This is a genomic window from Caballeronia mineralivorans PML1(12), from assembly GCF_001028175.1.
Lineage (GTDB): Bacteria > Pseudomonadota > Gammaproteobacteria > Burkholderiales > Burkholderiaceae > Caballeronia > Caballeronia mineralivorans.
This window is the reverse complement of sequence record NZ_AEJF01000135.1, coordinates 1-57671: the sequence shown is the minus strand read 5'-3', so window position 1 is coordinate 57671 and position 57671 is coordinate 1. Positions and strand designations below refer to the sequence as shown.

Here is a 57671-nt window from a genome sequence, read left to right as displayed (position 1 = left end):
CAGATCTTCGGCGATCCGTTGCTCATTCCCGCCGAGACCGGCCGCGGCATGACGCGCAGCACGCGGGCGCTCGAGTTGATGGAGCCGTTGCATTCGGCATTGAAGAATCTCGAAGCGGTCGTGCGCCACCAACCCTCCTTCGACCCGCACACGGACCGCCGCAGTTTTGTGATCGCCGCGAACGACAACGCCACTGCCGTGCTCGGCCAGCGGCTGATGGAGCAGCTCCCGACGCTGGCGGGACCGGGCGTGCGGATCGCGTTTGTCGTCGCCGATCAGCCGTCGATGGCGGCCCGGCTCGAACGTGGCGAAATCGATTTGCTGCTGGGCTCGGAGCGCATGGTGCCGGCGTCGATGAAAGCCCGCAAACTCTTCGATGAGCACTTTGTCGTCGTCCAGCGCAAGAAGCATCCTCGCGGCACCGCACCGCTGGATCTCGACACTTATTGCGCGCTTGACCACGTGCTGGTGTCGACAAGCGGAGGCAGTTTTCATGGCTTCATGGACGAACATCTGGATGTGCTGGGACGTCAGCGCCGCGTTGTTTTGTCGGTGCAGCATTTCACGCTGGTCCCGGAGCTGCTGTTGCGCACGGACTATGTTTCGACGCTGCCCGCGCGGTTTGCCGAGCGTTATCGCGATCGCCTCGATATCTTTGGGCTGCCGTTCGAGGCACGCGGTTTTACGTTGTTTGCTGCGTGGCCGCCTCGGAGTCAAGCCGATCCGGCACATGTGTGGTTGCGCGACACGCTGGCCTCGCTCGCCGCGATGTAAGAATCCTGATCCTTCCTCTTCGCACGGCTCGATTCACCCATCGGCGCCGCCTCGAACCGCCGGCATTGCGCTTTGTCCAGAGGTCGGCGCCCTGCGCCCGACACACAAAATGACTTATCATGTTGCCCCGAACCGGGACATCAGACATGGCGAGCGATGGCAGAACCAACCGAAGTTCCACGCTTTGACGCGGAGACGAATTTCAAACTTGACCGTCTATGGTCCGAGTTCGAAGACGCGTCAGTGGAACAGGAGTTTCAGCACCATCACCGGATCGCAACCCACACCACCTTGGTGCGAACGCTCGTCTTCTCCGGCGTGTTTTACGTCGCCTTCGCGTTTTCCGACATAGCCGCCCTCGGTTATTCCCGTACCACCTTCGTGCTTTTCCTGGCGCGCTGCGGCCTTGCGTTGACGTGTGTGGTCGGCTTGCGCGTCGCCAGCTTGCTGCACGTTTCCGTCGCTTCCCTGCGCGCGGCCGCGAGTGCGGTCGAAATCGTCGGCTTTACTGGGTTCATGATGATCACGTGGCTTCGTCCCAACGGCATGGCGACGCACTGCATGTCCATGTGCATCTTGCTGATCGTGGTTTACAACTTCATTCCGAACAAGCTGATTTGGGCTTTGCTCATCTCCCTGGCCGCGACCATCGCATTTATCGCCATTTCCGCGGCATTGAAGACGCTCGACTCATCGGCGTTGCTGACCTCGTCGATGCTTCTCGTCTTCACCAATGTGCTCGGTTATGTCACGGCTCGCCGCCACAATCGGCTGGTCCGCGATGAGTTCTGCCAGCACGCCTTGTTGCGGAATCTATCGGTGCGCGACTATCTCACCGACTGCTTCAACCGGCGCTACCTGACCGACGTGTTATTCGACGCCGAACTGCGGCGTACCCGGTTATACAAATCGAAACTCGCGGTCATCCTGTGCGACATAGATCACTTCAAGCAGATCAACGATAGCTATGGGCACCCCGCAGGAGACGCGGTCCTGCGGACCTTCGCGGCATTGCTTCTTGCCCACACGCGGCATGAAGTCGACAGCGTGATTCGCTACGGCGGCGAGGAATTCCTTCTGTTGCTTCCGCAAACTGATGTCGCCGGGGCGACCGTGCTTGCCGAGAGAATGCGCCAATCGTTCGAACTGACGACTACGCGCGCCTGGGATGGCCGCGAGATACGGTCCACCGCGAGTTTCGGTGTCGTGGCGGTGGATTGCGCAGGCGGATCAGGATTAGATCTCGTAACCGAAGAAAGTCTGGTGGGCGCTGCAGATGCGCAGTTGTATCGCGCGAAGAACGCCGGGCGCAATCGGGTTTGCGCCAGCGGCGCGCCCAGCGCACCGGACCAGGACGCTGGGCAAGAGGGCGTATTTGCGGTGACGTAGCCGGTGTTTCTCGAAGCGCTGTCAGCCGCCTGTCACGCGGCTGACGGACAAACAAGATCACCCTCAATCAGCCGCAGGCTCTCCGATAGATAGGTTTCCTCACAATTGGCTTCCTTACCGCCGCGATCCACCACGATGAAGTCCGCCGCGTCATCCAGGACAATCAGCGGATGATGCCAGACGCCTCGCCCATAATTCACGCCCTGCCAGCCGCGCGTAAAAAATGCGCGCAGTTTCGACGCATCGAATTCACCCGCCGGCGCGACCACCACCAGATATGACACCACGCCGAGCGGCAAGAACGCCTGACTGCCAAGCGGATGGCGCTCCATCATCGAGATCTCGACCGGTTGAGCGCGCGGCTGGCCCCGGAACACGTTGATAAGCGGCCGGCCACCGCTATCCACGCCTATATCCACCCGCGCCAGATCGTGGAAGCGCTCGGTCGTGCCACCGTTGATCGGAAAATGCTGCGCGCCGTCGAGTTCGATTACATCGCCGAACGGCTCGAACGCCGCGCGCGTCAGGGGTTCGAGCGTAAGCGTCTGCATGGCCGCTTACTCGATCGCGCCCAACAGGCGCAGACGCGACACGCCGCCGTCCGGGAACATGTTGAAGCGAACGTGCGTGACGGGCCCAAGCGCGGCCAGCTCACTTTCGAAGCGATGAATGTTGTCCGCCGAGAGCTTCTGTTGTGGCAGCAGCACCGGCCAGAACATCGCCTGCGTAATCAACGATTCATCCGTGCCGCCCGTAACACGTGCTGCCTGCAGCGAACAGCCGTCGGGGAAATTGCCCTTGAAGTGGGCCGTATCCACTTCGATTGCATGGATCACGCCGGGATGCGCCAACGCCACGATCGCCCAGTCGTTGCCGGGCTCACGACGCCGCCGCGTCTCCCAGCCGTCGCCCATGTCCACGCCGCGTCCGGGCATGAGCATCTGCGACGCCGGTCCGAAATGCTGGTTGTTCGCCGCCACCAGATAAGCGCCGTTTTCAATGGCCGCGAGATCGACCTGCGACCCGCGTTCGACACGCGTCCAGTCCACCTTCGGCTGGCCATAAACACGCAAACGCGCGATCCCGCCATCCGGGTAGATGTTCACGCGCAGGTGCGTATAAGCGCGAGCATCCGCGACCGTCAGATAGTGATGCTGGTTGCCCTGCAATGTGGTCGCCGGCACGATTTCGCGCCAGTCGGCGTCGTCTTGCGGCATGGCGCTTTCGCTAATGCACGCTTCGATGGACGCCGCCGGCGGGAAGTTGCCGGTGAAGTGGCTCGTATCCAGGTCGATGCCGTGAATGGTGCCCGGCCGCGCCAGTTTGACGATGCAAAAGTCGTAGCCAGTGGTCCGCTTGCGGCGCGTTTCCCAGCCGTCCATCCACTTGCCGTTGTCGTCGTATTTGCCGGGGATGAAAACCGCCGGTTGCGGGTCGAGCATGCGCTCCTTGGGCGCGAAGAACTCGTCACTGGCGAAGAGCGCTTTGGCGCCGAGACGAGGATCGGCGAGATTCATGAAGCGGCGGGTAAACGCCGGAGCATTGGGGTCAAGTACGGGACTAGCCATGGAGTGGGTTCCTTCGAAACGATTCAGGAGCTAACGACGAGCGTTGCGCGCTCAGACAGCGTGCGCGGGTTCGTGGTTGTGACTGGAACCGGCGTGATCGGCCGGGACGAAAAGCAATTCGGCGTCCTGGTTCAGCACGCGCGTGGCGCGGACGCGGTCGATATCTTTCTCCCACACGGCCACGACCACCGTCGCGACGCAGTTGCCGATCAGGTTGGTGACGGCGCGCGCGATGCCGACGAACCAGTCCACCGGCAGGATCAGCACGAGGCCGAGCACGGGAATGGCGGGGATCGCGGAGAGCGTCGCGGCGAGGATCACGATGGCCGAACCGGGAATGCCATGCGCGCCCTTCGATGTCACCAGCGACACCAGCACGACCACGATCAGATCGTGGATCGAGAGCGGCGTATTGGTGGCCTGCGCGATAAAGATGACGGCGAGCGTGAGATAGATCGAGAAACCATCGAGGTTAAATGAATAACCGGTCGGGATCACGAGACCGACGGTGGAGTCCTTCACGCCCATCCATTCGAGCTTGCGCATGATCTGCGGCAGCACGGCGTCCGACGATGCGGTGCCGAGCACGATCAGCAATTCCTCACGCAGATAACGCACGAGCTTGAAGATGCTGAAGCCGGTGAGCCGCATCACCACAGCGAGCACGACGAAGACGAACAGCAAACAGCTCGCGTAGAACACGATCACCAGCATGCCGAGTTGCTTCAGCGACGCAACGCCATAGGTGCCGGTCGTGAACGCAATCGCGCCGAGCACGCCGAGGGGTGCAAGCTTGATGATGAAACCCATGATGCGAAAGAACACGTGCGACAGCTCATCGATAAGACTCGTCACGCGCTGCGCCTTCTCGCCAAGCAGCGAGAGCGCCGCGCCGAACAGCACGGAGAACACCAGCACCTGCAGGATGTCGCCCTTCGCGAAGGCGTCGGTGGCGGTATCGGGGATGATCTTGAGCAGGAAACCCGCCGTGTCCTTCAGGCTTTTCGCGTGTTCGGTGTAGGTGGCAAGCGAGCCGGCATCGAGCGTATGCAGGTCGATGTTCATGCCCACGCCCGGTCGCGTGACATACGCGAGCACGGCGCCTATCACCAGCGCGAGCGTGGTCATGATCTCGAAGTAGACCACCGCCTTCAGCCCGACGCGCCCGACCTTTTTAAGGTTGCCCGCGCTTGCCATGCCCGAGACGACCACGCAGAACACGATCGGCCCGATCACCATCTTGATGAGCTTGAGGAAACCGTCGCCGAGCGGCCTGAGTGTCTGCGCGAAATGAGGAAACACCGCGCCGATCACGATGCCCGCGACCAGCGCGATCATGACCCGTCCAAACAGGGAATTAAGAAATCTCAACACGATGTTTCTCCTCGGTGTCGCACGGCACGGGATGATGACGTCAACTGTTCAGACTGGTCGGACCAGTTGCTGATGAGGAATATTAGAAAGCCGATATAGTGGAGTCAAGCGCCATTTGATAGCGGTTTACCCGGCTTTTTAGTGTGCTCGTATGAGGAAAAATCGAATTGAAGCGGACGCCTGGCAATGTCGCGCCTACAATGGCGGTCAGACCGCGCTACTTCGTGTTTACTCCCATACGTCCTATGAAAAATGTTCCGCATACCGTGACCGATGCCGCCATCGCGACCATTCGCGAGCGCATCGAGACGAGCGTCTATCCGGTGGGAAGTTTGCTGCCGGCGCAACGGCAGTTATCGGAGGAACTGGCTATCAGCCGCGCGTCGCTGCGTGAAGCGCTGTCGACGCTCGAAGCGCTCGGGATGCTGCATATCCGTCCCGGCAAGGGCGTTTATGTGAACAGCGCAGAGGCGGCCGGCGCGCACGCCTGGCGTTTCGCCGACCAGGCATCGCTGCCCGATACCTACCAGATGCGCTTCGCGCTGGAGGGATTCGTCGCGCGGCTGGCGGCGCCTGCCATTGGCGACGCGGATATCGTCTGGCTGGAAGATAACCTCGACGCGCTGCAAAGCGCCCTCACCTGCGCCGAACTCGACGAAGCCGCGCAACTCGACTTCGCATTCCACATGCGGATCGTGAGTCTCGCGGGCAATACGGCTATTGAATCGATCCTGCGCGGCAGCGCCGACATCATGAAGGAAAGCCAGCGCTTGCCGTTTTATCGGCGGGAACTGGTGCTGTCGACGTATCACGAGCATCTGGCGATTGTCGAAGCGTTGAAGGCGCGTGACAGCGAACAAGCCGGGCGCGCGATCGAAGCGCATATCGTGAACGCGGCCCAGCGGGCCGGCGTTCATTTTCCGATTCCGGTCTAGTTTGACGCCACGTGTTTGCACGACGGAACGATGAAGTGAAACAGGCGCGCACGTTATTCACCGTTTATGTTGAGAACCCTGTGGATAACGTGCCTGGCGACGCGCTAAGCGCTTGATGTGTCTCAAGTTTGCGCCGTTGCCTCGCTTTGGTCAGCGGCGCGTGGCCCAGGAAAGATCCGCTTCGTCTCCGCCCATCAATGCGCGAAGAAGTGCATGCCTCCGTCAACAGGAATCACCGCCCCGGTGATGTATCTGGCGAGCGGCGATGCAAGAAACGCGACGAGATTAGCGACGTCCGCCGGCTCGCCGAAATAACCTATCGGAATGTTCTGCTCGATAAAAGCCTGCCGTGACGCCTCGGTCGGATGCAGCTTGGTCCGCACCTGTTCACTGTCGATGCGGCCGGGCTGGATGGTGTTGACCGTGACGCCGTCGACGGCGATGTCGCATGACAACCCCTTCGCCCATAAATGCAGTGCCCCCTTGGCCGCCGTTGCGGCGTTGAGCGAGCGGGGTTCCATCGAACCGCTGATATTGATGATGCGTCCCCAGCGTCGCCGACGCATGTCGGGAAGCAGCGCAGTGGTCAGCCGGCGAATCGATGTGAAATTCAGCAGGAAAGCCTCGTCCCAGATTTCGTCGCCCGCATCCGGCGATGTCGGCCGGGCAGCGCCGGCACCGTTGACGAGGATATCGACCGGTCCTAGTTCCCCGACCGCTTCGTGAACCGCTCGGTTAATGTCGTCTGCGCGCGTGAGGTCTGCCGTTATCGCGAGGAGTTCCGTGCCGCCTGCTGCGCGTATTTCGCCAGCCAGCTCCTGCAGCTTTTCTGCTCGCCTGGCGATGCCCGCCACACGGGCGCCCTGCCGCGCCAGCAAGCGAGCCACACCCGCGCCGATTCCCGAGCTCGCGCCGGTGACGAGACACGTGCGTCCTTCAAGCGTCAAATTCATTTCCGGTTCCGTCGATGTCGATTGGTGGATTCGTCGATTCGTGGATTGCGCGAGCCGCGTTACCAGACGCGATAGACGCGCCCGGTCTGCGGCCCTTCGACGCTACGCCGATAAGCTAGTGCCACTTTCGCAGCAGGAACACTCTCGAAACCTGGAAAGAACGGGCCATACACCGAAGCGGATTCGGTCACGATGGTCGGACTGACGGCATTGATGCGCAGCCCGCGCGGCAGCTCGATCGAGGCCGCTCGCACGAACCCTTCGACTGCGGCATTGACGGTGGTGGCATTGCTGCCCTGTCGAATCGGTTCGTCGGCGACGATGCCGCTCGTCAGTGTGATCGAGCCGCCGTTGTTCAGATGATGTTGTCCGACCAAGGCGACGCGTATCTGGCCGAGCAACTTATCCCGCAGGCCCAGGTTGAACTGCTCGGCGGTGGTTTCAGTGACGGGACCAAAATGCAGATTGCCGGTTGCGGCGATGAGCGCATCGAATCGTCCAATGTGATCGAACAGCGCCTGCACGCTTGCGGGATCGGTGATGTCGACCTGCCTGTCCCCATGACTCCGACCCGCCACGACGATTTCATGCCGCGGCTGCATCTCTTCAACGATCGCGCGTCCGATCGTTCCCGTTCCTCCGATCACCACAATTTTCATCGCAAGCTCCCTGATGCATAAAGATGAGCCACGATTGTTGATCTCTTACCTGGTTAGTAAAAGACGCATAAGATTCGGACATCTCTAACTGCTGGTTAGCAATATGGACGAGTTGCGGTGCAGGGACGTAGCCCGCATTAGAACTGTCAACGTTGCGACAATAGTGATGTCAACTCGCGCGCACGTCATCCATTTGTTGCGGTCGAGCCTTGTGGAATAAGGGTCTGTGCCTCGAGTTCGAACAAACAGCAGGCGCCGCCGGGACAACGGACAGGCCGTATTCGACCCGTCCGTTGTTCCGATGCCAGCTTGTACTTACCACTGATAGCTGACACCGCCGCCGTAGGCGGTCCCCGCACTGCTGGTACTTGCACCGCCTCTCACCTTGATGTTGCTGCTGATGCGCGCAGTAAAACCGAGGGCGACGGCGCCGTACCCCTGGTAGCCCCCTGAGCCTATGCCGACCGAGATCGTCTTGCCTGGATCGACGTCCGGGATCATCGAAAGCGCGACGGCGCCTGCGACCCCCGAATACGCCCTGCGAGCGACAGAATTCACGCTGTCCTGCACGCCTTGCAACTGCGACATGTTCACGGCATCGGTCGGATTCACACCCGCCGCGACATTGGTGATCCGACGGTCGTTGCCCGACGAGCCCACTGAGACGGTATTCGCCTCATTTGCGACCGAACCCTCACCCAAGGCAACCGAGTTTGCGGCGCTCGCCTGCGTATTCGCACCCAACGCCGTGCTGTTGTTACCAGTCGCCGCTGCACTCGCGCCTGTCGCAGAACTGTTGGTGCCAGATGCCGACGCATTCGCACCCGACGCCGTGCTGTTGTTGCCGGTCGCCGCTGCACTCGCGCCTGTCGCAGAACTGTTGGTGCCGGATGCCGACGCATTCGCGCCGAACGCAGAACTGTTGGTGCCGGACGCCGCTGCACTCGTGCCTGTCGCAGAGCTGTCGGTGCCGGATGCCGACGCATTCGCGCCGAACGCAGAGCTGTTGGTGCCGGATGCGATCGCACCATTCCCGGTCGCGACGCCGTTCGCTCCGGACGCCGTCGAGCCCGTGCCCACCGCCATGCTGTTGGTTCCGGTTGCCGTGCCGGCCGTCGCCTGGATCGAGCTTGCCAGCGATGCCACCTGCTGATTTACCGTCGAAAGGCCGGTCGACAGCGTCCCGACGTTCTGACTCACCGCTGACAGGTCGGTCGACAACGTGTCCACTTGCTGTGCGACCGCATACAACTCACTGCCGTTGACGGCGTCCGTGCTGGTGGCGGAGATTTGACCGGCAGCAACGTTCGTGATTTGCCGCTCATTTCCCACCGACCCGACACTGACCACGCTCGTCGGATTCGTCCCGGCAAATGAGGAAAACGTCGTATTGCCGACTGTCGCGCTCGACACGGGATTCGCTGCCGCAGCCACCGAGCCGGCACCAAGCGCCACATCACCCGGATTCGACGCGATCGCGCCTTGACCGAGCGCCGTTGAGTTCGCCGCATTCGCGAATGCCGCGTTGCCCAATGCGGTCGCCTGATTGCTCAACGCCTCCGCACCCGCACCGATGGCGACGGACTGCGCGCCCTCAGAACTCGACGTGTTGCCGATCGCCACAGCCGAGTCGCCCGATGCCAGCGCGCCGCCTCCCAGCGCCACGCCTACCCGGCCCGTTGCCGTCGCGCCCCCGCCCGCCGCAAGGGACTCAGTTCCGGTTGCCACGGTGCTCGTACCCAATGCCGTTCCGTCGCCGTTGGCCGTTGCCGCGTTACCCACCGCAGTGTTGCCTGCCTGTACCGTAGAGATGCGGCCCGTGCTGCCTGACACCCAGTCATCGACCAAAGAGGCCACGCCGGATACGGAGCCCGCATTCGCCCCAAAACCCATCGCGACAGAACCGGCTGATGAGGCGGTCGAGGACTGACCGACTGCAACGGCCGACCCCCCGCTCGCCACGCTTGAGTTGCCGAGCGCCACCGCGCTGCCACCGCTTGCCGTCGCTGCCAAACCCACTGCCATCGCGCTGTTGCCGCTTGCGTTCGCCCCGACACCTACGGCCACAGTAGCTACACCACTTGCCGTCGCAGTCGAGCCGAGCGCTACTGCGTTTGACGCAGATGCCGTTGCCTGAGCCCCGATCGCCGTTGCGTTGGTGCCGTTCGCATTCGACGCACCGCCGTACGCCACGGCATTGGTGCCGGTGGCAGTGGAATTGCTACCCACTGCGGTCGCATTCTGGCCGGTCGCTGAGACAGTGTCGCCAACCGATACCGCTGCTCCGCCGTTGGCGGTTGAATTAACACCGAACGCCTCGTTTTGACTCGTACCATCCGAACCGGCGACTGCTGGGAATGTTCCGCCCGTGCTGGCGGTGGGCGCCGATGCAGCACCCCCGATCGTTACAGCTGTAGTACCGTTTTCGCCACCTGACGCATAGTTATCGGCATACGCCTGCCCCACGGGCAGCATCATCAACGCCGTTAATACCGCAAGCGACGCCTTCGATTTCAGTGGGGTACCGCCCTGTCCCATTTCCGCTTGCCCCGGCTCGCCCTGCACACCACGCTGCGTCTCGGCTGCCGCTACCAGCGCGCCAAGCCGGCGATTCCAAACCAACCTATATCGGCTCTTGTTCATTGCGTTTTTCCTTCTCACTTATCTAGTTGACAATAAAAAATTCATACTTGGTGTCCGTCACGCTCTATCTGACCGCTTAGCCTCTCCATGCCGTCTAACTTGCGATCGCTCACCCCCTTACATTTCATATGGATAACTACATATATGAATAGAAATGAAAATGTTGGCGTTGATTTATGCTTTATTGCGGGAACTGAATTTCCTTTGGTACAGAATAGATATTTAGATATCCAAAGTGTTGACGTGCGCCATCCTCATGCCGGGAGAATTCACATGAGGGAGGTATCAATGAGGGGCGGCTAGACCGTGTCTATTTTCCGGCATCCTGGCCGTGCAGACTGCAGCGGGCCGTTGGCTTATGAAGGCCCGAAGGGCCACGGCATATTGGCGCCAATTGCGCGAAAGGGCGCTAATTGCCTATCTGAATGCGATCGTTGGTTTGTTAACGGTTTACCTTGTACTGTCCTGCCCGGAATACTCATGGTTACCGCCCCCAATGAAGTGCTGCGATCGTGCTCCTGGCGCGGCATGACAAACGCTCATGTGCCGCGCTGCAAGCGTCATATTTCTGTTTCAGCAATGTTTTTCGCACTATGTGAACTGATAACCCGGAAATGTTCGCGTCGGCGTGGACTTTCCGTGACACAAGACAAGTTCCCATGGCTCAATGAAACTCTCGCGCAGGCGTTTCCATTTCTCTACGGAAACAAAACGGGAAACCGGAGAACATTGCGATATTTGACATTTAATTTTTGACACATGCTTTTAAAATCTAATTCTTGACACACGCCTGGACCGGATACGAGCGCGCCGGAGTTTGAATAGAGACTGGTTCGCCCGGCGTCGTAAAGAATTATGCGTAGCGTTACTGGTACATGCGTTTGCCCGAGGGGCGAAATACTTTGCTTGGGAGAAAATTCGTTTGCTATCCGCTTAGGAACGGCATCCGGTCACACGGTACCTCGGAGCCTGCCGCCCAACGTAGTCCAATGTCGCGTGCCAACGAACACGCAATGCCTCTGAATTTAAATTGAAATATCAGTCTGATATTCTTCGCGGCTTTACATGATCGATACTCTGCAAGCCTCAACTTCCGTATTCAGCCGCCGATAACCAACACGAACGTTACCCGCAAGCTCCTTTCGCATACACAATGCTGCCCCGAAATACCGCCCTCACGGATGCCCATCTTCTTGTGGTAGACGACCAGCTGGAACAGCTTCAATTGTTAATTGGCTTGTTGCGCAATGCAGGATGCCGGATTAGCGTTGGATTCGACGGATCACAGGCGTATCAACGAGCGCTGGCAATTTCACCCGACCTGATCCTGATGGACGTGCGAATGCCGCGGATGGACGGATTTGCTGCCTGCCGACTTCTTGCAGCGGACCCCCGCACGTGTGCGATTCCTGTCATATTTCTTACTGTGGCCGGTGACCTCCACGAGCGCCTCGACGGTTTGGAAATCGGTGGCGTCGACTACGTGGTCAAGCCATTCGAGGCGGCTGAGGTACTTGCACGGATTCGCGTTCACCTCACCCGGGTGAACGGCAAACGGCATGTCGAAGAAGAGGTGTCCGCTTCGGACCTAACAAGCAACAGTGTGATCGTTCGCGCGGCCATTCGACATTTGTCACAAAGGCTGAACAATCCGCCAACGGTCGAACGACTCGCCCACCTCGTGGGGACCAATGAAAAACGACTGTCGCGCGCGTTTCGGGACAACCTTGGCCGGACAGTATTCGAGTATCTCCGGGACGAACGCTTGCGGATTGCGCAAAGGTTGTTGAGCAGCACGTCATTGAGTATTGCCAGCATCGCCGAAGAGATTGGTTTTTCCAGTGCTGCGAATTTCGCCACGGCGTTTCGCGAGCGACTCGGCATGACTCCTTCAACCTATCGGGAAGAACTCCGCTGTCGGGACCTGACTAGCACCCGGGAACCCGCCCTCAATACCGAGTGACGTCATCATGACGACCGCCCGGTGGTGCCGCTTGCTGTTCTTATGTCTGAGTTGGTGGACAACTCACTCATTGGCCGTTGGTCTCGACACGACTGGGAAACAAACGCAACCGGTTCCCACCCTGGGGCAGGTACAGGTCTTCGAAGACATCTCGGGCAAGATGAGCTTAGACGACATACTCACGCTGTCCGCAGGAAACCCGCGCGGCTTCCTTCCCATGCAGCGTGATCGATTAAAGCCAGGTTTCACCCACTCAGCATGGTGGCTACGCGTGGTGGTGAGCAACCATAGTTCAACAGCCCTCCCGCTCGTTCTCGCGCTCTCGGACGCGCGCCTCCAGAACGTAGACTTTTACACCGGACGCAGCGGCCACTGGACACATGACGGCACCGATCCCGCCGATCCGGCATCTCGGTCATCTTCGTCCCGCTATCCCTTGGTGGATTTCACGCTCGCTCCCGGTGAACAGCTTCTGTTCCTCATCCGGGTGGCTAGCGACACCGCACTCACTCTCGAACCGAGGCTGCATTCGGCAGCGGCATATGACGCGCTGGAGAAACGTGCAGCGCTCTGGGACGGAGGATTGATTGGCGGAACACTGGCACTGGCGTGGTGCGCGCTGCTCATCGCCTATTTTTCCCGCAGCGCCTCGTTTCTCGTGCTGGCGACCCTTTGCGCCACGACAGCGCTATTTGAAGCTGCGGATCGCGGCTATACGAAGATATATCTATGGCCGCACGCAACCGAGTGGAGTTCCAGAAGCGTTACGGTGTTCGGATGCATTGCCGTGCTGCAGTTCATCGTCTTCATCTTGCGCATCGCACACGACGAAAAGGCGACCCTGCCCGCCCGCTATGTATTGTTCGGGTTTGCGTTGCTAGAGTGCGTCGCAGCGACAGGATCCGCATTCGGCAATCTGTTCGTTTTTGCGCAAGTCGGCATGTATATCAACGCGCTGTTCGGTGTTGTCACGGTGGGCGTTGCTGCACGGCTCGCTCGTCAGTCGACACCCACCGCGCGGATCATGCTGCTCACCATGATCTTCTCGCTGTTCAACTTTGCGTTGCGCATGCTCGAAACGCTCGGATCCTTGCCGGCCAGTCTGGCATGGCTGAAGTCCGACATTCATCCGAACCCGGTAGTCGCAATCACGGGATTGGCCACCAATCTTATTGTGCTTGCGGCATGGATAAACCACGTTGGAAAGCAGCGAATAGCGGCAAGGACTGAACTCGCGGACTGGCAAAGAACCGAACACGACCGGCTACGCGACCAGGTTGCGCAACGCACACTGGAGCTGAACGAAACCTTGCACTACGCGGAAGAGAAAAACCAGCAACTGATTGAAACCTTGGGTTATGTCAGTCATGACCTCCGTGCGCCGCTTGCAACAATTACAAGCTATGCCAGACTGCTGCTGAATTTGGCGGATTCGAAGCAGGCGAACCTGATCCATTCAATCGAGCGTAGCGTGAACTATCAACTCGGTCTGATCGACGAGCTGGTCGGGTACGCGAAAGCCGAGTTGCAACCGTTGGATATCGTACCGGTCGCCACCGACCTGCCTGCACTTCTTGATGACATTGCCGAATACGCGCTCGCACTCTGCGCGCAACTGAACAACCGGTTCAACTATCAGGCACTGACATTGTTGCCCCGTCGACTGACGATCGACGGCCGCCGATTGCAACAGGTTTTGCTCAATCTGCTGTCCAATGCGTCCAAGTTCACCCGTGATGGCTTCGTCATGATGACGGTGAGAGCGCGCCGGCAGGACGATCAATGGCACATGGGTTTTGAAGTCGCAGATACCGGCATCGGTATCGACATCGAAGCGCAGTCAAAACTCCTTACGGCTTTTCGCCAGATACAGTCCGTGAACGGCAGCACGGGCCTTGGCCTTTTTATTGCGCAGCGCATTGTCAACACAATGGGCGGTGACTTGCGCGTTTCAAGCGCGCCGCATCGTGGTACCTCATTTTCTTTCGAACTCATTGTTCCCATTGCGGAAGATGTGGAGGCTTCGCCGTCGAACGTCGCACAATACTCTTCCGGCGGCTCTGCGCAGATCCGCCCACGACGCAAGCATCGGTTCGCCGTTACCGTTCCTCCAGAGAGCGATCGCCGCGAACTAGCAGTTCTTGCGAAGGACGGACGCCTGACTGACATAGAGCGATGGATCGAAAACATGATCAGGATTCACCCCTCATGCGCAGCGTTTCTGACTGAAATGCGGCATTGCCTCGAAGCGCTGGATTTCGCAGGCATCGAGGCTCTTGCTCTTGCACCGCACGAAACAAACCATGTCTCGCGCCCCTGCTAACGTAACATCCATGCTTTTTCGCGGTGGGCTCATCGTGCCAGTCACGGCGCGGGAAGCGTCATAAGATTCGGACATCTCTAACTGCTGGTTAGCAATATGGACAAGTTGCGGTGCATGGAGGCGTTCGTCGCCGTAGTCGAGACCGGGAATTTCAGCGCTGCGGCTGACAAGCTCGACGTGTCATCCGTCATGGTCGGCAAGCACATCCGGCAATTGGAAGAGCTGTTGGGCGCTCGCCTCCTCCAGCGCAGCACACGTCGGCAGAGCCTGACGGAAGCTGGTGCAGCCTTCTACGAAAGCGCGCGAACGGTGCTGGAGCAAGTGCGCGTGGCGGAGCATTCCATCGAGACCATGCAGGCGACGCCGCGCGGTCTCCTGCGCGTGAGCGCACCAGTGACGCTCGGCGCATGCGCGATCGCACCGCTGATCTCGGGCTATCTGCGTCAGCACGCCGAAGTGAAGGTCGAGCTGATGCTGAGCAACACGCGCGTGGATCTGATCGAAGAAGGTTTCGACATGGCGATACGAATCGGCGCGCTCGCCGACTCCGAGCTGGTCGCGCGGCCGTTGCGGCCTTATCGGATGATTATTTGTGCCGCGCCGGCCTATCTCGAACGGGCGGGCGTGCCGCGGACATCGGCGGACCTGCCCAACCACCAATGCCTGGCGCATCTGGTCTGGAACGGGCGAACCGCCTGGCAACTCGAAGACAAGCCGGAGTATGCGTGGCCGGCAGAGACGCGCTTTGCTTCCAACGATGGGCAAGCGCTGCGCGCGGCGGCGGTGAATGGCGCGGGTTTGATACTTCAGCCGGAAGTCCTGCTGGCGGACGACCTTGCCGCGGGACGACTCGTGCCCTTGTTGCAATCGCATGTGCCGGCGGCCCGCCCGGTGAACCTCGTGTATCTTCGCGACCGCCGTCCGCGACGCAAGCTGATGAGTCTCGTGGAATATTTGCTTGAGCGGATGGGCTGACCGCCACGGGGCGCGGCATGGTCGACAACAACATGATGCGTGCGGCGCAACAAGCGTTTGGAGAGTTGATGCGAGTGGTGAACGGCGCCGGGCTTTGTGAACAGGTGTCGAGTTACATGAGCGTGGTTCCCGACGACCCCAAAGGTCCGGACGATCCGCATTGCCGTTTTGTCGCCGGCCTGGTGTTCGGTTATTCGATGGCAGCGGGCAGTGCGAGCAATCCGATGGCCTGGCGCTTTGCGGGACGCTCAACTGGCAACCGGTCGCGAGCGGCCGTTATGCGGTTTTTACCCACGTCGGACCCTATACGACGCTGCATCAGACGTGGAAGGCGGCGTATCGGGACTGGCTGCCGTCATCGGGAGAACAGCTTCGCGACGAGCCGCCGCTGGAGGTCAATCTGAACCGGCCCGAAGTCACTCCTCCGGAAGCGCTTCGGACGGAAGTGTGGTTGCCCTTGGTCTAGCGAACATGTTTCGCTCGCGCCGCTGAACCCGTCGAGGCTCCAGCGGCGCGAGCCGATCAAACGCTCAACATGTCTGCGTCGTCGACGGAAACCCGCTGCGCGAAGCAAAACACACAACCAGAAACGCCAGCGCAAGCAGCGCGGCGGAAGCCCAGGGCAATGCTCCGGCACCATATGATTCGATCGCTATTCCCCCCAATGCTCCACCCGCAGCGATCGCAACATTCCAGACGGTGACGACCATCGCCTGCGCGAGGTCCGCAGCGGCGCCCGATGCATTCGCCGACGCAGTCTGGAACAAGGTGGCCGCACCACCGAACGCCAGCCCCCAAGCGCCCACGCCCAAATAGATCACTGCCGGAACACTGCTCGCCGAACCCAGCGCCACGACTGCAAGCGCAAACAAAACGACGCTTAGAAGGACGAGCTGCCGCAATCGCCGGTCGACCAGGGCACCGACAATCCCGATCCCTATCAACGCGGTCACGCCGAACACGAACAGGATTGCATCGACGCGATTCTCCAGATGCGCCAGCGCAAGAAAGGGCGCGATGTACGTGTACAGGATGTTGTGAGCCAGCACGAACGCGAGCATGGCGCCGAGCACGCGCTTCAAGCCTGGCGACGCCAGCACCGTCGCCAGCCGTGCACGCCGGCTAGCCGGCTGGCCTTCGAAATCGGGCACTTTCCACCAGACCCAGCCAACGAGCAAAAGCGCGAGGACGCTGATTCCGCCGAAGGTATATCGCCATCCCACCGTCGCGCCGAGCATCGTGCCCAAAGGAATCCCCAGGGACAACGCGAGCGGCGTGCCGACCATGGCAATGGCTATTGCCCGGCCTTTCAGGTGCTCCGGCGCCATGCGCCCCGCATACCCCGCAAGCAGCGACCACACCACGCCTGCGGAGACGCCCGCAACAAACCGCGCGGCAAGCGTCAAGGTGTAGTTCGCCGATATTGCGGTGATCGTATTCACCACGATGAACCCGGCGATACCCGCAAGCAGCAGCGGACGCCGCCGCCAACTGCGCGTGGCCGACACCAGCGGAATAGCCGCCAGCAGCGATCCCATCGCGTAAAGCGTCACGAGCTGCCCGACCAGCGCGTCCGACACCGCAAGGTCGGCGCTCATCTGCCTGAGGAGGCCGGCCGGCAACGCCTCGGTCAGTATCGTGATGAAACCGGCTGCGGCAAGCGCCAGCAAACCGGACATAGGCAACCGGTCCGGCTGCGCCGGGACGGTGAACGAGATGTGATTCCGGGTGTCGAGTTCACTCACGATCGAGGCTCCTGCCAACGCCATAAGCGGCATAAACCGCATCCCGCAAGTCGGCGACAAACGCGCCGGACATCCCCTCGTACAACGTGTTCGTGAACGCGACCACGCTCAGGCCGCGCGCGCGGTCGACGAACCAAGAGTGGCCATACGCGCCACCCCAGCGCCACGTTCCGGGCGACTCCGGCGAGCCGGCTGAAACCGGGTCGCGCAGCACGGAAAAGCCCAATCCGAAGCCGAAACCCGGCGCATCGGACGGTCCGAGTTCGCTGGTCTGATTCCGGCCCATTTCATCGACGAGCACTTGCGGCAGCAGCTTGCCGCTCCCCTCTCGCAGCGCTTCGAGCAGTCGCATAAAATCATTCGCAGTGCCAACCATTCCTGCACCACCCGATGCGAAGGCGTGACGATCAAGCGCGCGGGCGGGTTCGTATCGAATGCCGACGGCGCCGTCGAATGGCGTCACCGTATCCCGTTCGCGCATGCGACGCGGACGCGGTTTGTCGCTGACATAAGGCCTCGCCAGCCGCTGCGCGTCGGTGGCATGGAAGGCGGTGCTGGACATACCCAGCGGACCGGTGATCATGTCGTGAACAGCGTCACTCAGCGGCCGGTCGCTCACCTGTTCGATCAACGCACCGAGCACGTCTGTCGCCAACGAATAACCCCACGCCGTACCCGGTGCGTACAACAGCGGCACGCTCGCGATGCGACGCAGATTCTCGGTCAGCGAGATACCCGGCAGATCCATGCCGTCCGATACCCCCGCACGTGCAAGCGGTCCCTGTTCGTCTGCTTCAAGAAAGCGATAACCCAGTCCAGCCGTGTGAGACATCAGTTGCCGCACGGTGATCCGCGCGACGGAACCATCGGGCAGGCGAGGACGGAATTCGGGCAACCACCGTTCTATCGTGTCATCGAGTTGCAGCCGCTGCTGCGCGACCAGGACCATCGCGGCGGTCGAGACAATCGGCTTGGAGATGGAGGCGAGGCGAAACAGTGCGTCGTCTCTCATCGGCTGCCCGAGTTCACGATCGGCGAATCCAGCGGCGCGGCGGTAAACCAGCGCGTCGTTATGCGCAACCAGTACAACGGCGCCGACCAGACGCTGCTGTGCAAGCGCAGTGTCAATAACAGCGTCCAGGCGTGCCGCGGATGCAATCGATGCGCCGGGCACGTGATCCTTTCGAGACATGGCGATTCCTTCAGAAGGGGGATTGCGTCGATGGTACGAATCCGGCGACTAAAGAAAAACTGGGCTAGAGTTCCGTTGAATCAGGACGTTGATGTCCGCAATAGGAGCGCGGCGTGGAAAGCTTGAGTGGATTCATGGTTTTTATCCAGGTCGCCGAGACGCGAAGTTTCGTCGCCGCGGGCCGCTTGCTTGGCGTCTCGGCTTCGGCTGTCGGCAAGCGCGTCGCGCGACTCGAGGAGCGGCTCGGTGTGCGCTTGTTCCATCGCAGTACGCGCAGCATCACGCTGACATCGGAAGGGACATTGTTTCTCGAGCGCAGCCGGAGAATTCTTGCGGAGATCGAAGCGGCCGAACTCGAGTTGTCGCAAAGCTCCGAGGTGCCACGCGGGCGTCTGCGCGTCAGCCTGCCGCTGGTCAGTTCACTGGTTCTACCCGTGCTCGCCGACTTCATGCTGCAATATCCGGAGATCGAGCTCGACCTGGATTTCAGCGACCGGATGGTCGATGTGATCGAAGAAGGATTCGACGCCGTCGTACGCACCGGCGCGCTATCCGACTCGCGTCTTTCGGCGCGCTTGCTCGGCTCGTTCCAGCTGCTGCTCGCCGGATCGCCGGACTACTTCGCGAAGCGGGGCGTGCCCGTCAAACCTACCGATCTGGCGAATCACATCTGCCTTCACTACCGCTTCCCGAACACCGGAAAGCTGCAGATCTGGCCGCTTCGCCGCGAGGCCGAAGAACGCGAAGTCAACGTACCGATATCGATGATCTGCAACAACATCGAGACCCGCCTGTGCTTTGCGCTTCGCGGCTTGGGAATCGCCTGTCTGCCGGACTTTTCGATTCGTGCCGCGCTCGCCGACGGCGCCCTGTGCACGGTACTCGACGAGCACGTCGAGCAGGTCATAGATTTGAGCGTGATATGGACGACGAGCCGCACTTTGCCACCGCGATTGCGAGTGTTTATCGACTTCCTTGCCGAACGGTTTTTGGTACCAGCCAGGCTCACGTAGGGCAAAGGCGCACCATGGACAACACAGGAACCGTCAGACGCCGGTGTTAATATCTCCCGCTCAGATTAAAGCCCCATCTCATCGATACCCGCCTGTCCGACGCCCCGCGTCGGACGACCGTCCGAATTTCCACCCAGCACCTTCGTTCGAAGGAACCCGCAGTGACCCGATCGCACCCGCCGGCGCATTCCGATGCGTCCGCAGATGGCCTGCATCGTCTTATCGTCGATGCCGTTCATGAACACGGCTGGTCGGAGCAGGACATTTTTTTGCCGCCGGACCTGACCCTCGCGCTGGCGCTAGAATGCGCCGCGCTCGCGGCGGCCGGCACACTGACCTTGGCGCGTGTCAGCCAGGGCGCGGCGCGCTCGCTTCAGCCCGGCGTGCGCGGCGACCAGATCCAGTGGCTGGAGGCGGGACAATCGGACGCCTGCGACCGATATCTCGCGATCATGGAAACGCTGCGCATCGCGTTGAATCGCGGGCTTTTCCTGGGTCTCGATGAATACGAAAGCCATTTCGCGTTCTACGCGCCGGGGGCTTCATACATGCTGCACCGCGACCAGTTTCGCCACGACGACAGCCGGACCGTGTCCGTCATCGTCTATCTGAATGCGGATTGGCTGCCCGAGCACGGCGGCGCTTTACGGCTGCATCCGGAAGGTTTGAGCACGCAGGACATCTCGCCGGTCGGCAGCCGGATCGCGGTGTTTTTATCCGCCGACATGCTCCACGAAGTATTGCCCGCGACGCGCGACCGCTTGTCGCTCACGGGATGGTTCAGACGCCGTGCGTAACTCGCGCGCCACGTCACGCCTTTCACCCACCGACACCTGACACTCCTCCTCGACCTAGATAAAGGCACCACATCATGCAAACCGAAAGCTTCATTCCCGGCAAGGACGCATCGCTCGAATTTTCCATCGCCACCATGTAGCAGAAGCTCGCGGCGCGCGGCTTTTTCCTCGAGGAAAGCTCGTGGCTCAATCCGGCGGAGAACATCTGGTCGGTGCACATGCGCGACAAGGATTGTCCGCTGCTGTTCACCAACGGCAAGGGCGCGTCGGAACTCGCCGCGCGCGCGAGCGCGCTCGGCGAGTTCTTCGAGCGCCTGGGCTGTCACTATTTCTGGACCCACTTCTATCTCGGACAGACGCGCGCCGAGCGCCCGTTCGTGCACTGCCCGCAAAAACACTGGTTCGCCCCCACCGACGACGGCGCATGGCCGGCCGAATTGCTGAATCCCGAACTGCATGCGTTCTATAACCCAGATAGCGATATCGACGGCTCGGTGATGGTCGATCTGAACTCGGGCAACGTGGATCGCGGCATCTGCGCGCTGCCGTATACGCGTTTGCGTGACGGCGAGATCACGTGGTTCCCGGTGAATCTCATCGGCAACCTGTATGTGAGCAACGGCATGTCGGCGGGCAATACGAAGCTCGAAGCGCGCACGCAGGCGCTGTCCGAGATCTTCGAGCGGCACGTGAAGTACCGCATTATCAGCGAGGGATTGTGCCTGCCCGATGTACCCGAAGAAGTGATCGCGCGGTACCCCGGCATTGCGGCCGGCGTGAAGGCGTTGCGCGATGCGGGCTTCGGCATCCTGGTGAAGGACGCGTCGCTGGGCGGCCGTTATCCGGTGATGAACGTGACCTTGCTGCATCCGAAAGATCAGGGCGTGTTTCCGAGTTTCGGTGCGCATCCGCGCTTCGAGATCGCGCTTGAACGTGCGCTGACCGAGTTGCTGCAAGGCCAGTCGCTCGAGTCGCTGGAGAACTTCCCTGAACCCGGTTTCGATATGGACGAGATCACCGCGGTAGCGAATCTCGAGATTCACTTTGTGGATTCGAGCGGCGTGGTGAGCTGGGATTTCCTTGGCGAAGAAGCCGATCACGCGTTCGCGGACTGGAACTTCAGCACGACGACGCAAGAGGATTACGACTGGCTGTGCGCGTGTATCGCGGCTGAAGGCAAGGACGTTTATATCTCCGATTTCGAAGAACTCGATGTCGATGCATGCCGCATTCTCGTGCCCGGCATGTCGGAGATTTATCCGGTCGAAGATCTGCAATGGGAGAACAACAGCGTGGGTAACGAGATCCGTCCGGGGCTCATCCGCCTGAACGAACTCGACGACGATGAATGCCGCACGCTGCTCGACGATCTGCAGACAATGAACCTGGGCGACGAAAGGCCGCTATGGGAAATTCTCGGGCTGGCCGTGCCAGTGGGGACGACATGGAAGGAGCTGCGTATCGGAGAACTGAAGACTTTGCCGGCGCCGGCTATCGGCGATACGGAGGCCGCGCGTGAAGGCTGCGACTGGATCCACCATTATCGCCAGATGAACCACGGGCGCTGGCTGGTTTACCGGTGTGTCGAGGCGCTGTTGAATCTTGATGAGCCGGAGGATTTCAAGCACTCGCTCACGTTGCTTTACGGCGCGCAAACGCTGCGTCAGGCGGAAGCGTTGCTCGACGGCAAGGAGCGTTTCTTTGGCCTGCCCAAGCTTGGAGCCGATATGGAAGGAAGCGCTATTCACGGCAAATTGCTCGCTGCGTACGACAAGTTGTTTGCGCCGGTGAACAAGCACTGATTGGTCTTGAGGATGGGGGTTGAAGGTTTTGGAGAACGCGTCTATCGAGCTATATCATCGGATATTAAATATATCAAACTTGATGATATAAGTTGATAGTTCGCGCCCTTCAGGCCTTCTCCCGGTGCCCGTCATCCGTCAACCGCTTTGCCGCTTCGCGCTTTAAAACCGCCCGGTCGATCTTGTTGGTCGACGCGAGCGGGAACGCGTCGACGAACCAGACTTGCCGCGGATGCTGATACGCGGGCGCGTGTTCCAACGCAAACGCTTTCACCGCCTCCGCGCTCAATTGCGCACCCGGTTTCAACACCACAAACGCTACCGGCTTCGTGCCCTTGATGGCATCGTCGACGGGAATCACACTCGCTTGCTGGATAGACGGATGCCGTTCCAGCATCTTTTCCACGTCGCCCGGAAAGATGTTTTCTCCCCCGGAGACGAACATGTCGTCGCGTCGTCCGATAAACGTATAGAAGCCGTTTTCATCGCGGCGAAACACATCGCCCGTGCGATAAAAACCGTCCGGGGTGATCGGCGGCGCAAGGTCCGGGCGGTTGTGATAACCGTTCATCAGGCCCGCACTGCGCATCTCCAGTTCTCCTTCGCCGGCGAGTTCGCCGTTGGTGTCGACGAGACGAAGTTCGACTTGCGGATGCGCCGCGCCGATCGCGAGCGGCGGCGTAGGCAAGCCGGCAAGATGCTGCCCGAACACGACCGGTCCGCCCTCGGTCGTGCCGTACGCGTTGATGACCTTCGCGTTCGGCAGCAGCGCGTGAGTCCGGGCGAGCAACGCGCCGCTGACCGGCGCCGAGCCCATCCGCACGTAACGCACCGACGACAGATCCGTGCGTGCGAGCAGTTCACGCTCCTGCATCATCATGGAGATCATCGGCGGCACGGAGGTGAGCCATGTGCATCGATATGTATCGATGGCGCGAATGTAATTGCGTGCGTTGAAGGCCGGCATCAGCACAGTCGTGGCGCGCGCGGCAAGCGCGAGAAACACCAGCGCGAGCGCGTTCATGTGATAAAGCGGCGCGGCGATCAGCACGCGCTCACCGTCCAGCGGCTGCGCTTTCAAGCGTGTCTCGACCACCCAGAGGTGGCTCGCGTGCGAGAGCACGACGCCCTTCGGCCGGCCTGTCGAGCCCGATGTATAGAGGAACAACGCGGCTTCTTTTTCATGCGGAACGATGGGCTCGAACGTCTGGCTCCGCGCTTTTGCTTCCACGATAAACGATGCAAATCCTTGCGCGCCGTCGGCGTCTTGCTCGCCGTCGAATACCACGCGCGGCAAACTAACCGGAGCATCGGCGAAACGTTGCGGATCGGTGAAGACGAGACGCGCCCCGCTGTCCGCGATCACATCCGCAATCAGCGCCCGTGGGAATTTATAGTTGACCGGCACGGCAACCAGCCCTGCGCGCATGATGCCGAGCGTCGTCGCAACATAGTCCGGCGAGTTGGCAGCAAGCACTGCGATGCGCTCGCCTCGCGTGTATTGAGCGGCGAGCGTATGGGCTACTGCATCGGCGAGAGCATCGAGTTCGGCGAAGGTGTATCGACGCTCGTTGAAACCGTCGTCCAGACCGATAATGGCGAGCGCGTCAGCGTCGTGTGCGTCACGTGCGATCAACGCGCCGAGATTCGTCGGGACAGTCATGGAGTGAATTCCAGCAAGGTGTCGAAGCGAGGCAGCGCGACGAGCGCGCGTTGCACCTCGATGTCAGTCGGGAAACCCGCCGCGTCCGCGCTCTCACCCACCGATCGCCAGGCCGGCGTGCGCACGGTGATCGCGGCATAACGCGGGCCATGTGCAGCCACGTACTGCGCGACCGTGCCGAAATGCGCGTAGAAATCTGCACGCGTCCAGTACACCAGCCCGAAGCCCGCCTCGATCTCGCCGAGCTGCACATATGGCTCAGGCGCAACATCGATCAGATGCAGCGCGCTTAAACCCTCCGCGCCGTTCGAATGACTCTGCCACTCGCTGCGGAAAACCAGCTCGGGTGTCAGATGCTGGCAGAAATAAACCCTGCCGCCGTCGAGTTGACCAGGCTTCAGTCGGACCGTGGCGAACCTTGCATCGCCATGGGGCTCGACGGGCCGCGAGAAGGTCTGCGGTGGTGTGGCATCGAAACCGGCGCGGCGCAAGGTATCGAAGGTCGCAGCCGGATCGTAGGTGCGGAACACGAGACCATCGGCGCCGAGCGGACTCGACACAATCTCCTGGCGCACGGTCTTGCCATCGGCTGGCAAACCGATAAGTTCAAGATAGTGGTCATCGAACACGATCGCGTGATTGAGCGAACCGAGCGTGTGATACCCGCGCGGCGTAACCGTGAAGCCGAGTTGCTCGAAGGTGCGTTGAGCAGCGTCGGTATCGAACCGTGTGTTGATGACGAGATGATCGAGCTTCAGCATCAGGGAATGGCCGGCGCTGCGGTCCCGGTTGCGGTTGTTGAATAGGCGCCACGTCCACTGGCGACGAGCTTGCCGTCTTTGTCGAAGACTTGTGCTTCGGACACGGAGACCTGCGCGCCGAACTTGATCACCTTGCCCTTCACGGTCAGGTCGCCCTGGAACGCGGCGCGGTGATAGTCCACGCGCAGGTCGATAGTGGGCACGCCGCGCCCGGTCTTCGATACCAGCGCCCAGTCCGCCGCCAGGTCCACGAGCGCGGCGAGAATGCCGCCATGCGTGTAGCCCTTGTCCGGATTCACAACCCACTCTTCGCGCCAGGTGGCGGTCAGTTCGATCTCGCCTTCGCTCACCGACACCACTTTCAAACCCAGCCATTCATGGAACGGACCGCGCCGCAAACGCGCCTCGATATCCTGCACGCTCGGCAATGTTGCTTCGCTCATGATGTTTTCCTCAGCTCATCGATAGATTCAGGGGTTGACCACGACCTTGCCCAGCACTTCCCGGTCGCGAATCAGGCGCAGTCCTTCGGCGGCTTGTTCCAGCGGCAGCGTCCGGTCGATGGACGGCACCAGTTCGCCCGCCGCGATCTGATCGAGCAGCGCGCGCAGGTTTTCATCGTAGAAACTGTTCGAGCCGATGATCTTCAACTCGAAGCTCCAGATGTATCGAAGGTCTTCTGCGGGTGCGTGACCGGCCGTCGCGCCGCACACGAGCAACGTGCCGCCGCGCTTCAGGCATTTCAGCGACGACACCCATGTATCGCCGCCGGTGAAGTTCACCACCACGTCCACCCCGCCCTCATAAGTCCGGCGCTGCGGCTTGCCGTACTGACCGATCGCCCACTTCGAGAAGTCCGTGCTCTTGTAGTTGACCGTATGATCGGCGCCCAGCGCCTTCAGTTGCTCGCACTTTTCGTCGCTGCCTGCACACGCGATCACTTCCGCGCCCAGTTGCTTCGCGATAAGAATGCACGCCGTGCCCACCCCGCCGCTCGCGCCGAGAATCAACACGCGGTCACCGGCCTTCACCGTCTTGTGCGTGATCAGCATGCGATGCGCAGTGCCGTACGCCACCGGCAGCGCCGACGCCGCGTCGTAACTCACGGCGTCAGGTAACGGGATCAACTGTCCGACTGACACCAGGCAGTATTGCGCCATGCCGCCGTCGAGCATTTCGCCCATCAAACCCTTCTCGGGATAAAGCGGATTCACGAGTACACGATCGCCCGTCTTCCAGACTTCCACGCCCTCGCCCAACTCCGCGATCTCGCCGGCCATATCGAGGCCAATCACAACGGGAAACGGTACCTTGATGCCCGGCATGCCTTTAACGGTGAACACATCGTGATAATTGAACGACGATGCCCGCACCCGAATCACCACGTGTCCGGGCGTGGCTTTCGGCACGGGTTTATCACTCACCACATGCAGTTGATCAAGGTCGCCATGCTCGTTTAGCACGAGTGCCTTCATGGTCGATGGAATGCTTGTTGTCACGGTGTCTACTCCACGTTATTGGATTGATTTCGATGCGGCATACGGGCCGGTATCGAAGAGATCGGCGGGCAGCGTGCCTTTGATCACACCGCCGTCCACGAAGATCTGGTGCTCACGCTTGAGCGTCTCCAGATCGATCGGCTCGAAGGTCACGCGGTTGATATCCGACCAGCGCGCGGCGTACGCTTGCGCGTCGTCGGCCGGCAGGTTCGCGCTCTTCTGCAGGATCGCGGCGACATCGTTCTGATGCGTCGCGCCCCATTGCAGCGCCGTGCGCATCCCCGCGATCAGCTTCGCGACATCTTGCGGATGCTGTGCGAGGTAATCCGCGCGGATCGCGCTCACGCCTATGTAGGGGGTTGCGTCGGACTTCGTCAGTTTCTTCCATTCGCCGCCGAAACTACCGAGCCGCTTGACCTTCAACTCCTTTAGTTGTGCGATGGTCACCGAGCGCAGTGCGGCTGCATCCACCTGTTTTTGCACGAGGAACTGAGCGAGGCGCCCTTCATTTCCAGGGACGATGGAGAAGTCGGCGGCCTTGATGCCCTCGTTACCCTGCAGCACCGCGGTGGCGATTGCTGCGACCGAACTGCCCGGCGGCGACATGCCGACCTTCTTGCCGCGCAGGTCGGCGAGCGACTTGATGGGCGAGTCTTCCGCCGCGACAAATTCGACGTCAGCCGGTTGTGTCGCAAGCACGATCTTCAACGGCACGCCCTCGGCTGCCGTGCTAAAAACAGCCGCGGCAGGCGCGGCGAACGCAAAGTCGATCGCGTTGGCGGCCAGCGCGCGATTCGGCGCGTTGACATCGGAGAAACGGATGAAGGTGACGTCGAGGCCGCGTTGCTGCAGGAATTTTTGCGCTTCAAGTACCGCGCCGAAGCCGAGGCTCACGCCGCTGGTCCAATAGCCGATGCGCATGGGTTCCGCCTGCGCGGTTTCCACCGTACCTATTGTCGCGCTCACTGCTACGGCCGTGAACAGCGCCGCTCGCCTGAAGAATGATTTGACTCTCATGATTTCTTGTTCCCCGTTAGATCAGTATCAGTCGGTTTTTTTCCAACGAAACAGATGGCGTTCGAGCGGCTTCAACACGCCTGCTTCGAGCGCGAGCATAAGAACGACGAGCGTCACGGTCCACGCGAAAACCTGATCGGTCTGCACGAGATCGGCGGCTTGCCGCAAGCGATATCCAATGCCGTTCGACGACCCGATCGTCTCCGCCACCAAGGACACACGCCAGCCGAAACCAAACGCTAGACGTGCACCGGCGAAGAAATGCGGCAGGATGGTCGGCAGGAAGATCTTGCGCATGATCTGCGTCTGCGACATGCGAAAGCTGCGCGCGAGTTCTACGTGGTTGCTATCGACAGTAAGTGCGCCTTGCCACACGTTGGTCAGGATCAGCGGCATCGCGGTCATGAACACCACGAAGATGGTGGTCGAGTTCGAAATGCCGAACCAGATGATGGCGAACACGGCCCAGATCGCCGACGACACCGTATTCACGATCGACAGCAGCGGCTCGAAAAAATGCGCCACGCGCGGGTTCGATCCGAGTGCAATGCCGAGCGGCGCACCGACCGCGGCCGCCAGCAAAAATCCCCCCACTACGCGATACAGTGTGATGCCGAGGTCATTGAAGAACGTTCCACTCTGTAGGAGTCCGACGAATGCATGCGCGACTCTCAGCGGCCCGGGCAAAACGAACTGCGGCATGCGTAGCGACGCGAGCCACCAAAGCGTCAGCAGCATGACAACGAGCACCACGCGTTGCGCAATGGTCGAAGCGAACGAACTACGCGGGACTGTGGACATAGGTCAGATCAGGAGACGCAATTGGCGGATCGCTTCGGCGACGGTCGGATCGGTAGCGGTACGCGGACGCGGCAGATCGACACTGACAATCTCGCGCACGCGACCTGGACGCGGCGCGAGTACGACCACGCGATCGGCGAGCACGATGGCTTCTTCCACGTCGTGGGTAACGAACAAAACGGTCATGCGCTGCATTGCGTGAATGCGCAGCAGCTCGTCGTGCATTTGCGAGCGCATCTGCGGGTCGAGCTTCGAGAACGGTTCGTCCATCAGCAGGATGCGCGGACCGGTGACAAGGCTCCTTGCGAGCGCGACACGGCTGCGCATGCCGCCGGATAGCTGATGCGGATGGGCATCGGCGAAACCTTGCAGGCCTACCAGATCAAGGACTGCGTTCGCACGCGTATGACGATCGCGTGACGCAATAGCGGGGCTCGCCGCTTCGAGGCCGAACTCGGCATTCGCACGTGCTGTGCGCCACGGCAGCAAGCGGTCCTCCTGGAACATGTAGGAGAGCGCGTTGCGGTCCTTCGTTCCTTCAGCGCGCTTGCCATCAATCCAGAGTTCACCTTCACCCGGCTCAAGCAGCCCGGCGACCATGTTGAGCAGCGTGCTCTTGCCGCAGCCCGACGTGCCCAGCAGCGCCACGATTTCGCCTTGGGTGACATCGAAGGAAACACCGTCCAGCACCTGCAGGGATCCAAAATGCTTACCTACGCCGCGCAATGAAATGGCAGCGCTCATCGGCGCAACTCCGCCACCGTGTAAAGCGGCAAGGATGCGCCCGCGCTGGAGAGACTCGCGTAGACCTTCTCCATCGTCATGCTTTGGAACGTCTCTATATGACGGCGCGCGATGGTCTCCGCGCGGCGTTCGTCGCCCGCGACGAACGCGTCGATCATCGCGTTGTGATCGTGCTTGATCTCGGGTTTCGTGCCCTGCACGCCAAAGCCGAGTGCGACGAGGCGCGACATTTCATCGAGCAGACTCGCCAGCGTTCTATGCAAGCGCTCATTGCCGCTTGCCGCGGCTATTGCAAGGTGGAATTCGCGATTGGCGTCGAGGAATACATCGATTTGCGCCGATAACGCGCGCTCCGGATGCGGCACGCGGCACGCCGCTTCGAGGCGCCGCAGCAGTTCCACATCGACACGGCCGCACGCCAGCCGCGCTGCCAGCGGCTCGAGTTGCACGCGCAGTGCGAACACTTCTTCCACGTCTTTCAGCGTGATCGCGGCGATCCGGTAACCCTGCCGCGGCAACGAACGCACGAAGCCTTCGTGCACTAGCCGCACGAGTGCAATGCGGCAACTCGTCTTGCCAATGTCGTACGCCGCCATCAGCTGGCTTTCGGTCACAGTCGATCCGGGCATCAGCTTGCATGAGAGCAGGTCGCGGCGGATACGCTCGTAAGCGTCGTCGCCGCGTAGCACTGTGGACACGGGCGCAGACGTGGGCGGAGCTAGCAGATCAGGAGAGCGCGTTTCGGATTCGTCGTAGGTCATGGCCGTTAGGGTTGTGAGCTGCTCACGACAGGGAATTGATACGTTCAAGAAACTATCGTAGGCGTTTATTACATTTTTCAAAAACAAGTAATTGAAATAAGGATGTTGGACGGAGAGATATCGTGGGAGGCTCAGGGTTTTGGTTAGGTTTGAGCCTTGTTTTCGGGCCTGTTTGTTTGGGCAGGCTGCTATGTCGTATTTTTCCGGCTCGGGTAAATACTGACCACTGTCGGCAATCCTTAACGCGGCTTTTGTTACTTTCGGCGCAACGAGGCAGCGACCGCGCGAACGCTGTCAGCCGGATTATTGCGGCTCGTATGGAGAATTGGCGGATAGACCAAGCAATCGCTGATCTGGCCTGCAGTTTGCATATATTTCATGGGCAAATTTCAGGGGAGATTCAATCATGTTCAAGTCTTTCGTTCCCGCGCTTGTCATCGCTTCGACCGTTGCTGCACCGGCGCTCGCATTTGCTCAGGACAACACGCAAGTGACTCGCGCGGCAGTGAAAATGGACCTTCAGCAAATGGAGCAGGCGGGTTATAACCCCGCAGCCGACCGCACGAGCTATCCTGACCATGCACAAGCTGCTGAACAGCGCGTGGAAACGGAACGAGGCGTGTCCGCAACGTCGTATGGTCCGTCGATCAGCGGTAGTTCCGCTTCGGGCCTGCAGATGCCAATGAGCCCGGCGAATGGCACGCATTCGATTTATTTCGGTCGTTGAGAGTTGGCTGGCTTGTGCTCGTCTGGATAGGTGACATGCACAGAAAATGGCGGAGGTTAGTGACGCGAGCCAACTGCGTCCACAGTGGTCGACGGTAGTCTCATTCCTGAATGAATGGAGTCGGAGCCTCTGTCTCGTCGCTGGCTCATTGCCAAAAGCTTGAGGCGTGCGTTGCCGGCGGCCAGTTTATGCGCTCAATGAAAGTTGCTGAGTTCAAACGAAAGATGCCGTTCCAACGCGGGTTGGAACGGCATCTTTCGGTGGTGTTTCGATTCGCGTTGCTTACAGGTTTCAGCGTTCGCTGCGGGAAGATAGTTAACCGGCTGCATCCACTATTGGCCATGGACGCTGCTGTCTCCTGCGCAGCTCATGCGCCCTACTACTCCTCAGCTTCCGACGATTCATCGAGCATGCGCATTGCGGCCTTTTCCGCATTTGCCACATGCAGCCGTGCGGCCGCCCCGGCACCTTCCGCGTCTCGGGCCTTCAGTGCCTTGAACAGTTTGTCGATTTCACGAAGGCTACTTGGTAGCCGATCCGGATGCATCAGCGAGGTCGCGCGCAACAAGTTGGCCCGCGAATACAGGCTCGTCAGGATCTCCTTCGCGAGGGCGTTGCCGCAGTTGTTGAGCAGGACGTCGTAGAGCTCGGTCTTCGCCTTGAGCACACCCGCTTGATCGTTTGCCTGCGCCTGCGCGCGAAGGGCCTTGGCCTTTTCACCGAACTGCGCGATGGCCCCTTCGTCGGCAATGCGGGCGAACTCGGCCGCGGCAAAACCTTCGAGCAAGCCGCGGATTGCGTACAACTCAGCCGCCTCTTGCTTCGACATGATCGCGACCACAGGTCCTTTGTGCGGCACGCTGCGTACCAACTTCTCCGCTTCCAACCGGCGCAGGGCCTCCCGAACCGATGTCCGGCTGACACCCAGCGTCTCGCACAGCTCACGCTCGATGAGCCGCGCGCCCGGCGCAAAGCGTCCGGACATGATGGCCTGTCGCAGTACGTTCTCCACCTGGTGGCGCAGCGTTTCCGGCCGCACCAAACCCATTTCGGTTGTCATTATTGTATTCTCGTCTGACAAAAATCATGTCGACATGATACTTGATGTGGCATGCAGAAAAGAATGACCGTACGGCTCAGGCTGGTACGGTTGCGACGAGTGTCGTGCTTCTATTTCATTTATATTATTGAATGATTGTCGTACATGTTCTCGAACTGCTGAAGATAACCGTACTACCGGAGATCGGCGATATTGAATAGTTCGGATGCCTCTGGTTAAGTGGTAAGCCGGGAACTCGCCATGATGTTCGCGAACTGATCGCACCTGTTCGAAAGCCCTGTTCTGGAGAGCATTTTTGGGTTGCGGAGACGACAATCCAACTCGGCTCGACTATGAGGGTGGATGCTGCATGAATTGACCGTTAGTTGCGGTCGTTCAAACCCCATCGGTTCTCGTTTATCCGCAGCGATCAAGTTGGAGGTTCCTATCTATCCGCGATGCGATCAGAATCTCGCGTCGGTCCGTGGGATTTCGCCGTGCTGTTGCGGTACAAATATCTACAGGGGCTGCGCCTGTTTTGCGTGTCATCAACAGGTCCGAAACGCAGTCGGTGAACGAACAACCCAAATCGCTTGGGGCGGTTTTTTCGGCCCATTTCTCCCTCGATTGCCACGACGCGCGAATCTGGTAAAGCAATTGCAAACCGGATGCTGTGGCTAACAAAGCACATCCCATTTTCGTGACCTCTGCGGAAAATTCCCGAATCGAGCGGTCAACCGTTCACAGGCAGGCTATGCTCTGAACCCTCGCCAAACCGGTCTTCGCGATTCTCCAACGAGACCCCAGCGCACGTAGCCCGCAACATCTTCTTCATCTCACTGAGACGATCGTTGATCGTTGACGTCCGGGTTCGCGGCATTGCGTGTTCGGGTATTGTCGTGGTCGTCGACTGGACTGTGTGACGATTACGGTTGCACTTCAATCGGAAATCTTGGATCTGCCCGGACGTTGCGGGAACGACTTCTCTTGCGTTCAGCGCAGTGACGAAGGCAGCTGCCCACTGTCCGGTTGCGACGCGTGGCCTTGCTTCCTGGCAGTGGTGCACCATGATCGAATCGGCGGCGCTGGAGATCGTGATAAGCCGGGTGCTGGCGCTGTCGATAAAGGTGTGTCCGGCGCACTGGAGAATCGTGGCATCAATGCTTGCAGCGCGCGCTTTCTCCTCAGCCAATCGTTCCGCGGCAAGGCGCTTAGCGCGAATCTGATGACCAAAATCGACGGGTGAGCGAAGCAGGGCTCGAAGATAGCTGATTGGGCGCTTCGCATTTCGCAAATGCTCCCAGGTGGCCTCAACTACATCGGACAACAACTTCGCATGAGCCTTCGCTTCGCGCATCAGTTTGAAAATCAAAAATTGACGAAAACCCAAGCTCAGCAGGCGCTGGAGGTCCGCGGGGAGGTCTCCTGGTTGTCTCTTTTGATTCTTAGGGAACAGATCCTTATATATAGCTCCGTCTGCCACGGTGACATACGGCGAGCTAAATGAATGATCGGGTTCGTTGACTTGCTCGGCATTCGACGAAGGTATCTCGTCGGGTTGTGGACCTGAAGGCTGCTGGGCAGAAGGCGCTGAGATATACCCGAGGACGATTGCGGATTTCTCGGTGAGGTGAAGATAGGCGCGACCAAACAAACCCGCTGTCCCGAAGCGTTTCTGGGGAACTCGCTCAATCAGGCCAGCCGCTTCGAGATCGTCCAGGCTCCGATAGAACGTTCGCATCGACTGCATGGCGCGGCCAGTCAAAAGCTCACGACGGGCGAATATGGCGGCATAGGGACGATTGGCGTCGACAGTGCGGGCAAGGGCAGCCAGCACTGCCCGAGCGCGAGCAGGGAGTGCAGGAAAGTTCGCAGCGCGATGCGCGGCCCGGAATACGACCCAAGGGAGGTTAGATTGACCGGCTAGGAATTCATCCAGCGCAGTCTGATCCAGGTCGACGGAATCGATGCTGATGGAATCGATGTTGACGGAGTCGTCGGGGGGTGGAAGAGGGTACAAGTCCCCCTCGCCAGCAACGGAAAGTTGCGCGATAAGCATGTCACACGTCCATTTCTTCAAAATGGAAGAGAAACGCTTGACTGCCGATCGCTATCCGCTACACTTCGAGGTGTTGGGCCTTTATCCGATTCCCGTCGGAGAAATGCAGCGGTGGGCAAGCGACAGCGAAGCCCGATTACTCAAAAGCCTTCGGTTCCCGCCGAAGGCTTTTGTTTTTCCTGCGTTGAAATCAGTTCATGATCGTTCTCGGTCGTTTGGTTAAGTCCATGATTTTTAACGATTCCCTACTAGGGAAGTCTTGAGCGTCAAGATCAGGACTTCGAGTTGCTGGTGTGCTGCACGCTAAGTCATTGATTTAAAGCAGTTCCCTACTAGGGATTACTGTTTTTCGAGTTCCGACTCGATAAAAGCGTGAATTCGTTCAGCCCAGTGCTCTGCTTCATCAGCCGCTTTGCCGGAGAACGACACGCCGACAACGCCGTTTCGCGCTGAAATCTGGCAAACCTTCTTCGCGCCCCGTTTGACAACCAAGGGCTCATGTCTTTCACGGGGTAGTCGATCCGGTTTCGTAGCCGCAACCGCCTGAGCCTGAGTGTATGTATCGTCGGCCAAGAGTCGCTCGATCGCTGCTTTAACCTTGTCCACCCGACCCTCAGCCACCGCCTTCGCCATCTGCTCTGCAGCGTTGCTTCCCAATCGTTCCGGGCGGGCCGACAGCAGTTCCTTACATTCATCGGGAAGTAGATCAAACTTCATGATCCGTCCGACGTGCGAGTCGCTGATGCCGGCTGCCTTTGCTAAATCTTCTTTCGTAATTCCGGTCGAGTCCTGAAGTGATTTAAAGCCCCAGAACTTCTCGAAATCGGAAAGTGTCGGCGATAGGAGGTTGGAAAAGAATGCTGCGTACTCGACCATCGACGCATCGATGTCCAGCACGATGCCGTCGATTTCCGTGCGTCCAAGCTCGCGATACACCGAAGCGCGGTTATGCCCCGCCACGATGTCGTACTCGCCATCGTGGCGCTCGCGCACCGTAATAGGCTGAGCGAGAGGATAAGCCGTCAGGTTTGCTTTAAGTTCGGCGTACTCTGCAGGGGCGAGCTTTCGCCGCCGCCCTGGAATTTCATGCAGCTTGTCCAGCGGCAGCTTGCCGGGCGCTCGCTGTTCAAGCGCTCGTTTCAGTTTGTCGATTTCCGCTTGCTGGCTGTGCACTCGACCTTGAAGGCCGATCAGTTGCCCAGGCGCGGTACGCGGCAGGACCGGCTCCGAAGGCGTGTCTGCACTGTCGTCGTCAAGACGAATACCCGCTGCCTTCGCCTTTTGTTTCGCTGCTGTAGACATGCTTACTCCTTGTCCCAGAGGTAACAAACCTTGCTGTCGATCAAATCCACCACCTGGTCATAGGGCACGCGGATTCGTCGAAGCGTCGCGGCATTGCCGTCGTAGTTCGGGAAGTCGTACACCGTGGAAAAATCGTTGGTGGTCGTGCGCGCAAGGTCGGTTTCCGGGATTTCGACCGGCAAGACACGCTCGCCATAGGTCGTGATAACCCAGTCGCGGACAATGGATGCGTTCGCCTTATTCGGCATGCGCGTCACCAGGATGTCGATGAAATCGAACACCTTGGCCTCGTCCGCCGATTCCCCAAACTGCTTCATGCCGGAGACCATGTCCGAGAAAAGCGACCAGAACTGAACCATCGATGCGAACGAGAGCGTGTCCGGCATCACCGGCACAATGACTCCGTCCGCCGCGAAAAGTGCGTTGATGGTGAGGTAACTCAACGTGGGCGCGGTATCGATGATGATGTAGTCGTACTCGTGCTTGAGTTCCTTGAGCCCGTCGTTCAGCACGTTCCAGAATTTGGCGCTCGGTGACGCGTGGACGCGCGCCGGCAGCATGAATTCGGCATTGAACAGATCGGTAGACGACGGGATCAGGTCGAGGTTTTCCCAATACGTTTGCATGGGCAAATCCTTCATATCAAAGGTTTCGCCGCTCACGTAGGCCTCGATCAACGGCAGAATGGTCTGGTCGCCGTTGATTTCCGCGTGCGGGTTGATGCCGTAGAGCGTTGTGGCGCTCCCTTGGGGATCCATATCTATATGAAGAACCCGGCGGCCGTGACGCAGAGACAGGCCCTGCGCCAGCACCATCGACGTCGTGGTTTTAGTCACGCCGCCCTTGAAGTTGCCGATCGCTATGACCTTTCCGTCTTTTCCAGGCGGACGCTGTCTTGGCTTGCGTTCCGCCTTGACCCATTCAATGGTTTCGGCGAGCGTGAATTGCCGCGCGGCTCCAGGTTTTTCCTGGGTGCCTTGCGGCAGTTCTCCTTTCTTGATCAGATAGGAGAAGCGCGCTTTGTCAATGCCGCATAGTTCCTGCAGTTTGCCGCTCGGGAACGCCGGGGCAACCTTCCGTGGGAACGGCTGGAGCATTTGAGTGCGAATTCGCTCGAGCATTTTCGCGGAACGAGCCGCCAAATTGACGAGGTCGTCCGGCGTCACCTCGATGGGTGGCGTCGAAAGGTTAATATCCATGCGTTCTTCCCGGTGGCTCTGGTTCTACCAAAAACGTGGATTCTCCCTGAAAAGGTAGAACCGACGGTAACCGAAGACTAAGAGGTATACGGAGTAAACGCAAGTAAACTTTGCCGGACCGCGATGGCCGCAAAGGCACGTGGTTGTTGGACTTCGGGGAAAAAGATGAGAAAAGACTTGAGGCGAATTGGGGGTTTTGCGGCGCTTTAGGTCTGCAGATTCAAGCGCCGGCGAGGAATTTCTTGCTGTTATCGATTCGGCAGAACACCGGTTTTACCGCTCGCGACCTGACCATGGCGACGAGCTTTCACATAAAGAAGCGTCGTCGAAAGGTTCGCGTGGCCGAGGCGAGCTTGAACCTCCCGGCAATCCGCGCCGCTTTCGAGCGCGTAGTGCGAGTGGGTATGGCGGATCCAATGCGTGCTGGCATTAGGGCGATTACGCAAATCGGCCAGGCTTTGCGCCGTCGAAAGGGGGGCGGTCCAGGAGAACAGCCGACGGAATACCTGCCCAAGGCCATCGGGCGTGAGTGATTTGCCGGTACGGAAATGCGCGAGAAGCGGGGTATCGACTGGACACGCGCCAGGATCCCCGGGCAAACCGCGGGCTCGCAGACTCTCAAAAATCAGTTCCATCACGGCCTGCGGGACCGGGATGATCCGCGCCGCGCAGCCTTTTCCGGGTACGGCTAACTGCCAGCCTTTGTCTATTGTGCTTCTCAGCGCCGTATGGGTAAGCCGGCCAGTCGTGGCATAGGCCAATTCCGCTCGGCGGAGCCCAGTCGAATAGGCAAGGTTCAGCGCCAGATAGTCACGCAATTCTCGTTGAGAATACCGGTCGCGAGACGTCGCCCGAACCACGCTTTGCCACTGCTTATGGTCAAGGGAACGCCCCGAAACGTCGATGCGCGCGTCGATCGCCACTGCCGGGGAACCCGAAAACGGATTGCTCGCCCAATAGTTCTGGTCGACTAGCCATTGGCCCATCGCGTGGAGAATCGCACGCGCGGTTTCCCGGCTACGGTCGGAGAGACCGCCGACAAAAGGCCGCCAATCGGGATGAAAACGCTCGATTTTCGCGCTCCCCACCCAGCGGGCAGCCGGCTGAGGGTCGGCCAAAAACGTCTCGATGTACTGCGCACAGTCGATGTTATCCAGCGACGAGAGCGCCTTGTTCTTCTCATTGACCGCCCACAGAAGTAGCCGCTCCCCCTCCCGCCGGTAAGCGCGCGCGGTGTGCGGGCTGTGTTGACGCGTGGCGAGCCATGCATCGATTGCCTGCAAATCTGTGTTCAGCGAACATTGAAAAATGAGGTTACGCGCCCGGTTCGTGCCATTCGATCCGTCGATTTCCGCGGGTACATCAAGCGATTCGATCGGAACGATGCCACTCTGGCGAGGCCGTGCAAGTCCCGGATCGCTGCTGGACAAGCGCCGGCGCGGCGTGACCGCGCGCTTCGACAGCGTATGACGCAGCGAATCGGCGTGAAGAGCAAGCCAGTCGACAATGCGGCGCGCCGCTTTCGGCCCGACGCGCGGCACGCTTGCATGCCAGCGGTGGCCGCGCTGCTCGACAAATCCGAGGAGGTCGGCAAGCGTATGGATGCCAGTGCGTTGAAGCCGGCCGGCAATCGCGGGTTCGAGCCAGCTCGCGACAGGGTGGTCACGCTGCGGCGCCTGGACCAGACTGACTTCCATGCGAGCGAGCGCGTCGACCTGGCGCCGGCGCAGACGCGCATTCCGGGTCGTGCGCCGGTCGACTCCCGGCGCGTTTTCCAGCGGAAACTCCGCTCGATAAAGCTCCAGAAGCTCGGCTTCGCTGTGAAAACCGTTTGGATCGACAGCTTCGCGATAGGCCTCCAGCGTTGGCATTTCGCTTGCTGCCAACCGTTGTGCTTCTGGAATGCTGCCCGGCCTGAGGCGCAGAAGATGCGTGGCTTCGACATCGCGCGTGCGGCGTGCAGCGCCGGACAGCGTGTCGCGTAGAAGTTCGATGAGGCGGCGGGTGGCACGGACGTCGGTAGTGGCGTCGCCGTAGGTCGCATGTAGCTGTTCGATCGAAACGCCATCCAGATAACCGCGGTACAGCGCGAAATGTTCGCGCGTGAGCCGCTTGATTGACGAGCGGTTCTCGAGATTGTGGACAGATGACGTAGGCGAAGCAGCCGACATGAGTTATTTATGCTTTGGTTTCAATAGCTTGGAAGGAGGCTACCAGCGCATGGGCGGTTTGACAACAAAAAACGCTACATCTGATAAGTGTACAGAGCAGGGTGAGTGATGGTCGTGCGTCGTCGGTGGTCGACGCGCTATGACCGAGCTCCAAATAGAATCAGAGGGAGTAGAGAAGACCGAAGTGTCCGCATCCGGACGCTGGGTGGAAAACTAAAGCTGATGAGTGGAGTGGCACCGCGAGTCGAGCCTTGCGATGTATCGTTCAGCGCAACGAGAGCTGGATGAGAATCGTGCAAGCCGGTCTGAATCACCGACCGACCCGCACCATCCCTATCTAGATAACCCGCGATTACGCCGCGAGAGCCGCGGCAACCACGGCCGCCAACGGAGTTGTCGGCCGGCCGAGGAGCGTACTCAATTGATGACCGTCATCGAAGAGCGCTCTTTTCGATGCGCCTGTGTCCGAATCCGACAACAGCTCGGCCACAGCCTCCGGTAATCCAACTTCGATCAATGCCTCCTTATATTCCGGCTCGGAGAGATTGCGGTACTCGACCTTCTTGCCCGATTGCCGTGTCACCTCGGCGGCGAGATCGGCGAGGGTGTACGCGGTATCGCCGGCCAGTTCATAGACGCATCCCGCTTGCGCGTCGCGTGTCATCACGATCGCTGCTGCCTCCGCGTAGTCCGCACGCGCCGCGGACGCAATCCTGCCGTTCCCCGCGCAGCCAAGGATCGCGCCGTGTTCGAGCGCGGAGGCCAGGCTGTGCGTGTAGTTCTCGGTGTACCAGCCGTTACGTAGCAAAACGAACGGTACCGCCGACGCGCGCAATGCCGCTTCGGTTTCGCGATGTTCGGCGGCCAGTCCCAGCGGCGTCGTGTCGGCGTGCAGCACGCTGGTATAGCCGATCAATTCGACGCCGCTGCGTTTCGCCGCTTCGATAGCGGCGCGATGCTGGACCGCGCGCCAGCCAATTTCACTCGATGAGATCAGCAGCAATTTGTCCGCGCCCTCGAAGGCAGCGTCGAGCGTGGCGGGTTCGTTATAGTCGGCGCGCCGGACTTGCACGCCCAACGCGGCGAGGTCGGCGACCTTCTCCGGACTGCGAACGGCAGCAACGATTTCGCTTGCGGGTTGGGTCTTCAACAATGCCTGGATAACGAGTCGGCCGAGTTGGCCCGTAGCTCCGGTGACGACGATCATGATCAAACTCCTGGAGGAAATGACAACAGAAGCCGTACCGTATCGGATAAACTAACTTTTCGTAAGTACGTACGCCGAGGTAAGTATCCATGGGCTCAGACGTTGATTTCCCCCGCGACGGCGTCCCGTTGTCGGACCAGGTGCGCCGCGGCGAATTGCTGTCGGCGGACTGCCCGTCGAGGGAGGTGCTCAAGCATGTCACCAGCCGATGGGGCGTGCTCGTCTTGATGGTGTTGCTGGACCAGACATGCCGTTTCAGCGATCTGCGTCGGAAGGTGGATGGCGTGAGCGAAAAGATGCTCGCGCAGACTTTGCAGTGGCTGGTGGCCGATGGCTTCGTGATACGCACCGCGTACGAGGAGGTGCCGCCGCATGTGGACTATCGGCTGACGCCGCTGGGTGAGGAGGTCGCGCGGCAAGTCACTTCGCTGGCGGACTGGATCGAGGTGAATCTCTCGCGCATTCTGAGTGCGCGGGTGCTGGAAGCGTAGAAGGATCGGTGAACCCCAAAACAGGAACAATGTTCGGCCGGGTCGGCTCCCGCGCGGGCGGAAAAGCGGTCCTCATGCAAATCACCGACGTTATCGGCGGTGTGCAGTTACCGCTGCCTAGCGACCCATTGGCTTAGCTTGCCCACCGCCCTAACCAATCGTCACCTCCTCGGCAACGCACCTTTTCCCACATCTCAAAACGACCCGCCGCGGCGGAACTGCCCGCGCCGACCAGCAAGCATCTGGTCACCGCGGGCCAGCAGCGCGACGGCGGCAATTACGTTGCGTGCATGGGCCGTATCGCCGTGTGGGATTCCGTGATGGACGAGCATAACTACCTGGTGCGCCGCTGGAACGAATTCATGCGCGCCTGACGCAGCAACCACGATTCGACGATGGTGCTGGCCATGCTGCCCGAGCCGGATCTGCCGGCTTATACGCAGCGCATTGTGTAGGCGCCTGCGCGCGGACCATCTCCATCGCGACAAAGCCATCTTCAAGGCGCTCCCAATACCCGGCCGTTGATCTTTTCCCCGTACATCGAATTGGGTGAGTCGTGGTATTTCGCACGGGTCGCTTCGACGGAACCGGTAAAGCGAGGATCCTGGGGCCGCTCCTGGCTATCCATGAACGTTGCAACGTCCCACGCCTGCTGGTCGGTCAGCGTATTGCCCAAGCCCAGCGGCATGTTCGCCTTGACGAACCCAGCAGCGTTTTGAATTTCGCCCATCCCTGCGCCCCAGTTAAAAGAATGCGCGCCCCAAAGCGGCGGGAAAACCGCCTTGCCTCCGCTCGACTGTCCCTGCCCGTGCGCTGCATGGCACAACGCGCAGTGTTGCGCGTAGACCTGACTGCCGCGCGTGTAGTCGGCTTTCAGCGCCGGCGCGGGAAGCTTGGGGTATCCCTGCCCAGGAAGCTTTTCGCCGACCGGCGCTCCTTTCGCCAGCCAGAAGGCGTAAGTCTCGAGTGCGACGAGCACGGGATCGCCAAGCGGCGGCGCCTTGCCGTTCATGCTGTAGCGAAAACATCCCTGCAAACGTTCGGCAAATGAATTGACGTGCCCGTTCTTGCTTCGATACGCCGGATACACGAGATACGCCGCCCAAAGTGGGCTTGAGTCTGGTTTGCGGCCCGCGTCCAGATGGCAACTTGCACAATTTAATGAGTTGCCAACGTACTTCCCCGCAAATTCCTGCGTGTGAGTAAAGATCTGCTCGCCTAACTTGATCGATTTTCCAAACTCGTCCGTTGGCATCGCTGCTTCGGCGGGTGGCACGAACGCTTTCGCAGCCGATGGCGCGGAAGGCTTCGGCGCGGAGCCGGGCGTCGAGCCTTCAGCTGCGTAGGCGATGCCGCCCATTGCACCGGACGCTATGACGAGCAATCCGGTGAGCATTCCTTTAGAGCGCCAGGATTGACTGATCATTGCTTGCTCCCGGTCGGCGCCGCGTTGTCAGAGGGTCCGGCATTGCCTGCGTAGTAAGCGGCTACCGCCGAGATGTCCGTATCGGACAGCTTGCTCACGATAACCGGCATCAGCGCCATCGGACCGGGCGGCCTGGCGCCCTTTTTCCAGCCGTGCAACTGGCTCTCGATATACGCTGCCGGCTGGCCCGCGAGCGGTGGAAACGTCACGCCCACGCCAATGCCTCCAGGGCCGTGGCATTGCGCGCATGCGGGAAGGCCCTGATCCCATCGGCCCCGGGTGGCGATCCATGCGCCAATGTCCGATGGTTTGATCGCAGTACGGTCGTTGGTTTTTATTCCCGCAGGCGGCGGCAGAGCGCTGAAGTAAAGCGCGACGGCACTGCGCCCATTCGACGACAACAGCTTGGCGAACGGCTGCATGATGGTGCTCTGGCGTTCTCCATTGGCGAACGCCGATAACTGTCCGGAAAGATAGGAAGCGTTGACACCGGCTAGCCGGGGAAAGCCGGCCGCAGCATTGCCTTCGCCCTTCGCACCGTGGCAACTGATGCACGCTGCGACGCCCTTCGCGGTGCCCTGCGTGGCGATCGTTTTCCCGGCCATCATGTCGTCAGCACGAGCGGTCGCTGCCATGCCCAAGGCAATCGTGACAACACACATGGCGAACGCGGATCTTGACGATACCTTTCCAACTGCACCGCTCATATCATCTCCTGTTGAGCGTCGCCATGATCTCTTTCACTTTGCGTAGTGAAAGCCGACTTGCTGGAGTTCAGGCAAGGTTCCGACCGCGCCGGGTGTAACGATCGCGCTGGGGATGACGTGGTTGGTGAGCTCTGCCGCGAGTGCGTCCAGGGAAAGCTTGTCGGGATTCATGTTTGCGCTGATCAGTCGGTCGGCCAGTTCCCAAATCGCGTTATGACACGACAGAAAGACGACTCCCCTTCGTTGCAACGCGGGAATGCTGTTGTCGTGCGATGAAAATGCTCCCTCGGCGCTTTCGTGATTCGTTGCGTCCTGTGAACTGGCCGATTTGTCGTCGAGCAATGTGTTGGCCGTGAACTTGTCTCCGGCCATTTTCGCGAGACCGTACTTGTCCCACATCGTTTGCTGAAACAAGGCGAGATGGGCCGACCCGTGGGTTGCCGAGACGACCAGGAATTCGGGATGTTTGAACGACCAGACCTGCGCGTTCAGAGAGTTGCGCATCAGGTTGAGCCACGGGCCACCGATCTCCGTGTTATCCCACACCTGCCGTTCCCCGCCGCGGTATCCGATCACTTCGGACAATGCCTCGTGGTCCCATTGGTCCGAACGCTCGAGTATCATCGGGACGGTTTTAAAATCACGGCGCCTGGGGGCTCGCGCCAGGCGCTGCGTGAGTTGAGCCAGATTGGGTGCGCCGGAGGGTAACAACGAGGCAGCTTCCGCCGCGATTGCTCGTGACTGACCTGTCGCGCTCAAGATCGCCGTACCGGCTGCGAGGCCAAACGTTTTCAACGCGTCGCGCCGAGCCTTCTTTTCAGTCATTTCACTGTCTCCGAGTGATGGTTCAAAGCAGGTTGCGGACTCAACCCGGTCAGATTTGTACTCACCAGGGGGCGGCTTTCAAACCCCGCTTCGCGAAGCGCGCCGCACCTTCTTTAGACACCGGATCGCAGGTAAGCGACATTGACGAATGTCCTATATCCATTGCAACCCCCATGCTTGATGCCGTCTAAAGCGGCATCAAGCTATACCCGTCGTGTTGCAAAACGGTAATGGTCGTGAGCGCTGAGAGCGAGCGCGTAACACCGGGAAGAAGTCCGTCCTGCGTAAAGCCATTGGCGATCAGTGCCTGCGCGCAAACCGATACTTCAACGCCAGCAGCCTGCAGGGCAGCAATCAGGCGCGCGTTCGGGTTGGGTGTTTCGTTGCAGGCCTGGTATGGCGCGTCGTGTAAAACGCTGGCGGTTGCTTCGCCGTGGATAACGACGACGCATCGAAGTCGATCGGGCGTCACTCCGGACATGCTGTACAAGTTCACTGCTCGCGCGACGCGCTCCAGACCCGCATGGGGTGCGTCGGGTTTCTTGCCTGGAGCGCTCACCGAGAAAACGATCTGGTATGTCGTGCACGGGTCCGGAACATGAACCGCATCCTCGATCCAATGCGCTTTACCAAATTGCTCTATGACAGAAGTTCCGGCAATGGAGTGTTCTTGCGTCATGACTTGTTAGCAGGTCCTTAGACGGAAATTGTCGAAATTCATTGTGCTTGCCAAGCGTGATAGAGCATATAGGCAGCGACCGAGATGATCATGGCGGAGAAAACGAAATTCAGCGCGCCACGCTTGCGTGCGAGACGACTTGCAGCACGTGTCCCCAAGAGGCCGCCAACAACGCCGCCGCCCACAAATTCCGCCGCAACCAGCCAATCGACCTGACCCGAAAGTGAATAGTTGATCGCTGTCGTCAATCCAAACGAACCCACGGCGAATAAAGAGGTTCCGATTGCATCGACGATCTGCATTCGACCGGCGAACATCAGGCCCGGGACCACCAGAAAGCCTCCGCCGATCCCAAAGAATCCCGACAAGCTTCCGGCGCCCAGTCCCGTTCCGCATAGACGCGAATAAGGCGTCGGGTAGGTGGCAGCAGTCGTGGTTGCTGCAGGGCGCGGCCGGAGCATGAGGAAAGCGACAAAGCACATCAGGAACGCAAAATAGGTCAAAAGCTTTTGACCATCGACGAGCTTGCCAACGGTCGAACCCAGCGTCGCGCCAAGCACGCCGCTCGCGGCGAACGCGAAGGCCGGCCCCCACCGGACATGCCCGGCGCGCGCGTGCGGAATCATGTTGATGTAGGCGCTTGCTGCGACCGCTAACGCCGCGGTCCCGATCGCGATGTGCGGGTTGTGAACACCGACGACATAGAGGATCAGCGGCACGGCGAGAATCGAGCCGCCTCCACCGACCAGGCCAAGCGAGAAGCTCACGAAACCGCCGCATAGCGCCGCGGCGATACCTTGCGTCATTGGGGTGGAGGCAAGGATCATGGATCAGCCTTGCCGCTTCGCCAGCGCGGAGGGCTGACCACACGCCAGGTTCGCGGGTATGGCGACATCCATCATCTTGGGGTTCGGAAGATTCAGGCCCCTCATGATCTGCACGTACTCGCTCTCTGTCTTCCCCGCCAGTCTCGGATTGAAATGCTTCTCTTCGCCAATGCTTGAGGCGGTCCACCCCTTGTAATCGTGAGCGGGGTAGAGCGTGGTTGCGTCGGGCAGCTTGAACAGTTTGTTGACGATCGAATCCCACGACCGATGCGGGTCTCCTCCCTGAAAGTCTGTGCGCCCGCTGCCGCGAATGAGCAGTACATCGCCGGTGAAAACCGCCTTCGGTGCCGAAGGGTTCAGGACAAAGCTAAACGACTCGTTGGTGTGGCCAGGCGTGTAGAGAGCCTGCAATTCGATTCCGTCGACACGGACGATCTCGTCCTCACGCACATGCTGCGACACGCAATCCGCCTGCGACAATTCGCCCATGATCGTCGTGCAGTGCGTGGTATCCCGCAGGTCACCGAGCGCTGTAATGTGGTCGGCGTGCGTGTGGGTGTCGATGGCGTGAACCAGTCGCAGATCTAACTGCTCGATCAGCTTGAGATATTGCTCGAGCTGGTCTTTGACGGGATCAATGATGACTGCCTCCCCGCCTGCTCGAGAGGCGAGCACGTAGGTGTAGGTGCTCGACGTGCTGTCGAAAAGTTGTCGGAAAAGCATCGCCTTATAACCTCAGAAAAAACGCTATATTACTTTTTAGTATAAGCTTATATCTGTATAGAATATAGTATTGAAACCATCGAAAGTCAACGGGAGGAAGAAGTCGTGGCTACGAACGCAGGCATTCGAACATCGTTCAGCGTGGTGATCGTGGGTGCGGGCGCAGGCGGGACAAGTGTCGCTGCGCGCCTCAAGCGCATGAGTCCGACGCTCGACATTGCTGTCATCGATCCGTCGGAATTTCACTATTACCAGCCGGCCTGGACGTTGGTCGGTGGCGGCCAATACGACAGCGCAAAAACGCGGCGTCCGATGCGTGAGTGCTTACCGCATGGAGTCGAATTTATTCCCGGCCGGGTAACCGCATTTGAGCCGGATCAGAACGTGGTCGTTCTTGAGGGCGACACGAGGATCGGCTACAAGTACCTAGTCGTGGCGGCTGGAATTCAACTTGATTGGGATGCAATCGAGGGGTTGACCGACACGCTTGGCCAGAACGGCGTGACGAGCAATTACCGTTTCGACCTCGCGCCTTACACCTGGCAGTGTGTCCAGCAATTCAAAGGCGGTACGGCGCTCTTCACGCAGCCCCCGATGCCAATCAAGTGCGCCGGTGCGCCACAGAAAATCCTCTACCTCGCAGCCGATTACTTTCGAAAACACCGGATAGCCGCGGACATCCGTTTCTTTACGCCCGGGCCGTCCATGTTCGGTGTTCCGTTCTATGCGAAAGCGTTGGATCGTGTCATGAGCGATTACCAGGCAAAGGCTTGCTTTGGTCAAAAGCTTGTGCGAGTCGATGGGCCGGCGAAGACCGCTTACTTTGAAATCACGACTGATGGGGTCAAGTCGATCCAGCCAATCGAATTCGACCTCCTGCACGTCGTGCCACCACAAAGTGCGCCTCGGTTTATCCGTGAAAGCCCGCTGGCCGATGCTGGCGGCTGGGTCGAGGTGGACAAGGCAACACTGCGGCATACGCGGTTTCCGAACATCTTTGGCATTGGCGACTGCACATCCACGCCTAACAGCAAAACCGCGGCGGCCGTCAAGAACCAGATGCCCGTGGTCGCCACGAACTTGATGGCAGCGCTGACCGGCCAAGGGCAAACCATGACATACGACGGTTACGCGTCTTGTCCGCTTACCACTTCCGCAGGGAAGGTGATGCTTGCCGAGTTTTGCTATGACGGAGCGGTCACGCCAAGTTTCCCGATGGACCCGCGTTCGCCGCGAAAGATCTACTGGTGGCTCAAACGATCGTTCCTTCCGTACTTGTATTGGAACATTGTCATGAAAGGAAAGCGGTGGCCGCGCACGCATAAGCGTCGAGATTTCCCGGAGGCGTTGCCGTCGATCAAGCCATGAAGGGAAAAGCCTCGCCAAGTAGCCCGTGAATCTACGACTGCAAACAAAGACAGGATTGCGAATAATGGTTGTCGACTGGGCGAATTTCACGCCGATAAAATCACTAGCAGGTGGCGCGATGATCGGTTTGTCCGCTGCGCTTTTCATGCTGCTCAATGGGCGTATTGCCGGGATAAGCGGGATTCTTGGTGGCCTTTTGACGGCTGGCGGATGGCGTGACGGGTGGAGAGTCTCTTTTGTTGCAGGGTTGCTTGGCGCGCCAATGCTCTACGTGTTGTTGACACCGTTACCTCCGATCGTTGTTCAGACCAGCGCACCGCTTCTTGTTCTCGGTGGCTTGCTGGTTGGATTTGGCACACGCGCGGCAAGCGGCTGTACAAGTGGTCATGGCGTGTGTGGAATATCACGTGGCTCAGTCCGCTCGGGGGTCGCAACGTTGACATTCATGGTGGCCGGCTTCGGGACAGTCTTCGCTATCAGACATCTGTGGGGTGGCTAGTATGCGCAACCTTAGTTCACTTCTGGTCGGGCTGCTTTTCGGTTTCGGCCTGATCCTGTCCGGCATGGCGAACCCTGCGAAAGTGCTTGGCTTTCTCGACCTCGCGGGGCAATGGGATCCTTCGCTGGCCTTCGTCATGATCGGCGCGATCGCGCTTGCATCAATCGGGTTTTTCGCAAGCCGACGGGCTGGAAAGCCGCTTTTTGATCAAACAAAGCATCTTCCCGCGAAGAAAAAAATCGACGTGCAACTGATCATGGGAAGCGCGATTTTCGGAGTTGGTTGGGGGATTGCGGGATTCTGCCCGGGACCCGCCGTGGTTGCGGCAGGCGCGGCGAAAACTGCCGCTGTGATTTTCCTCGCAGCGATGCTTGCAGGCATGCTCGCCTTTAAGTTGTTGGACGCGCGGAGAAATATCGAGCCGAACTCGAATGCGCGTTAAGCGGTCGTCGCTTTCGCTAGACCGGATCGCGGAACAGTTTGACCGGCGTCGCCAATCTTATTGCGTTCTACAGGAGGCAACCAGCGCTCCAGCTTTCCAAGGCTCCCGTCGTTGCGCGCGATAAGATCCTCCAGCACGGTCTCGGGTAACGCACAGAACCACTGGCAGGCTCGCAGTTTTTCGCGGTAAGGTTCCAATGTCGAATTCACGAACCCGGCAGATTAGAGGCGGCGTTCGGGGCATGATGTCGTTTGCCACTCTCAGGAGGGTACTGCCATGAAATCCCTGGTTGACCAGCTTGGACAGTACGCGGTGTATCACCGCGACTTGCGCAACATTGTTTCGCACCTCATCGGCATTCCGATGATCGTGGTCGCGGTCGCCACCCTGTTGGCACGTCCGTCGTTCGATATGAGCGCTGCGTTGACCTTGTCACCGGCGATGCTGGTCGCCGCCGCGGTGGCAATATTCTATCTTCGGCTGGACATACGCTTGGGCATCCTGATGACTGTCTTGTTGGCCTTGAGCGTGTGGGCCGGGAAGCTACTCGCCACGCAATCGACTGGACTGTGGCTCGCCTGGGGCCTTGGCCTGTTTTTTGTCGGCTGGGTGATCCAGTTCATCGGCCACTACTTCGAAGGCAGCAAACCGGCTTTCGTTGACGATGTGATCGGGCTGGCGGTTGGGCCGCTCTTCATTGTGGCCGAGCTGGCGTTTTTTCTGGGTCTGCGCGACCCGGTTCGCCGCGCGATGGAGGAACGTGCCGGTCCGATACGCAGCGGCGCCAGCAAGAGACCCGTCTGACCAAGGTGTTATCAACGACCAAGGCGCGCAAGACCGTCAGGCAATCGTAATTGGATGATATCGTCGGCACTCGGGTGCCCTAGGGTTTACGCCTAATTCGACAATAATCCCTTGTGCACTCTGCTCTTAATCTTAAGCGTGCACTTACCTACACTTGAATCACTGAAACGCGAACAGGGTTGTTCGCGACAAAAACCAAGATTCGGAGGTAGGTCATGAAACTCGTTCAATCTCTTATTGTTGCTGCTGTCCTCGCCGTCCCGGCTGTCTCGTCTTTCGCTCAATCGAATGCGCCTGTTACCCGCGCCGAAGTGAAAGCTCAACTGGTTCAGCTTGAAAAGGCGGGTTATCAACCCGGCCGCGATGACCCGGAATACCCGGCAAACATTCAAGCCGCTGAAGCGCGCGTCGCTGCGCAAAACGGCGCAGCTGCCGGCTTCGGCGGCGTGACCGACGGAACGTCGGCAGCCGGTGCCCGCGCAGTTGTTCGCCCCGCGCTGAACGACAACGCGAAGTCGGTCTACTTCGGTCATTAATTAATCGCGTTGCCAAACCGCCAGCAACCCTGGCGGTATTGAAGATGGGTTGACGAGCGCGCGGCGATCCTGCGCGCTTATCCATTTCAAATAGACGAACAGCACCTCCTCCAGCGGGGTTGCTCCGATCCCGATGGATTTGCCCAGCTAAATGTTGGGCTTTTTTTGCATATGACGCGTGTGCAACACTCATCCGGGCGCGCTTTAAGCGCGGGCGGGAATCGCGGGTCCTTGAGATAAGCGACCAATCCAACTGGTTGCGAGTTTTTCGAGATGGTCGAATTTGTCTGCCAGCCCTGCCCAGGCTGGGTTTCTGAGCGTCAGGGCAAAATCGGCTAGAGTCCAGATTTTTGGACGCATCGAATGACGGGTAACCCCTGCTGGCAAGCGATTCCGACTGCGCGTAACGGTATACGTAGGAGCGGCGCGGCCCGGTCGTGCATGACTATCTCGCGTGGTCTTCGAACGCGGACACGATGCCGTCTCATCGCTGCGATGCGGGCGGTATGCCGAAGGTCCCGATGCGTAACCAGCCAGGTTTCGTAGACCGCCCCGCGAGCGGGTTCTGGCCAGATTTGCACGAGGCCGTCGTGTTCAGCCAGATGTATCGGAAGCTCACCAATTCCGATACCGGCCTTTACCGCGGTACGCAGCATGAGGCTGGAATTGAAGGTCGATACAATGCGCCCCGCATGGATCGGTTCGCCGGTAAGTGTCGGCGATCGATTACCGGAATTACCAGTCCAGTTTGCCTGATAGAGGACGAGATCGTGGCCCGCGAATGCGGAGCCAGCGACGGGCCTGCCGTGCCGCTCGAGATAGGCGTTAGATGCAAAGAGAGCCATGGGCCAGCGTGCAAGGCGGCGCGCGACAAGACCCGGATTGTCCGGCCTTATGGATCGGACCGCGATATCCGCTTCACGCTTTGCCAGATTAAGCGTGCGCGTTGACGTGTTCAGTAGGATGCGCACTTCGGGATGCACGGCATGCAGGCGTTCGATCGCGGGAAGCAGGAATTCGAGCGCGATCGAGTCGGTGCCGGTGACTTTTACATCCCCCGCAAGCCGTGTATCCATGCCTTGAGTTTGTCTGACGAGTTCGTGCGCGGAGTGTTCCATCTTCTCCGCCGATTTCAGCGCCGCTTCGCCGGCGGCGGTCAGGGCATAACCGTCAGATGTGCGCAGGAAGAGCGTTGCACGCAGCGCGTGCTCGAGTCCCGCAATCCGTCTGCCGACCGTCGCCTGATCGAGATTGAGCGTCCTGGCCGCTCCGCGGAGCGTTTTTTCGCGCGCCACTGCGAGAAACACGCGCGCGTCGCAGGTGCATTCATGATGGATGTCTCCTGGTTATCTCATGGTTTTCACGCGTTTCTGTATGGCACGTGCGACCAACGTCACCCCTCGGGATGCCGAAGCATCCCGTTGGTCGTGCGATCAATAAGCGAGGAAGCGGGCGCGCGTGAGGGTGCCCCGGCAGGTCAGATCGGATAGTGCTGCGGTCCGGACTGGATCGTGATCCAGCGCAGCTCGGTAAACTCGTTGATTGCAGCGTTGCCGCCGAAGCGTCCATAGCCGCTCGCCTTGACGCCACCGAACGGCATCTGCGCTTCGTCGTGGACGGTCGGCCCGTTGATGTGGCAAATGCCGGATTCGATCCTATGTGCAACCGCTAGTGCGCGCTGTACGTCACGTCCGAAGACGGATGCGGACAGACCGTACTCCGTGTCGTTCGCTAGAGAGACTGCTTCTTCAACGCTGCTGAAACGCGTAATAGCCGCGACTGGTCCGAACGACTCTTCACTGTAAAGACGCATGGTCGGGGTCACGCGATCGATTACGGTCGCTTGCATGATGCTGTTGCGCACACCACCGCCTGCCACCAGCGTAGCGCCTTTTGCGACTGCCTCGTCCACGAGCGCTCTGACGCGTGCAGCAGCGTCAGAGCCGATCATCGAGCCCAGCGCGCAACTGTCGTCCGTCGGCAATCCCGCCTTGAGCGATCCGGCTTTCGCGCCAAGCTTGTCGACAAACTCGCTTGCTACATCGGCGTGGACGATGATGCGTTCGGTCGACATGCAGACCTGTCCCTGGTTGAAGAAAGCGCCAAAGGCGGCAGCTCTAACGGCTTCGTCGATATCAGCATCGTCGAGCACAACAAAGGGCGCTTTGCCTCCGAGTTCCAGCAGACACGGCTTGAGATGACGCGCGCTGATTTCGGCGATCAACCGACCCACGCGAGTTGAGCCGGTGAAATTGATGCGGCGCACTGCACGATGCGCGATCAATGCCTCCACGATCGCTGCGGCGTCAGCCGGCGCGTTGAGGATCACGTTGAGCACGCCTGCCGGCAAGCCCGCATCTCGTATTACATCGCCGATCAGCCAATGGGTCGTCGGGCACAGTTCGGAGCCTTTCAGCACGACAGGGTTGCCGCACGCGAGTGGCATCGCCACTGCTCGCACGCCGAGGATTGCGGGTGCATTCCAGGGGGCGATGCCGAGCACGACGCCTGCCGGCTGCCGGAGGGCTAGCGACGTGGCGCCGGCGTGGTTCGATGGAATGACTTGTCCGGCAATCTGCGTAGTGATCGCGGCGGCTTCACGCAGCATCTCTGCAGCGATGTGACAATTGAATTGCGCCCAGCTCGCGGTCGCACCAGTCTCGGCGGCCATCGCGGCGGCGAAGTCGCTGCTGCGTGCCATCATCAGCTCCGCTGCGCGATTGAGAATCACGCGTCGCGCAGACGGGCCGGTTTCTGACCATGCTGCAAAGGCGGCCGCTGCGGCGTTGGCTGCGGCGAGCGCGTCCTCGACGCTTGCTGCCGCCGCGCGCGTGGAGACCTGTCCGGTGATCGGATTTAGCCGCTCGAAAGTGGCGCCGTGCTTAGCAGCCAGGTTGTGGTGATCGATAAGCAAGGGGGCTTCCAACATATGTCTGTCTCCTGATTGACTCTGATTCCCGAACTCCAGGCTGGGCTTCCGGGTGAACGGCGCATTTCTTTGCCCCATTCCTTGGTATGGCGCCCAGTCAAGAAGTGGACGCAACTAGGCTCAATGCAGAATTCCGGGAATTTCTGTCATGAATCTGGGGGGGGCTCAGTGGCAGACATCGCCCGAACAACGCGATGAACGGATTGTTATCGTCTGCGGCGCAAACGATAATCCTCTCAACTGAAAAATCAATTCACACCGAAAGAGTGAGATCGCTATGCTTGATCGTCTTACCGGCATGCAGGTGTTCGTACGCGTGGCGGCTCTCGGCGGACTGTCCGCAGCGGCGCGTTCGCTGAACATGTCGCCAACCCTTGCGACCAAACACATAGCGGCACTGGAGGAGCGGCTCGGGGTCAAACTGCTGCACCGCTCGCCCCGCCGTCTGACGTTGACCGAGGCCGGTCGGCGCTATCTCGACGGCGTGGAGAAGATCCTTGTCGACGTCGACGAGGTGGAGGCGAGTGCGGGTGCGGACCGGGTGGAAGTGCGTGGCACGTTGCGGATCAACGCGCCGCTCTCGTTTGGTTACCTGGTGCTGGTCCCGTTGATGGTGGAGTTTTCGAAGCTGCACCCGGCGATCAGCATCGATCTTGGGCTGAACGACCGTGTTGTGGATTTGATAGAGGAAGGTTGGGATGTTGCGCTCCGGATTGGCCAGCTTAAAGACACCAGCATGGTTGCGCGTAAGCTCGCTGATTGCAGGATGGTCGTTTGCGCTGCGCCGTCCTACCTGGCTGAGCACGGTACTCCGACGAGCGTCGCCGCCCTGGCCGGGCACAATTGCCTCGGCTATACGTTATCGCGACCTTTGGGTGCTGATCGCTGGACGTTCGGAGCGGCGGGTGAAGTCACGGTGCCGATCACAGGAAATATGCGCGCGAGCAACGGCGACGCTCTGGTCGCTGCCGCTGTCGCTGGTCACGGTGTGACCTATCAACCGACCTTTCTGGTTGCCGATGCATTGAAATCTGGCCAGCTCGTTCCGCTTGTCCTCGATCACGCACCGATCGAACTGCACGGCATCTTCTCGGTGTTCCCGGCCAACCGCCGACAACCCGCGAAGGTGCGTGCATTCGTCGATTTTCTGGTCGAAAAACTCTCGCCTGAGCCAGCTTGGGACCGCGACATTCAGGTAGTACTAGCGAGCGAAGGTCGCTAGCCCGGCTCGCGCGATAGCGGCGTCGTCTTCGGATGATTGAGCGCCTGCCACGCCGATTGCGCCGATAACGCGTCCGTCAATCAAAATTGGCAGGCCACCTTCGAGAGGCAGTATGCCAGGAAGATTCAGATAGCTCACGTGTCCTTGGGCGACTGCGTCTTCCAGCATTCTGGTCGGCAGTCCGTAGTTCGCGGCAGTCTGGGCTTTCATGATCGCTGCGTCGGTCATGCCACTCGCGACGTGATCGAGGCGGGCCAGATAGATCAGATGCCCTCCGTCGTCGACGACACCCACTGTTACGGCAATCCCTTTGGTGTGAGCGGCAGTTTCCGCTGCAGCCGCTGCATGCTTGGCCGCGTCAAGCGTCAGCTCCGGTTTGTCGCCCAGTTGGGCCGCGCAGACGTAGGCCGGGATCAGCGATCCCGCCAGCAAGAGCAAAAGGAGTTTGCGTGCGTATTTCATGATTTAGCCTTGGGACGGGTATCGGTTCACGCCACTAGTGCGTCGCGCGTGAGGCCTTGCCGAATGCGAAAGTCGGGCGCAGTGCATAGGCACCATCTCCCAGCAATGCCTGGCCAAGCAGGGCAACAATCCAGAACGCCGGGAACTCCCAGCCACCATTCGGATTGTTGAAAAAGAAGCCAGCGTGTGCATGCACGGTGACGATTGCGCCAATCAGGTCCGGAATGACAACGAGCGCCGCGACGCGCGTCCAGATACCGAGCGTCAAGGCGACTCCAGCAACAAGCTCCAGGGCGATCGTGAAATAGGCCAGAGCCGGTGGCAGCCCAAGACTGCCGAAGAACTGCGCGGTGCCGGCTGGCGTGAAGACGAACAGCTTCAGGCCACCGTGGGCAAGGAATAGCACACCAAGGCTGATGCGCAAAAGGAAGGCGCCATACGGCGCAGTGCGATGGTCGATCATGTGAGGCTCCCGTTTGTTGAGGTCGACTCATTGTTATCCGGGTGCAGAGAAATGATAATCCTGTCGCTCGCAAAATCAGTTCACTCCTGTAGAGCGAGAATTCGTCCACGCTATGGATCGTGCTTTTGTGTATCAACTGGTTGCGAGTTTTGACGCTGATTTTGCAGAGAGAGCTGGAACAAGCCTGAGGCGCAAATCGATGTCGGGTACAGCACGCCGAAAATGCGAAGGTATATTTCGTTTTGCGAAGATGAAGGTATCAACAGGTCGAGCACGATCGCGACGCCGAGCGCCGACGATGCTACGCAAAGCCCGAAAGTGAGATCAGTTCCGGCAGTAGTGCCGCAGATTGATCATCGTATAGGCGAGCGTCTTTAACGCGTAGTGAACGTCACTGATGCGTTCGAAGCGCAGCAGCAGGCGACGGAACTTATCTTCCCAGGCAAAGACGCGTTCGATGGTCCTGAAGCGCTCCTCGAAGATCGCCGGTTTCGGCTTTGCGAAAGCGAATCGTGCGGTGCGAGCGCAAGAGTGCTGCGAAGCGGTGAATCTTCTTTAGACAGACACCTCTTGCGATTAAAGATCCGAAGCATCTTGCCGGATCGTTACCGGCGCGGTATTGCGGGGACATCGATTGTCTTTTCAGATCGATGACGCGATGAATCGCCGGACTAACAAGCAACAAGCAACAAGCAACCCGCTTCACGAAGCAGTAGGCCAACCCAACCGCGCAGCCCGGCGCAAGCTTGAGCGAACCACCATTTGATGGAATGGCGTGATCAGCCTGATGTAGTTACGCCCCAGAAGATTGTGGCACCGGACAACAGTGGATACGGTCAGATAACGCTCACCGCCTGCGGTATCGTCTTTCGTCTCCTGGAACACGGACACCCTGAAGTCCAGATGCTTGTCGTCCTCGCCGATAACGATCTCGTCGACGGTGCGCTCGTAGATCCTGAATATGTAGATATGCTTATCACTTTGGGAGCGTGCGGACTCCGCCAGCCACTTCGCCGTCTTGAGGCCAAACCTGGCAACGAGTGCGTCGCGTAGCTGCATGAGTTTTCCAACCCATGCGGCCTGATGCGAAAACATGAATCGGGCGAGCAGCTCGGGATCGGTGCTTGCGTTGTCTGGCAAGCGGATGGTGTAGGCATCGGCGAGGTTTGGGCTCGCGTACATTTCAGTTACGTGTGACCGGGCCGGCAACGCGACGGAGGTCACGGACACAGTTGAATTTTTCATGGTGATCGTCCGGAGATGAATCGGTTAACCGGGAGTTCGCTTTGCCACTGTATACCCGCCTAGCTTCGCGGGAGAGGCTCGCAAATCATCCGAGCACCCACGCGCTCACCCAGCACGCAGATGCGCAATGACCAGATCCGCCACTTTGTCGGGTGCTTCGCGAGGTGGAAAGTGCCCGACACCGTCCAGCACGACACGCTTATAACCACCCGTGAAATGCCCCTCCATCCCCTCCGATGAAGCCGGTTCATCGCAGAAATCGGCGCCGCCCTGAATCATCAGCGTGGGCGTCGAAAGCTGGTCGATGGTCGCCAGTTTCTCCCGCAATGCAGCGTACGCGGGATCCGATACCTCGCCTTCACGCCAACGCCGCCGATACCCGTTGAGCGTGATGGGCACCCAGTCGGGGTTATCGAAAGCGGCGGCGGTGCGGGCGAACTCGTCCTCGTCGAACCAGCCCGGCGGGGACCAGGTATCCCACTGCAAGCGCGCGAAACCCTTTGGATTGGCGGCGACCGCTGCGGGACCACCATCGAGCGCCATGAACCACTGATACCAGAACTTCCGGGCCTGCGAAAAGTGCGGCAATTCGAACGCGCCTTTCGGCTGGAACTGCAGCGCGAGCCCGGCGATACGGCCGATGCGCCCGGGAAAAAGCGCCGCCAGCGTGTACGCCGTGCGTGCACCCCAGTCGTGGCCGACGACATCGAAACGATCGATTCCCAACACGTCGGCCAGATCGATAACGTCCTGGGCGAGCGCTACGCCAGAGCCGTCACGCGGCGTGTCGGGCGAGAGAAAGCGCGTGTTGCCGGCACCGCGCAAGTCCGGAACGATCGTACGAAAACCCGCCGCAGCGAGGCGTGCCGCCACGGCTGTCCAGGCCCGCGCCGCGTCGGGCCAGCCGTGCACGAGCATGACGGGCGGCCCGTCGGCCGGTCCCGACTCGGTGTACGCAATCTCAAGTTTGGTCGTGCGTGCCAGCAGGTTCAGATCGTCCATGCGAGTTCTCCGCGACAGAGGGGGCAATCATATTGACACGCAATTCCCACCGCGTGTTCCAGCGGTTCGGACGCTGGTGCATGACCCGCTGCGTTGATACTCTGTCGATCATTCGCACCAGTTTTCCAAGGGGCGCCATCCACGAAACGAAACAACACGAGACGAGGTGAGACATGGACTCAAGCAAAGCCGCATTGCGGAAAATGGTCGATGAACGGCGCGGTCTGGTCGTACCCGGTGCGTTCAACGCGATGAGCGCGCGCGTGGTGGCCGAGAACGGTTTTCGCGCCGTCTACGTGACCGGCGCGGGCGTGACCAACATGAGCATGGGCATTCCCGATCTGTCGTTCATCGGCCTGCACGAGATCTGCGAGCACACGGCGCGGATTCGCGACGCGGTTGAAATTCCCGTTATCGTCGATGCGGATACGGGCTTTGGAAATCCCGTGAATACCTACCGGACCGTGCAGATGCTCGAGCGCGCCGGCGCCGATGCGATCCAGCTCGAAGACCAGATCTTCCCGAAGAAGTGCGGGCATTTCTCGGGCAAGGAGGTGATCGACATCAAGGACATGGAGGCGAAGATCAAGGCCGCCGCCGATGCCCGCAAGGACCAGGATCTCATGATCATCGGCCGCACGGATTCGGCGGCGGTGCAGGGTTTCGATGCCGCTATCGAACGGGCCCAGCGCATGGCCGAGGCGGGCGCTGACATCCTGTTCGTGGAGGCCGTGGAGAGCGAGGCGCAGATCCGCAAACTTCCGCAGCTGCTCGACCGGCCGCTGCTGATCAATATCGTGATCGGCGGCAAGACGCCGACCCTGGACGCCGACGCATTCGGCGCGATGGGTTTCTCGATCGTGCTGTATGCCAACGCCGCGTTGCAGGGCGCGGTGGCAGGCATGAACAAGGCGCTTGGTGTGCTGAAGGAGCGGGGGCGCATCGATGAAGACCCCGCGATCGTGGCCTCTTTCGCCGAGCGCCAGCGGCTGGTGAACAAGGATTTCTACGACGAACTCGAACGCAGATATAGCGTGAAATGAGGGCGAGAGGGGGTGTCTTGTGCGGCGCGCTCTTATTTAATAAAAGCAACTAACTGTCTGCCCCGCCGGCGCCCTCGAGTTTGTTATTGCCCCATGTCCATCAAAGCATGTTCTGCAGAAAAACGGCCTTCCAGTCTCCGATATGAACCATATGAGACACGAGCTGCATCGCGTAAAATTTCCCTTTCGACAAGAGACGAGACGCTTCGCTTAACCCATGCAAACGCCCGAGATTAAATCTGGCCCGAAAGAGAGCGAAGGCGTTGCCGTCATCGACCGTGCTTGCGCGATCCTGTTTGCGTTCAGGCCGGACGATACATCGCTTACGCTCGCCGAACTCGCGGCACGTACCGGGCTCTACAAAAGCACGCTGCTTCGCCTTGCGGGCGCATTGATCCAGCACCGCTTGCTGCTGCGCCTCGATGATGGCCGCTACCAACTCGGCCCGGCCACCTTCATGCTCGGCGCGTTGTATCAACGCAGCTTGAATCTCGGCGACATCCTCGTCCCGCTGATGCGCGAACTCGCCGAAATAAGCGATGAAAGCGTGTCGTTTTATGTTCGCGACGAAGCGGTGCGCGTGTGTTTGCATCGTGTGGATTCGACGCACGCGGTGCGTTATCACGTACGCGAAGGTGATGTTCTGCCGTTGGAAAGCGGGTCGGGCGGATTGGCGCTGCTGGCGTTCAGCGGCAGCGAAGGCGAAGTTTTCGAGCGCATTCGCGACGACTTCTATTGCGTCTCGATGGGCGAGCGCGACCGCGAAACAGCCGGCATTTCGATGCCCGTCTTCGGCGTGCGCCAGACCTTGCGCGGCGTGCTGACGCTCGCGGGTCCGAGCTCGCGGATCGATCAGGTATTCGTGGAACGCAACATCGGCGCGCTCTTCGATTGCGCCGCCCGCGCCACCGATGCGCTCGGCG

General features: G+C 59.9%; 52 protein-coding genes and 2 pseudogenes (1 of these 54 running past the window's edge). 20 read left to right on the top strand and 34 right to left on the bottom strand.

Translation table 11 applies throughout. The annotated features are described in order from the left end of the window. Both EOS_RS22085 and EOS_RS22080 read left to right on the top strand, forming a co-directional pair. Nucleotides 1–774 carry the 3' portion of a LysR family transcriptional regulator gene (locus EOS_RS22085; protein WP_053064006.1) on the top strand. Its footprint begins 138 nt before the window's first position, so 774 of the gene's 912 nt are visible here — the last part of the coding sequence; its start codon lies beyond the left edge, outside the window; it ends in the stop codon at nt 772–774. 156 nt (nt 775–930) lie between these two features. Continuing rightward, nucleotides 931–2163 (top strand): GGDEF domain-containing protein, encoded by a 1233-nt coding sequence (locus EOS_RS22080; RefSeq protein WP_063779103.1) that lies wholly within the window; start codon nt 931–933, stop codon nt 2161–2163. A gap of 32 nt (nt 2164–2195) precedes the next feature. Here the strand turns inward: EOS_RS22080 and EOS_RS22075 are convergent, their stop codons facing one another. From EOS_RS22075 to EOS_RS22065, 3 genes are read right to left on the bottom strand one after another with little or no spacing between them, the layout of a single operon-like run. After that, nucleotides 2196–2714 (bottom strand): ureidoglycolate lyase, encoded by a 519-nt coding sequence (locus tag EOS_RS22075; protein WP_047848831.1) that lies wholly within the window; start codon nt 2712–2714, stop codon nt 2196–2198. Nucleotides 2715–2720: 6 nt separating this feature from the next. Then, complete coding sequence (gene alc, locus EOS_RS22070) at nt 2721–3731, bottom strand: allantoicase (protein WP_047848830.1); 1011 nt, start codon at nt 3729–3731, stop codon at nt 2721–2723. 51 nt (nt 3732–3782) lie between these two features. Beyond that, a complete protein-coding gene (locus EOS_RS22065; RefSeq protein WP_047848829.1) occupies nt 3783–5105 on the bottom strand; it encodes a C4-dicarboxylate transporter DctA in 1323 nt (440 codons plus the stop codon). A gap of 245 nt (nt 5106–5350) precedes the next feature. Here EOS_RS22065 and EOS_RS22060 point away from each other — a divergent pair, with 245 nt between their 5' ends. Then, nucleotides 5351–6040 carry a FadR/GntR family transcriptional regulator gene (locus EOS_RS22060; RefSeq protein WP_047848828.1) on the top strand — a complete coding sequence of 230 codons (690 nt, stop codon included), beginning with the start codon at nt 5351–5353 and terminating at the stop codon, nt 6038–6040. 194 nt (nt 6041–6234) lie between these two features. Here EOS_RS22060 and EOS_RS22055 read toward each other — a convergent pair whose 3' ends face one another. From EOS_RS22055 to EOS_RS22045, 3 genes are all read right to left on the bottom strand, one after another. After that, nucleotides 6235–6993 carry an SDR family NAD(P)-dependent oxidoreductase gene (locus tag EOS_RS22055; protein ID WP_047848827.1) on the bottom strand — a complete coding sequence of 253 codons (759 nt, stop codon included), beginning with the start codon at nt 6991–6993 and terminating at the stop codon, nt 6235–6237. Nucleotides 6994–7052: 59 nt separating this feature from the next. Further along, nucleotides 7053–7652: a short chain dehydrogenase gene (locus EOS_RS22050; RefSeq protein WP_047848826.1), complete on the bottom strand. Its 600-nt coding sequence runs from the start codon at nt 7650–7652 to the stop codon at nt 7053–7055. A 315-nt stretch (nt 7653–7967) separates the two neighbouring features. Next, entirely contained in the window at nt 7968–10295 is a 2328-nt protein-coding gene (locus tag EOS_RS22045; RefSeq protein WP_047848825.1) for a YadA family autotransporter adhesin, read from the bottom strand. A gap of 1153 nt (nt 10296–11448) precedes the next feature. On the opposite strand from EOS_RS22045, the gene EOS_RS22040 reads away from it, so the two are divergent. The 4 genes from EOS_RS22040 (at nt 11449) to EOS_RS22025 (ending at nt 16022) form a co-directional block, all read left to right on the top strand. After that, complete coding sequence (locus EOS_RS22040; protein ID WP_047848824.1) at nt 11449–12258, top strand: response regulator transcription factor; 810 nt, start codon at nt 11449–11451, stop codon at nt 12256–12258. 70 nt (nt 12259–12328) lie between these two features. Beyond that, complete coding sequence (locus tag EOS_RS22035; RefSeq protein ID WP_268760346.1) at nt 12329–14581, top strand: sensor histidine kinase; 2253 nt, start codon at nt 12329–12331, stop codon at nt 14579–14581. Nucleotides 14582–14677: 96 nt separating this feature from the next. Next, entirely contained in the window at nt 14678–15556 is an 879-nt protein-coding gene (locus EOS_RS22030; RefSeq protein ID WP_047848822.1) for a LysR substrate-binding domain-containing protein, read from the top strand. 160 nt (nt 15557–15716) lie between these two features. Continuing rightward, nucleotides 15717–16022 (top strand): AraC family transcriptional regulator, encoded by a 306-nt coding sequence (locus tag EOS_RS22025; RefSeq protein WP_047848821.1) that lies wholly within the window; start codon nt 15717–15719, stop codon nt 16020–16022. A 64-nt stretch (nt 16023–16086) separates the two neighbouring features. Here EOS_RS22025 and EOS_RS22020 read toward each other — a convergent pair whose 3' ends face one another. Next, nucleotides 16087–17235, bottom strand: a complete 1149-nt coding sequence (locus EOS_RS22020) for an MFS transporter (RefSeq protein ID WP_235442914.1) — start codon at nt 17233–17235, stop codon at nt 16087–16089. Between the two features lie 58 nt (nt 17236–17293). Next, nucleotides 17294–18493 (bottom strand): serine hydrolase domain-containing protein, encoded by a 1200-nt coding sequence (locus EOS_RS22015; RefSeq protein WP_047848819.1) that lies wholly within the window; start codon nt 18491–18493, stop codon nt 17294–17296. A 113-nt stretch (nt 18494–18606) separates the two neighbouring features. Here EOS_RS22015 and EOS_RS22010 point away from each other — a divergent pair, with 113 nt between their 5' ends. The 3 genes and pseudogenes from EOS_RS22010 to ycaO all read left to right on the top strand — a co-directional run. Continuing rightward, nucleotides 18607–19506, top strand: a complete 900-nt coding sequence (locus EOS_RS22010; protein WP_200908684.1) for a LysR family transcriptional regulator — start codon at nt 18607–18609, stop codon at nt 19504–19506. A gap of 161 nt (nt 19507–19667) precedes the next feature. After that, complete coding sequence (locus EOS_RS22005; protein ID WP_082163466.1) at nt 19668–20303, top strand: 2OG-Fe(II) oxygenase; 636 nt, start codon at nt 19668–19670, stop codon at nt 20301–20303. Between the two features lie 152 nt (nt 20304–20455). Next, nucleotides 20456–22105: pseudogene (ycaO, locus tag EOS_RS22000) on the top strand (30S ribosomal protein S12 methylthiotransferase accessory factor YcaO); the annotation flags it as partial. A gap of 109 nt (nt 22106–22214) precedes the next feature. Here the strand turns inward: ycaO and EOS_RS21995 are convergent. From EOS_RS21995 to EOS_RS21960, 8 genes are read right to left on the bottom strand one after another with little or no spacing between them, the layout of a single operon-like run. Then, a complete protein-coding gene (locus EOS_RS21995; RefSeq protein ID WP_047848817.1) occupies nt 22215–23768 on the bottom strand; it encodes a class I adenylate-forming enzyme family protein in 1554 nt (517 codons plus the stop codon). After that, nucleotides 23765–24529 (bottom strand): VOC family protein, encoded by a 765-nt coding sequence (locus tag EOS_RS21990; RefSeq protein WP_047848816.1) that lies wholly within the window; start codon nt 24527–24529, stop codon nt 23765–23767. The genes EOS_RS21995 and EOS_RS21990 overlap by 4 nt, the downstream gene beginning before the upstream one ends. Beyond that, nucleotides 24529–24972, bottom strand: a complete 444-nt coding sequence (locus tag EOS_RS21985) for a PaaI family thioesterase (RefSeq protein ID WP_047848815.1) — start codon at nt 24970–24972, stop codon at nt 24529–24531. Before EOS_RS21985 ends, EOS_RS21990 begins: the two co-directional genes overlap by 1 nt. Nucleotides 24973–24999: 27 nt before the next feature. Continuing rightward, on the bottom strand, nt 25000–26004 hold the full coding sequence (locus tag EOS_RS21980; protein ID WP_200908685.1) for a quinone oxidoreductase family protein: 1005 nt from the start codon (nt 26002–26004) through the stop codon (nt 25000–25002). Between the two features lie 39 nt (nt 26005–26043). Next, on the bottom strand, nt 26044–27045 hold the full coding sequence (locus tag EOS_RS21975; RefSeq protein ID WP_047848814.1) for an ABC transporter substrate-binding protein: 1002 nt from the start codon (nt 27043–27045) through the stop codon (nt 26044–26046). A gap of 27 nt (nt 27046–27072) precedes the next feature. Next, nucleotides 27073–27846, bottom strand: coding sequence for an ABC transporter permease (locus EOS_RS21970; RefSeq protein ID WP_047848813.1), 774 nt, complete (start codon nt 27844–27846; stop codon nt 27073–27075). 3 nt (nt 27847–27849) lie between these two features. Next, the gene (locus EOS_RS21965) at nt 27850–28590 is read right to left on the bottom strand and encodes an ABC transporter ATP-binding protein (protein ID WP_047848812.1); all 741 of its coding nucleotides are present in this window, start codon (nt 28588–28590) and stop codon (nt 27850–27852) included. After that, complete coding sequence (locus EOS_RS21960; protein WP_235442911.1) at nt 28587–29399, bottom strand: GntR family transcriptional regulator; 813 nt, start codon at nt 29397–29399, stop codon at nt 28587–28589. Before EOS_RS21960 ends, EOS_RS21965 begins: the two co-directional genes overlap by 4 nt. A 358-nt stretch (nt 29400–29757) precedes the next feature. Between EOS_RS21960 and EOS_RS21955 the strand changes: the two genes are divergently transcribed. Continuing rightward, the gene (locus EOS_RS21955) at nt 29758–30078 is read left to right on the top strand and encodes a DUF4148 domain-containing protein (protein WP_047848811.1); all 321 of its coding nucleotides are present in this window, start codon (nt 29758–29760) and stop codon (nt 30076–30078) included. A gap of 379 nt (nt 30079–30457) precedes the next feature. On the opposite strand, the gene EOS_RS21950 is transcribed toward EOS_RS21955, so the two are convergent. The 6 genes from EOS_RS21950 to EOS_RS21920 all read right to left on the bottom strand — a co-directional run bounded on the left by EOS_RS21950 (nt 30458) and on the right by EOS_RS21920 (nt 39055). Further along, a complete protein-coding gene (locus EOS_RS21950) occupies nt 30458–31138 on the bottom strand; it encodes a GntR family transcriptional regulator (RefSeq protein ID WP_047848810.1) in 681 nt (226 codons plus the stop codon). A 712-nt stretch (nt 31139–31850) separates the two neighbouring features. Next, nucleotides 31851–33176 (bottom strand): hypothetical protein, encoded by a 1326-nt coding sequence (locus tag EOS_RS21945; protein ID WP_047848809.1) that lies wholly within the window; start codon nt 33174–33176, stop codon nt 31851–31853. Between the two features lie 339 nt (nt 33177–33515). Then, a complete protein-coding gene (locus EOS_RS21935; protein ID WP_047848807.1) occupies nt 33516–34478 on the bottom strand; it encodes a ParB/RepB/Spo0J family partition protein in 963 nt (320 codons plus the stop codon). 2 nt (nt 34479–34480) lie between these two features. Then, nucleotides 34481–35677: a ParA family protein gene (locus EOS_RS21930; RefSeq protein WP_047848806.1), complete on the bottom strand. Its 1197-nt coding sequence runs from the start codon at nt 35675–35677 to the stop codon at nt 34481–34483. 248 nt (nt 35678–35925) lie between these two features. Then, nucleotides 35926–37848 carry a site-specific integrase gene (locus EOS_RS21925; protein ID WP_047848805.1) on the bottom strand — a complete coding sequence of 641 codons (1923 nt, stop codon included), beginning with the start codon at nt 37846–37848 and terminating at the stop codon, nt 35926–35928. Between the two features lie 352 nt (nt 37849–38200). Then, nucleotides 38201–39055 carry an SDR family oxidoreductase gene (locus EOS_RS21920; protein WP_047848804.1) on the bottom strand — a complete coding sequence of 285 codons (855 nt, stop codon included), beginning with the start codon at nt 39053–39055 and terminating at the stop codon, nt 38201–38203. A gap of 89 nt (nt 39056–39144) precedes the next feature. On the opposite strand from EOS_RS21920, the gene EOS_RS21915 reads away from it, so the two are divergent. Continuing rightward, nucleotides 39145–39546 carry a winged helix-turn-helix transcriptional regulator gene (locus tag EOS_RS21915; protein ID WP_047848803.1) on the top strand — a complete coding sequence of 134 codons (402 nt, stop codon included), beginning with the start codon at nt 39145–39147 and terminating at the stop codon, nt 39544–39546. A 496-nt stretch (nt 39547–40042) separates the two neighbouring features. On the opposite strand, the gene EOS_RS21910 is transcribed toward EOS_RS21915, so the two are convergent. From EOS_RS21910 to EOS_RS21885, 6 genes are all read right to left on the bottom strand, one after another. Beyond that, the gene (locus EOS_RS21910) at nt 40043–40906 is read right to left on the bottom strand and encodes a c-type cytochrome (RefSeq protein WP_235442912.1); all 864 of its coding nucleotides are present in this window, start codon (nt 40904–40906) and stop codon (nt 40043–40045) included. 62 nt (nt 40907–40968) lie between these two features. After that, on the bottom strand, nt 40969–41679 hold the full coding sequence (locus tag EOS_RS21905; protein ID WP_047848802.1) for a c-type cytochrome: 711 nt from the start codon (nt 41677–41679) through the stop codon (nt 40969–40971). Between the two features lie 33 nt (nt 41680–41712). After that, nucleotides 41713–42504: a thiosulfate dehydrogenase gene (gene tetH / locus EOS_RS21900; protein WP_047848801.1), complete on the bottom strand. Its 792-nt coding sequence runs from the start codon at nt 42502–42504 to the stop codon at nt 41713–41715. 187 nt (nt 42505–42691) lie between these two features. Next, nucleotides 42692–43183 (bottom strand): DsrE family protein, encoded by a 492-nt coding sequence (locus EOS_RS21895; protein ID WP_047848800.1) that lies wholly within the window; start codon nt 43181–43183, stop codon nt 42692–42694. 38 nt (nt 43184–43221) lie between these two features. Then, nucleotides 43222–44010 carry a sulfite exporter TauE/SafE family protein gene (locus EOS_RS21890; RefSeq protein ID WP_200908683.1) on the bottom strand — a complete coding sequence of 263 codons (789 nt, stop codon included), beginning with the start codon at nt 44008–44010 and terminating at the stop codon, nt 43222–43224. A gap of 3 nt (nt 44011–44013) precedes the next feature. Continuing rightward, a complete protein-coding gene (locus EOS_RS21885; protein WP_047848798.1) occupies nt 44014–44733 on the bottom strand; it encodes an MBL fold metallo-hydrolase in 720 nt (239 codons plus the stop codon). A 105-nt stretch (nt 44734–44838) separates the two neighbouring features. Here EOS_RS21885 and EOS_RS21880 point away from each other — a divergent pair, with 105 nt between their 5' ends. The 5 genes from EOS_RS21880 to EOS_RS21860 all read left to right on the top strand — a co-directional run bounded on the left by EOS_RS21880 (nt 44839) and on the right by EOS_RS21860 (nt 48382). Next, nucleotides 44839–46101 (top strand): NAD(P)/FAD-dependent oxidoreductase, encoded by a 1263-nt coding sequence (locus tag EOS_RS21880; protein WP_200908682.1) that lies wholly within the window; start codon nt 44839–44841, stop codon nt 46099–46101. Nucleotides 46102–46165: 64 nt separating this feature from the next. Beyond that, nucleotides 46166–46600 carry a YeeE/YedE family protein gene (locus tag EOS_RS21875; protein ID WP_200908681.1) on the top strand — a complete coding sequence of 145 codons (435 nt, stop codon included), beginning with the start codon at nt 46166–46168 and terminating at the stop codon, nt 46598–46600. A 1-nt stretch (nt 46601) separates the two neighbouring features. Beyond that, nucleotides 46602–47042, top strand: coding sequence for a YeeE/YedE family protein (locus EOS_RS21870; protein ID WP_087881982.1), 441 nt, complete (start codon nt 46602–46604; stop codon nt 47040–47042). Between the two features lie 276 nt (nt 47043–47318). Then, nucleotides 47319–47846 carry an Mpo1 family 2-hydroxy fatty acid dioxygenase gene (locus EOS_RS21865; RefSeq protein ID WP_047848796.1) on the top strand — a complete coding sequence of 176 codons (528 nt, stop codon included), beginning with the start codon at nt 47319–47321 and terminating at the stop codon, nt 47844–47846. A gap of 215 nt (nt 47847–48061) precedes the next feature. Further along, a complete protein-coding gene (locus EOS_RS21860) occupies nt 48062–48382 on the top strand; it encodes a DUF4148 domain-containing protein (RefSeq protein ID WP_047848795.1) in 321 nt (106 codons plus the stop codon). A 445-nt stretch (nt 48383–48827) separates the two neighbouring features. Here EOS_RS21860 and EOS_RS21855 read toward each other — a convergent pair. Both EOS_RS21855 and EOS_RS21850 read right to left on the bottom strand, forming a co-directional pair. Beyond that, nucleotides 48828–49719, bottom strand: a pseudogene (locus EOS_RS21855) (LysR family transcriptional regulator). 140 nt (nt 49720–49859) lie between these two features. Next, nucleotides 49860–51311 carry an aldehyde dehydrogenase gene (locus EOS_RS21850; RefSeq protein ID WP_047848794.1) on the bottom strand — a complete coding sequence of 484 codons (1452 nt, stop codon included), beginning with the start codon at nt 51309–51311 and terminating at the stop codon, nt 49860–49862. A gap of 277 nt (nt 51312–51588) precedes the next feature. On the opposite strand from EOS_RS21850, the gene EOS_RS21845 reads away from it, so the two are divergent. Beyond that, nucleotides 51589–52533 (top strand): LysR family transcriptional regulator, encoded by a 945-nt coding sequence (locus EOS_RS21845; RefSeq protein ID WP_047848793.1) that lies wholly within the window; start codon nt 51589–51591, stop codon nt 52531–52533. Here EOS_RS21845 and EOS_RS21840 read toward each other — a convergent pair. The 4 genes from EOS_RS21840 to EOS_RS21825 form a co-directional block, all read right to left on the bottom strand. Then, nucleotides 52513–52995, bottom strand: a complete 483-nt coding sequence (locus EOS_RS21840) for a GlcG/HbpS family heme-binding protein (RefSeq protein ID WP_082163463.1) — start codon at nt 52993–52995, stop codon at nt 52513–52515. The two genes, EOS_RS21845 and EOS_RS21840, sit on opposite strands and share 21 nt — an antisense overlap. Before the next feature lie 34 nt (nt 52996–53029). Further along, nucleotides 53030–53458: a DoxX family protein gene (locus EOS_RS21835; RefSeq protein WP_047848792.1), complete on the bottom strand. Its 429-nt coding sequence runs from the start codon at nt 53456–53458 to the stop codon at nt 53030–53032. Between the two features lie 702 nt (nt 53459–54160). Continuing rightward, on the bottom strand, nt 54161–54703 hold the full coding sequence (locus tag EOS_RS21830; RefSeq protein ID WP_047848791.1) for a DUF2867 domain-containing protein: 543 nt from the start codon (nt 54701–54703) through the stop codon (nt 54161–54163). 105 nt (nt 54704–54808) lie between these two features. Continuing rightward, complete coding sequence (locus tag EOS_RS21825; protein ID WP_047848790.1) at nt 54809–55705, bottom strand: alpha/beta fold hydrolase; 897 nt, start codon at nt 55703–55705, stop codon at nt 54809–54811. A 173-nt stretch (nt 55706–55878) separates the two neighbouring features. On the opposite strand from EOS_RS21825, the gene EOS_RS21820 reads away from it, so the two are divergent. Continuing rightward, nucleotides 55879–56748 (top strand): isocitrate lyase/PEP mutase family protein, encoded by an 870-nt coding sequence (locus tag EOS_RS21820; protein ID WP_047848789.1) that lies wholly within the window; start codon nt 55879–55881, stop codon nt 56746–56748. Between the two features lie 217 nt (nt 56749–56965). Next, a partial coding sequence (locus EOS_RS21815; protein WP_047848788.1) for an IclR family transcriptional regulator occupies nt 56966–57671 on the top strand: 706 nt, incomplete at its 3' end.

Excerpts from the sequence above, each read along its gene's own strand:
- EOS_RS21840 (WP_082163463.1), bottom strand. The coding sequence starts at position 52,995 with ATGAAATACGCACGCAAACTCCTTTTGCTCTTGCTGGCGGGATCGCTG.
- EOS_RS22060 (WP_047848828.1), top strand. The coding sequence starts at position 5,351 with ATGAAAAATGTTCCGCATACCGTGACCGATGCCGCCATCGCGACCATT.
- tetH (WP_047848801.1), bottom strand. The coding sequence starts at position 42,504 with ATGACTGAAAAGAAGGCTCGGCGCGACGCGTTGAAAACGTTTGGCCTC.
- EOS_RS22040 (WP_047848824.1), top strand. The coding sequence starts at position 11,449 with ATGCTGCCCCGAAATACCGCCCTCACGGATGCCCATCTTCTTGTGGTA.
- EOS_RS21845 (WP_047848793.1), top strand. The coding sequence starts at position 51,589 with ATGCTTGATCGTCTTACCGGCATGCAGGTGTTCGTACGCGTGGCGGCT.
- EOS_RS21935 (WP_047848807.1), bottom strand. The coding sequence starts at position 34,478 with ATGTCTACAGCAGCGAAACAAAAGGCGAAGGCAGCGGGTATTCGTCTT.
- EOS_RS21945 (WP_047848809.1), bottom strand. The coding sequence starts at position 33,176 with ATGCTTATCGCGCAACTTTCCGTTGCTGGCGAGGGGGACTTGTACCCT.
- EOS_RS21980 (WP_200908685.1), bottom strand. The coding sequence starts at position 26,004 with ATGAAGGCACTCGTGCTAAACGAGCATGGCGACCTTGATCAACTGCAT.
- EOS_RS22015 (WP_047848819.1), bottom strand. The coding sequence starts at position 18,493 with ATGTCTCGAAAGGATCACGTGCCCGGCGCATCGATTGCATCCGCGGCA.
- EOS_RS21895 (WP_047848800.1), bottom strand. The coding sequence starts at position 43,183 with ATGACGCAAGAACACTCCATTGCCGGAACTTCTGTCATAGAGCAATTT.
- EOS_RS22080 (WP_063779103.1), top strand. The coding sequence starts at position 931 with ATGGCAGAACCAACCGAAGTTCCACGCTTTGACGCGGAGACGAATTTC.
- EOS_RS21990 (WP_047848816.1), bottom strand. The coding sequence starts at position 24,529 with ATGCTGAAGCTCGATCATCTCGTCATCAACACACGGTTCGATACCGAC.
- EOS_RS21970 (WP_047848813.1), bottom strand. The coding sequence starts at position 27,846 with ATGTCCACAGTCCCGCGTAGTTCGTTCGCTTCGACCATTGCGCAACGC.
- EOS_RS21860 (WP_047848795.1), top strand. The coding sequence starts at position 48,062 with ATGAAACTCGTTCAATCTCTTATTGTTGCTGCTGTCCTCGCCGTCCCG.
- EOS_RS21975 (WP_047848814.1), bottom strand. The coding sequence starts at position 27,045 with ATGAGAGTCAAATCATTCTTCAGGCGAGCGGCGCTGTTCACGGCCGTA.
- EOS_RS21825 (WP_047848790.1), bottom strand. The coding sequence starts at position 55,705 with ATGGACGATCTGAACCTGCTGGCACGCACGACCAAACTTGAGATTGCG.
- EOS_RS21870 (WP_087881982.1), top strand. The coding sequence starts at position 46,602 with ATGCGCAACCTTAGTTCACTTCTGGTCGGGCTGCTTTTCGGTTTCGGC.
- EOS_RS21965 (WP_047848812.1), bottom strand. The coding sequence starts at position 28,590 with ATGAGCGCTGCCATTTCATTGCGCGGCGTAGGTAAGCATTTTGGATCC.
- EOS_RS22030 (WP_047848822.1), top strand. The coding sequence starts at position 14,678 with ATGGACAAGTTGCGGTGCATGGAGGCGTTCGTCGCCGTAGTCGAGACC.
- EOS_RS21915 (WP_047848803.1), top strand. The coding sequence starts at position 39,145 with ATGGGCTCAGACGTTGATTTCCCCCGCGACGGCGTCCCGTTGTCGGAC.
- EOS_RS21885 (WP_047848798.1), bottom strand. The coding sequence starts at position 44,733 with ATGCTTTTCCGACAACTTTTCGACAGCACGTCGAGCACCTACACCTAC.
- EOS_RS22050 (WP_047848826.1), bottom strand. The coding sequence starts at position 7,652 with ATGAAAATTGTGGTGATCGGAGGAACGGGAACGATCGGACGCGCGATC.
- EOS_RS21925 (WP_047848805.1), bottom strand. The coding sequence starts at position 37,848 with ATGTCGGCTGCTTCGCCTACGTCATCTGTCCACAATCTCGAGAACCGC.
- EOS_RS22055 (WP_047848827.1), bottom strand. The coding sequence starts at position 6,993 with ATGAATTTGACGCTTGAAGGACGCACGTGTCTCGTCACCGGCGCGAGC.
- EOS_RS21920 (WP_047848804.1), bottom strand. The coding sequence starts at position 39,055 with ATGATCGTCGTCACCGGAGCTACGGGCCAACTCGGCCGACTCGTTATC.
- EOS_RS21910 (WP_235442912.1), bottom strand. The coding sequence starts at position 40,906 with ATGGGCGGCATCGCCTACGCAGCTGAAGGCTCGACGCCCGGCTCCGCG.
- EOS_RS22045 (WP_047848825.1), bottom strand. The coding sequence starts at position 10,295 with ATGAACAAGAGCCGATATAGGTTGGTTTGGAATCGCCGGCTTGGCGCG.
- EOS_RS21850 (WP_047848794.1), bottom strand. The coding sequence starts at position 51,311 with ATGTTGGAAGCCCCCTTGCTTATCGATCACCACAACCTGGCTGCTAAG.
- EOS_RS21950 (WP_047848810.1), bottom strand. The coding sequence starts at position 31,138 with ATGACAACCGAAATGGGTTTGGTGCGGCCGGAAACGCTGCGCCACCAG.
- EOS_RS21835 (WP_047848792.1), bottom strand. The coding sequence starts at position 53,458 with ATGATCGACCATCGCACTGCGCCGTATGGCGCCTTCCTTTTGCGCATC.
- EOS_RS21905 (WP_047848802.1), bottom strand. The coding sequence starts at position 41,679 with ATGAGCGGTGCAGTTGGAAAGGTATCGTCAAGATCCGCGTTCGCCATG.
- EOS_RS21930 (WP_047848806.1), bottom strand. The coding sequence starts at position 35,677 with ATGGATATTAACCTTTCGACGCCACCCATCGAGGTGACGCCGGACGAC.
- EOS_RS22020 (WP_235442914.1), bottom strand. The coding sequence starts at position 17,235 with ATGTCCGGTTTGCTGGCGCTTGCCGCAGCCGGTTTCATCACGATACTG.
- alc (WP_047848830.1), bottom strand. The coding sequence starts at position 3,731 with ATGGCTAGTCCCGTACTTGACCCCAATGCTCCGGCGTTTACCCGCCGC.
- EOS_RS21995 (WP_047848817.1), bottom strand. The coding sequence starts at position 23,768 with ATGACTGTCCCGACGAATCTCGGCGCGTTGATCGCACGTGACGCACAC.
- EOS_RS21985 (WP_047848815.1), bottom strand. The coding sequence starts at position 24,972 with ATGAGCGAAGCAACATTGCCGAGCGTGCAGGATATCGAGGCGCGTTTG.
- EOS_RS21830 (WP_047848791.1), bottom strand. The coding sequence starts at position 54,703 with ATGAAAAATTCAACTGTGTCCGTGACCTCCGTCGCGTTGCCGGCCCGG.
- EOS_RS21955 (WP_047848811.1), top strand. The coding sequence starts at position 29,758 with ATGTTCAAGTCTTTCGTTCCCGCGCTTGTCATCGCTTCGACCGTTGCT.
- EOS_RS21865 (WP_047848796.1), top strand. The coding sequence starts at position 47,319 with ATGAAATCCCTGGTTGACCAGCTTGGACAGTACGCGGTGTATCACCGC.
- EOS_RS21890 (WP_200908683.1), bottom strand. The coding sequence starts at position 44,010 with ATGATCCTTGCCTCCACCCCAATGACGCAAGGTATCGCCGCGGCGCTA.
- EOS_RS21820 (WP_047848789.1), top strand. The coding sequence starts at position 55,879 with ATGGACTCAAGCAAAGCCGCATTGCGGAAAATGGTCGATGAACGGCGC.
- EOS_RS22075 (WP_047848831.1), bottom strand. The coding sequence starts at position 2,714 with ATGCAGACGCTTACGCTCGAACCCCTGACGCGCGCGGCGTTCGAGCCG.
- EOS_RS21875 (WP_200908681.1), top strand. The coding sequence starts at position 46,166 with ATGGTTGTCGACTGGGCGAATTTCACGCCGATAAAATCACTAGCAGGT.